The organism is Xanthobacter sp. NM-25 (genome assembly GCF_022138605.1).
Taxonomy (GTDB): Bacteria; Pseudomonadota; Alphaproteobacteria; order Rhizobiales; family Xanthobacteraceae; genus Xanthobacter.
On record NZ_JACBFS010000007.1, the window covers coordinates 243,120 to 284,288 of the forward strand.

Annotated in this window: 35 protein-coding genes; 15 read left to right on the top strand and 20 right to left on the bottom strand. The window is 69.8% G+C overall.

All coding sequences use genetic code 11. The annotated features are described in order from the left end of the window. Positions 1-21: 21 nt before the first annotated feature. From MEU52_RS19100 to MEU52_RS19135, 8 genes are all read right to left on the bottom strand, one after another. Positions 22-717: a response regulator transcription factor gene (locus MEU52_RS19100; protein ID WP_238123557.1), complete on the bottom strand. Its 696-nt coding sequence runs from the start codon at positions 715-717 to the stop codon at positions 22-24. Continuing rightward, complete coding sequence (locus tag MEU52_RS19105; protein ID WP_238123558.1) at positions 714-3,422, bottom strand: sensor histidine kinase; 2,709 nt, start codon at positions 3,420-3,422, stop codon at positions 714-716. Before MEU52_RS19105 ends, MEU52_RS19100 begins: the two co-directional genes overlap by 4 nt. A 24-nt stretch (positions 3,423-3,446) precedes the next feature. Then, positions 3,447-4,049 carry a K(+)-transporting ATPase subunit C gene (locus MEU52_RS19110; protein ID WP_238123559.1) on the bottom strand — a complete coding sequence of 201 codons (603 nt, stop codon included), beginning with the start codon at positions 4,047-4,049 and terminating at the stop codon, positions 3,447-3,449. 29 nt (positions 4,050-4,078) lie between these two features. After that, a complete protein-coding gene (gene kdpB / locus MEU52_RS19115; RefSeq protein WP_238123560.1) occupies positions 4,079-6,139 on the bottom strand; it encodes a potassium-transporting ATPase subunit KdpB in 2,061 nt (686 codons plus the stop codon). A gap of 42 nt (positions 6,140-6,181) precedes the next feature. Further along, positions 6,182-6,358: a hypothetical protein gene (locus tag MEU52_RS19120; protein ID WP_238123561.1), complete on the bottom strand. Its 177-nt coding sequence runs from the start codon at positions 6,356-6,358 to the stop codon at positions 6,182-6,184. Between the two features lie 15 nt (positions 6,359-6,373). Beyond that, a complete protein-coding gene (gene kdpA, locus MEU52_RS19125) occupies positions 6,374-8,077 on the bottom strand; it encodes a potassium-transporting ATPase subunit KdpA (RefSeq protein WP_238123562.1) in 1,704 nt (567 codons plus the stop codon). Between the two features lie 34 nt (positions 8,078-8,111). After that, positions 8,112-8,201 carry a potassium-transporting ATPase subunit F gene (locus MEU52_RS19130; protein WP_238123563.1) on the bottom strand — a complete coding sequence of 30 codons (90 nt, stop codon included), beginning with the start codon at positions 8,199-8,201 and terminating at the stop codon, positions 8,112-8,114. 346 nt (positions 8,202-8,547) lie between these two features. Further along, a complete protein-coding gene (locus MEU52_RS19135; RefSeq protein ID WP_238123564.1) occupies positions 8,548-9,351 on the bottom strand; it encodes a TetR/AcrR family transcriptional regulator in 804 nt (267 codons plus the stop codon). A 153-nt stretch (positions 9,352-9,504) separates the two neighbouring features. Here MEU52_RS19135 and MEU52_RS19140 point away from each other — a divergent pair, with 153 nt between their 5' ends. Genes MEU52_RS19140 through MEU52_RS19155 form a run of 4 tightly spaced genes read left to right on the top strand, consistent with a single transcriptional unit; the run spans position 9,505 to position 13,557 of the window. Beyond that, the gene (locus tag MEU52_RS19140) at positions 9,505-10,278 is read left to right on the top strand and encodes a cyclase family protein (RefSeq protein WP_238123565.1); all 774 of its coding nucleotides are present in this window, start codon (positions 9,505-9,507) and stop codon (positions 10,276-10,278) included. Positions 10,279-10,308: 30 nt separating this feature from the next. Continuing rightward, a complete protein-coding gene (locus MEU52_RS19145; protein WP_273546388.1) occupies positions 10,309-11,235 on the top strand; it encodes a 3-keto-5-aminohexanoate cleavage protein in 927 nt (308 codons plus the stop codon). Between the two features lie 17 nt (positions 11,236-11,252). After that, a complete protein-coding gene (locus MEU52_RS19150; protein WP_238123566.1) occupies positions 11,253-12,269 on the top strand; it encodes an SMP-30/gluconolactonase/LRE family protein in 1,017 nt (338 codons plus the stop codon). A gap of 37 nt (positions 12,270-12,306) precedes the next feature. Beyond that, complete coding sequence (locus MEU52_RS19155) at positions 12,307-13,557, top strand: ABC transporter substrate-binding protein (protein ID WP_238123567.1); 1,251 nt, start codon at positions 12,307-12,309, stop codon at positions 13,555-13,557. Between the two features lie 38 nt (positions 13,558-13,595). On the opposite strand, the gene chrA is transcribed toward MEU52_RS19155, so the two are convergent. Further along, complete coding sequence (gene chrA / locus MEU52_RS19160; RefSeq protein ID WP_238123568.1) at positions 13,596-14,846, bottom strand: chromate efflux transporter; 1,251 nt, start codon at positions 14,844-14,846, stop codon at positions 13,596-13,598. Positions 14,847-15,257: 411 nt separating this feature from the next. Here chrA and MEU52_RS19165 point away from each other — a divergent pair, with 411 nt between their 5' ends. The 6 genes from MEU52_RS19165 to atzF all read left to right on the top strand — a co-directional run bounded on the left by MEU52_RS19165 (position 15,258) and on the right by atzF (position 23,305). Continuing rightward, a complete protein-coding gene (locus MEU52_RS19165) occupies positions 15,258-15,953 on the top strand; it encodes a GntR family transcriptional regulator (RefSeq protein WP_238123569.1) in 696 nt (231 codons plus the stop codon). A 183-nt stretch (positions 15,954-16,136) separates the two neighbouring features. After that, positions 16,137-17,747 carry an ABC transporter substrate-binding protein gene (locus MEU52_RS19170; RefSeq protein ID WP_238123570.1) on the top strand — a complete coding sequence of 537 codons (1,611 nt, stop codon included), beginning with the start codon at positions 16,137-16,139 and terminating at the stop codon, positions 17,745-17,747. A gap of 136 nt (positions 17,748-17,883) precedes the next feature. After that, positions 17,884-18,909 carry an ABC transporter permease gene (locus MEU52_RS19175; RefSeq protein WP_443267698.1) on the top strand — a complete coding sequence of 342 codons (1,026 nt, stop codon included), beginning with the start codon at positions 17,884-17,886 and terminating at the stop codon, positions 18,907-18,909. Between the two features lie 22 nt (positions 18,910-18,931). Continuing rightward, positions 18,932-19,807 carry an ABC transporter permease gene (locus MEU52_RS19180; protein WP_238123571.1) on the top strand — a complete coding sequence of 292 codons (876 nt, stop codon included), beginning with the start codon at positions 18,932-18,934 and terminating at the stop codon, positions 19,805-19,807. Between the two features lie 11 nt (positions 19,808-19,818). Further along, entirely contained in the window at positions 19,819-21,486 is a 1,668-nt protein-coding gene (locus MEU52_RS19185; RefSeq protein ID WP_238123572.1) for a dipeptide ABC transporter ATP-binding protein, read from the top strand. Between the two features lie 10 nt (positions 21,487-21,496). Beyond that, positions 21,497-23,305, top strand: a complete 1,809-nt coding sequence (atzF, locus tag MEU52_RS19190) for an allophanate hydrolase (protein ID WP_238123573.1) — start codon at positions 21,497-21,499, stop codon at positions 23,303-23,305. A 122-nt stretch (positions 23,306-23,427) separates the two neighbouring features. On the opposite strand, the gene MEU52_RS19195 is transcribed toward atzF, so the two are convergent. The 7 genes from MEU52_RS19195 to MEU52_RS19225 form a co-directional block, all read right to left on the bottom strand. Beyond that, positions 23,428-25,275, bottom strand: a complete 1,848-nt coding sequence (locus tag MEU52_RS19195) for an aminopeptidase P family protein (protein ID WP_238123574.1) — start codon at positions 25,273-25,275, stop codon at positions 23,428-23,430. Between the two features lie 119 nt (positions 25,276-25,394). After that, positions 25,395-28,088: a TIGR02302 family protein gene (locus MEU52_RS19200; RefSeq protein WP_238123575.1), complete on the bottom strand. Its 2,694-nt coding sequence runs from the start codon at positions 28,086-28,088 to the stop codon at positions 25,395-25,397. Between the two features lie 155 nt (positions 28,089-28,243). Next, complete coding sequence (locus tag MEU52_RS19205; RefSeq protein WP_238123597.1) at positions 28,244-29,002, bottom strand: RluA family pseudouridine synthase; 759 nt, start codon at positions 29,000-29,002, stop codon at positions 28,244-28,246. Then, on the bottom strand, positions 28,968-29,549 hold the full coding sequence (locus MEU52_RS19210) for an O-acetyl-ADP-ribose deacetylase (protein WP_238123576.1): 582 nt from the start codon (positions 29,547-29,549) through the stop codon (positions 28,968-28,970). The genes MEU52_RS19205 and MEU52_RS19210 overlap by 35 nt, the downstream gene beginning before the upstream one ends. A gap of 140 nt (positions 29,550-29,689) precedes the next feature. Next, the gene (locus MEU52_RS19215; protein WP_238123577.1) at positions 29,690-30,736 is read right to left on the bottom strand and encodes a patatin-like phospholipase family protein; all 1,047 of its coding nucleotides are present in this window, start codon (positions 30,734-30,736) and stop codon (positions 29,690-29,692) included. 61 nt (positions 30,737-30,797) lie between these two features. After that, entirely contained in the window at positions 30,798-31,580 is a 783-nt protein-coding gene (locus tag MEU52_RS19220; protein ID WP_238123578.1) for a 3-hydroxybutyrate dehydrogenase, read from the bottom strand. Between the two features lie 44 nt (positions 31,581-31,624). Beyond that, positions 31,625-31,831, bottom strand: coding sequence for a hypothetical protein (locus MEU52_RS19225; RefSeq protein ID WP_238123579.1), 207 nt, complete (start codon positions 31,829-31,831; stop codon positions 31,625-31,627). Here MEU52_RS19225 and MEU52_RS19230 point away from each other — a divergent pair. The 4 genes from MEU52_RS19230 (at position 31,830) to MEU52_RS19245 (ending at position 35,327) form a co-directional block, all read left to right on the top strand. Further along, positions 31,830-32,378 carry a Fur family transcriptional regulator gene (locus tag MEU52_RS19230; RefSeq protein ID WP_238123580.1) on the top strand — a complete coding sequence of 183 codons (549 nt, stop codon included), beginning with the start codon at positions 31,830-31,832 and terminating at the stop codon, positions 32,376-32,378. The two genes, MEU52_RS19225 and MEU52_RS19230, sit on opposite strands and share 2 nt — an antisense overlap. Before the next feature lie 101 nt (positions 32,379-32,479). Next, a complete protein-coding gene (ispG, locus tag MEU52_RS19235) occupies positions 32,480-33,796 on the top strand; it encodes a flavodoxin-dependent (E)-4-hydroxy-3-methylbut-2-enyl-diphosphate synthase (RefSeq protein WP_238123598.1) in 1,317 nt (438 codons plus the stop codon). A 137-nt stretch (positions 33,797-33,933) separates the two neighbouring features. Further along, entirely contained in the window at positions 33,934-34,734 is an 801-nt protein-coding gene (locus MEU52_RS19240; RefSeq protein ID WP_238123581.1) for a DUF2076 domain-containing protein, read from the top strand. A 227-nt stretch (positions 34,735-34,961) separates the two neighbouring features. Then, complete coding sequence (locus MEU52_RS19245) at positions 34,962-35,327, top strand: helix-turn-helix domain-containing protein (RefSeq protein ID WP_238123582.1); 366 nt, start codon at positions 34,962-34,964, stop codon at positions 35,325-35,327. Between the two features lie 16 nt (positions 35,328-35,343). Here the strand turns inward: MEU52_RS19245 and MEU52_RS19250 are convergent, their stop codons facing one another. Next, on the bottom strand, positions 35,344-36,816 hold the full coding sequence (locus MEU52_RS19250; protein WP_238123583.1) for a sigma-54-dependent transcriptional regulator: 1,473 nt from the start codon (positions 36,814-36,816) through the stop codon (positions 35,344-35,346). A 137-nt stretch (positions 36,817-36,953) separates the two neighbouring features. Further along, positions 36,954-38,960 (bottom strand): hypothetical protein, encoded by a 2,007-nt coding sequence (locus tag MEU52_RS19255; RefSeq protein ID WP_238123584.1) that lies wholly within the window; start codon positions 38,958-38,960, stop codon positions 36,954-36,956. Between the two features lie 152 nt (positions 38,961-39,112). Between MEU52_RS19255 and MEU52_RS19260 the strand changes: the two genes are divergently transcribed. Further along, entirely contained in the window at positions 39,113-40,468 is a 1,356-nt protein-coding gene (locus MEU52_RS19260) for an aspartate aminotransferase family protein (protein WP_238123585.1), read from the top strand. 93 nt (positions 40,469-40,561) lie between these two features. On the opposite strand, the gene MEU52_RS19265 is transcribed toward MEU52_RS19260, so the two are convergent. Beyond that, positions 40,562-40,714, bottom strand: a complete 153-nt coding sequence (locus tag MEU52_RS19265; RefSeq protein WP_238123586.1) for a DUF3309 family protein — start codon at positions 40,712-40,714, stop codon at positions 40,562-40,564. 332 nt (positions 40,715-41,046) lie between these two features. Then, positions 41,047-41,169: formaldehyde-activating enzyme (locus MEU52_RS19270; protein WP_238123599.1), on the bottom strand; the 123-nt coding region annotated here is incomplete at its 5' end.

The following is a 41,169-nucleotide window of genomic DNA, read 5'->3' on the forward strand; positions in this document are numbered from 1 at the left end:
CCGTGGCGCCACCGCCCGCCCTCACCCGTCGGCCTCGCGCAGGCGGTAGCCCACGCCGGTCTCGGTCATGATGTAGTGTGGCTGGTCCGGCGAGGTTTCGATCTTCTGCCGGAGCTGGCGGACATAGACGCGCAGATACTGCACATCGGCCGCCTCCCCCCACACCTGCCCCAGCAGGTGCTGGTGGGTGATCACCTTACCGGCGTGCTGCACCAGGATGCGCAGGATATCGTATTCCTTCGGCGACAGCTTCACCTCGCGGCCGTCCACCCTGACGATACGCTTCACCAGATCCACCGACAGTCCGCCGCTCTGGAACACCGGCCGCTCGCCCTGCTGCTGGAAGCGATGGCGCAGGGCGACCCGGATGCGCGCCACCAGCTCCTTCATGCCGAACGGCTTGCACACATAATCGTCGGCGCCGCGCTCCAACGCCTGGACGATGCCGGTCTCGTCGGTGCGGCTCGAGAGGATGATGATGGGCACATCCACACGCGCCGCGCGCCAGGCTTCGAGCAGATCGTGGCCGGAGCGGTCCGGCAGGCCGAGATCCAGCAGGATCAGGTCGGGATGGGCGGCCTCCACCTGCGCCATGGCATCGCGGGCGTTGATGGCCTCGGCGATGGCGAAGCCCTCGGCGCCCAAGCCCACCCGCAGCAGCTTGCGAATGGGCGGCTCGTCATCCACCACCAGGATCCTGACCGTCGACGCCGTCATGCCTGCGCATCCAGATGGGGCAGCTCCGTCGCCAGCGGCAGGCGGAGGGTGAAGAGGGCGCCGCTGCGCTCGCGCCGGTTGGCCACCGTGATGGTGCCGCCCATGGCCTCGACGAAGCCGCGGCAGATGGACAGCCCGAGCCCGGTGCCGGCGCGCACGTGGTCGGTCTTGCGTACACGGTAGAAGGAATCGAACACCCGTTCCAGATCCGCCTCGGGAATGCCCGGCCCCTCGTCCATCACCCGGATGGCGAGCTCCGCCCCCTCCCGGCGGCCGGTGATCCGCACCAGGGAGCCCGCCGGCGCATATTTGGCGGCATTGTCCAGAAGGTTGAAGACCACCTGCTCAAACAGCACCGCGTCGGCCTTCACCATGGGCAGGTCGGAGGCGATGTCCACCTCCACCCGGTGGCCGGCCAGGATCTTCTCGGCCCGGCGCAGGGCCGCGCCGACCATATCGCCGGCGAACTGGAAGGAGGCGTTGGGCTGCATGGCGCCGGTCTCCAGCCGGGTCATGTCCAGCAGGTTGGCGATGAACCGGTTGAGCCGCTCGGCCTCGTCGATGACGGTGGCCAGCAGATCGGCCCGGTCCGGCTCCGACATGGAGGCGGCATAGTCGCGCAGCGTGCCCGCCGCTCCCAGGATGGCGGCCAGCGGCGTCTTCAGGTCATGGGAAAGGGAGGTGAGCAGCGCCGAGCGCAGCCGGTCCGTTTCCGCCGCGCGCTTGGCCTGGTCGATGTCGGCGACCAGCTGAATGCGCTCGATGGCAAGGGCGGCCTGATCGGCCAGGGCATCGAACAGCCGCTGCTGCTCGGGCGTGAGCAGCGGCCCCTGCCGATCATTGTCGAGGCCGATGACGCCGAGGATGGTGCGGCTCGATTTGAGCGGCAGGTAGAGCCGGCGCGCGCCCGGCAGGGTATCGGCGCCGCGCCCGGCGGCATGGTCGTGGGCCCAGGCCCAGCGGGCGGCGGCCAGATCCGCCTCCACCAGGCTGTCGTCAGGCGGATAGCCGGCCTTCACCGCCAGGCCTTCCGCCTCTGGCATCAGGATCACCACCCGCACCTTGAGCATCAGGGCGAGCTGGTGGGCGCTCGCCCACAGCACGTCGTCGAGGGTGCCCGCCCCCGCCAGCTTCCTGGAGAAGAGATAGAGATCCTCGGTGACGCGGGCTCGCTGGCGCGCGGTTTCCGCCTGGCGCTGCACCCGCGCCATGAGATTGCTGGCGATCACCGCCACCACCAGGAAGAACGCCAGCGCGAGCACGCTCTCGGGGTCCTGAATGGTCAGGGTGTAGCGCGGCTCCAGGAAAAAATAGTTGAAGGCCAGCGCGCTGGCGAGGCAGGCATAGAGCGCCGGCCACAGGCCCGCCGTCACCGCCGTGCCCAGCACCCCCATGAGGAACACCAGGGCCAGGTTGCGCACATCGAGCACCCGGTCGAGCACCACGCTGGCGGCGAGGGCGCCCGCCACATAGAGGGTGCCGACGACATAGGGGCCGATGCGGAACGGCGGGCGCGCCGCGGCCGCCTTCACGCTCCAGCCCGGCGCGGCGGCCTCGCGCTCGGCGCCGGAGATCACATGCACGGCGATGTCGCCGGCACGGCGGATCAGGTCATGGGAGACCGAACCGGTCAGCAGCTCGCGCCAGCGCGGCTGGCCGGGGCTGCCCACCACCACATGGGTGAAATTGTTGGCGGCGGCATAGCGCAGGATGTCGCCCGCCACGTCCTGTCCGGGAAGGGTCACCGCCTCCGCCCCGAGCTGCTCGGCCAGGCGCAGGTGCGCGGCGATGCGATCCTTGTCCGCCTCGGCGAGCGCCGCATCGCGGGAGGTCTCCACGTGCAGCGCCGCCCAGGGCGCGCGCAGGCGGTCCGCCTGCCGGCGGGCATAGCGCACCAGCGCGCGGCCCCGCGCCTCCTCATTGACGCACACCAGCACCCGCTCGCCCGCCGCCCACGGGCCGGATATGGCATGCGCCTGCATGTGGCTGACCAATTGCTCGTCCACCCGCTGGGCGGTGCGCCGCAGGGCCAGCTCCCGCAGGGCGGTGAGGTTGCCGGGGGAGAAATAGTTCGCGATGGCGCGCCGGGCGGTGGTGGGCAGATAGACCTTGCCCGCGTTGAGACGCTTGATGAGATCATCGGGGGTGAGGTCGATCACCTCGATGTCGTCGGCCCGGTCGAGGATGGAATCGGGCACCGTCTCGCGCACGCGGATGCGGGTGATCTGCGCCACCACGTCGTTGAGGCTCTCCACATGCTGGATGTTGAGGGTGGTGTAGACATCGATGCCACGGGCCAGCAGCTCTTCCACATCCAGATAGCGCTTGGGATGGCGGCTGCCGTCCACATTGGTGTGGGCGAGCTCGTCCACCAGCACCAGCGCCGGCCGGCGGGCGAGGATGGCATCGAGGTCCATCTCCGCGAGCAGGCGCCCTTTGTAGGTGACAGGGCGGAGCGGAATGATCTCGAAGCCCTCCACCAGGGCCTCGGTCTCGGCGCGGCCGTGGGTCTCCACCACGCCGATCACCACATCCGCCCCATCGCCCCGCCGGGCACGGCCCGACAGCAGCATTTCATAGGTCTTGCCAACGCCGGGGGCGGCGCCGAGGAAGATCTTCAGGCGGCCGCGGCTCTCCCGCGCGGCGCTCTCCAACAGCGCGTCGGGCGAGGGACGCGCCGGTGCGTCGCGCATGTCGTCAGCCATGGTCCCTCCCCCGCTCGCCGCCCATCACCGCCCGAGCTGGTCCAAGGCCAGGTTGAGCGCCAGCACGTTCACCGTCGGCTCGCCGATGACGCCGAGCAGCCGATCCTTCACATGCGCCACCACCAGCGCCCGCACCGCGTCTTCACCGAGGCCCCGCGCCCGGGCCACCCGCGGCACCTGGAACAGGGCGGCCGCCGGCGACAGGTCGGGATCGAGCCCGCTGCCGGAGGTGGTCACCAGGTCCACCGGCACCGGCGCCGCCGGGTTCTCCGCCCGCAGCCGCGCCGCCTCGGCCGTGATGCGGTCGATCAGCACCGCATTGCTGGGGCCGAGGTTGGAGCCCATGGAACTCGCCGCATTATAGGGCTGCGGCACGCTTTTGGCTGGATCGTTCGGATCGGCGCCAAGGGTGGCCGAGGGGCGCGGATGGAAGTAGCGCGCCGCGGTGAAATCCTGGCCGATCAAAGCGGAGCCGATCACCCGCCCCTCCCGTTCGATCAGGCTGCCGTTGGCCTGGGCGGGAAACACCGCCTGGGCAAGGCCGGTCATGGCCAGGGGATAGGCGAGGCCGGTGATGAGGGTCAACGCCACCAGCATCACCAGGGCGGGACGCAGCTGCTTGAGCATGCTTGTCTCCTTTCAGGAAGAAGCCGCCGTCAGGCGAGGCCGAGGGCGGTGACGGCCAGATCGATGGCCTTGATGCCGGCGAACGGGACGATGATGCCGCCGAGGCCGTAGACCACCAGATTGCGGGTGAGCAGCGCGCCGGCGCCGACCGCCCGGTAGCGCACCCCCTTCAGGGCCAGCGGGATCAGCGCCACGATGATCAAGGCGTTGAAGATGATGGCGGAGAGAATGGCGCTCTGCGGTGTCGCCAGCCCCATGATGTTGAGGGCCCCCAGCTGCGGGTAGAAGGCCACGAACAGGGCGGGGATGATGGCGAAATACTTGGCCACGTCATTGGCGATGGAAAAGGTGGTGAGGGCGCCACGGGTCATCAGCAGCTGCTTGCCGATCTCGACGATCTCGATGAGCTTGGTGGGGTCGCTGTCCAGGTCCACCATGTTGCCGGCCTCGCGCGCCGCCACCGTGCCGGTGTTCATGGCGACACCCACATCGGCCTGCGCCAAAGCGGGCGCGTCGTTGGTGCCGTCGCCGCACATGGCGACGAGCTTGCCCTTGGCCTGCTCCTCGCGGATCAGGGCCAGCTTGTTCTCGGGGGTCGCCTGGGCGAGGAAGTCGTCCACGCCCGCCTCGGCGGCGATGGCGGCGGCGGTCATGGGGTTGTCGCCGGTGATCATCACCGTGCGGATGCCCATGCGACGCAGCTCGGCGAAACGCTCCTTGATGCCGCCCTTGACGATGTCCTTGAGGTGCACGACGCCCAGCAGACGCGGACCGCGCAGCACCGCCAGGGGAGTGCCGCCGGACCGCGCCACATCCTCGGCGATGGCCTCGATCTCCCGCCGTGCCTCGGCGTCGATGCCGGCCGCCGGCTGGGCCTCCAAATGCTTCAGCACCGCATCCACCGCGCCCTTGCGGATGCCTTCTCCATCCATGTCCACCCCGCTCATGCGGGTCTGCGCGGTGAACGGCACGAAGGTGGCGCGCAGGCTGGCCATGTCGCGGGCGCGAATGGCGTATTTCTCCTTCGCCAGCACCACGATGGAACGCCCCTCGGGGGTTTCGTCGGCCAGCGACGCGAGCTGGGCGGCATCCGCCAAGTCGCGATCGGTGACGCCCCGCACCGGCAGGAAGGCGGTGGCCTGGCGGTTGCCGAGGGTGATGGTGCCGGTCTTGTCCAGCAGCAGGGTGTCCACGTCCCCTGCCGCCTCCACCGCGCGGCCGGACATGGCCAGCACGTTGAAGCGCACCAGCCGATCCATGCCGGCGATGCCGATGGCCGACAGCAGGGCGCCGATGGTGGTGGGAATGAGGGTGACGAACAGCGCCACCAGCACGATCACCGGAATGGTGCCGCCGGCGTAGGCGGCAAAGCTCGGGATGGTGACCGTGGCCAGCACGAAGATCAGCGTCATGCCCGCCAGCAGGATGTTGAGGGCGATCTCGTTGGGGGTCTTCTGCCGCGCGGCGCCTTCCACCAAAGCGATCATGCGATCGATGAAGGTGGCGCCGGCGGCCGCGGTGATGCGCACGCGGATCCAGTCGGACAGCACCTGGGTGCCGCCGGTGACCGCCGAGCGGTCGCCGCCGCTCTCGCGGATCACCGGCGCGCTCTCGCCGGTGATGGCCGCTTCGTTCACCGAGGCCACGCCCTCGATCACCTCGCCATCGGAGGGGATGATGTCGCCGGCTTCCACCAGCACCACGTCGCCCAGCTTGAGGCTGGTGCCGGGCACCAGGGTGAAGGTGCCGCGGTCCGCGCCGGAGAGCAGCTTGGCCTGGGTCTCGGTGCGGGTGCGGCGCAGGGCGTCGGCCTGCGCCTTGCCGCGCCCCTCCGCCACCGCCTCCGCGAAATTGGCGAACAGCACGGTGAACCACAGCCACAGCACGATCTGAAAGGAAAAGCCCAGGCCGGCGCCGCCGCTCAGCGCATCGCGCACCAGCAGCACGGTGGTGAGCGCCGACACCAGCGCCACCACGAACATGACCGGGTTTTTGGCCAGGGTGCGCAGATCAAGCTTGCGGACCGCATCACCGAGGGCCGGCAGAAGAATGCGGGCATCGAGAATGCGCGCGGACGGCGACTTGCTCATGATGAGCCTCCAGATGAGCCTCAAAGGCGGGGCGGCGCGTGATCAGCCGACCGCCGACACAAGGGTGAGCACGGCGGCAAAGCCCAGCCCGATCAGGGCCATGGCCAGCATGCCGAGCAGCAGGGTCGAGATCCTGGGCGGGGTGGGATCATCCCCGGCCCGCCCCGCCCGGGCGGGCCGGCGGCGCGGGGTGGGGGTGGAAGACGGCGGGCGCGCCATGGGGATGGCGCCGGCTCAGAAGGTGGTGCCATCGAGCAGCGCCAGATGCTCGACGATGGGCCCGAGGGCGATGGCCGGGAAGAAAGTGAGGCCGCCGACGATCACGATCACCCCCACCAGCAGGCCCACGAAAAGGCCGCCATGGGTGGGAAAGGTGCCGGCGGAGGCGGGCGCCGCCTTCTTTTCCACCAGCGCCCCGGCCAGCGCCAGGGCCGGGATGATGACCAGGAACCGCCCCATCAGCATGGCAAGAGCCAGGGTCACATTGTACCAGGGCGTGTTGCCGGAAAGGCCGCCGAAGGCCGAGCCGTTGTTGGCGGCGCCGGAGGTGTAGGCATAGAGCATCTCGGAGAAGCCGTGCGGGCCAGGATTGGCGATGGAGGCCACCGCGCCGGGCAGCACGCTCGCCGCCGCGGTGAAGCCGAGCATGGCGAGCGGCAGGCACAGCACCGCCAGCATGGCCATCTTGACCTCCCGGGCCTCGATCTTCTTGCCGAGATATTCCGGCGTGCGCCCCACCATGAGGCCGGCCACGAACACCGCCACCACCACGAACAGGATCATGCCGTAAAAGCCGGCGCCGACGCCGCCGATGATGATCTCGCCCAGCATCATGTTGATGAGCGGGACCATGCCGCCGAGCGCCATGAAGCTGTCGTGCATGGCATTCACCGCGCCGCAGGAAGCGGCGGTGGTGACGGTGGCGAACAGCGCCGACACGGCGATGCCGAAGCGCGCCTCCTTGCCCTCCATGTTGCCGCCCTCGATGCCCAGCGCATGCACCAGCGGATTGCCGGCGGCCTCGGCGCCGTAGCACACCGCCACCCCGGCGAGGAACAAGAGGCCCATGGCGATGAACAGCGCCCAGCCCTGGCGCTCATCGCCCACCATGCGGCCGAATACATTGGTCAGCCCGGCGCCCAGGGCGAAGATGGAGACCATTTGGATCAGGTTGGCGAGGGCACCGGGATTCTCGAAGGGGTGGGCGGAATTCACGTTGAAGAAGCCGCCGCCATTGGTGCCCAGCATCTTGATGGCGAGCTGGGAGGCGACCGGGCCCACCGCGATGGTCTGCCGCGCGCCCTCCAGGGTCTGCGCCTCCACAGAGGGACCGAGGGTCTGCGGCACGCCGAGCGCCACATAGGCCAGGGTGAGCACGATGCAGGCCGGCAGCAGCACATAGAGCGTGGACCGGGTGAGATCGACCCAGAAGCTGCCGAGGGTCCGCATGGACTTGCGGGAGAAGGCGCGGATCACCGCCACGGCCACGGCGATGCCGGTGGCGGCGGAGACGAAATTCTGCACCGCCAGGCCCGACATCTGCGTGAGATAGGACAAGGTGGTCTCGCCGCCGTAATTCTGCCAGTTGGTGTTGGTGACGAAGCTCACGGCGGTGTTGAAGGCAAGGTCGGGCGGCACGTCGGCCATGGCCATCGGGTTGAACGGCGCCATGCCCTGCAGCCGCTGCAGCGCGAACAGCGCCACCACGCCGGCCAAGTTGAACACCAGCAGGCCCACCGCATAGGCGGTCCAATGCTGCTCCTCCCCCGGCGCGGTCCCCGCCAGCCGGTAGAGCCCCCGCTCCAGCGGCCCGAGCACCGGCGCGAGCACCGTGCGCTCGCCGCTGAACACCCGCGTCATGTACCCGCCAAGCGGCCGCACGAGCGCGACGATGATTGCGCAGAAAAGGAGGATCTGAAGCCATCCGTTCACAGTCATCGAACAGGCCTTCGCAAGAATGGGCGCCGGGTGGTCAGAACCACTCGGGACGGATGAGGGCGATGGTGAGATAGAACAGAATGCACAGCGCCACAGCGCCGCCGGCGATGAGATCGAAGAGCATCACGGCCTCCACCCTCGCCTAAAGACCATCACAGACGCGGACATAGGCCAGCGCGCCGGCAAAGCAGAGAAATGTGAGGCCGATGAGAAGCAGATCCATGGTCATGTCCCGTTCCAGATCCACGATCATGGCCCCCTCCATCTCGAGAATGGAGCAGATCAACTGTCGCGAACGTCACCAAAGCTGGTGAGATCCCCGGCGCGTGGAAGAGGAGGGGACTATGGCGCCGAACCGCATAAAGGTTCGAGAGCGGACCAAAGGGAAAGACATAAAGACCGCATAAAGATCCGGCCGCCGTCCACGCCGCGACACAGGCATGGGACCAGCCGTGGAACGCGGCCCGCCGCTAGCGGGCGAGGGTGTGGAAGCCGGCGCTGACGAAGGCCACGAAATCCTCGAACACCGTGGGATCGCCGGCGATGGCGCGGCCACCGGAGAGGCGCTCGATGCGCTTGTCGGCCACGTACATCAGCAGCGCCCCCACCGCATATTCATAGGCCCACAGCAGCCGGGCCTCCGCGCAGCCGGGCAGCGCGATCCGCATCGCCTCCAGGAAGGCGTGCACCAGCGGGTCGTAGAAGCGCTCGATGATGGCGCTCGCCTCCGGGCCGGGGTCCCAGGCGGTGCGCGCCACCAGCAGCGAGAAGGAATCCCCGGAGGCCGAACCGTGCAGCCGCACCACCGGCTCCGCCCAGGCGGTGACGATCTCTTCCACCCGGCCCGGGCCTGGCCCCTTCGCCCCCACCGCCCGGATGCGGGCGATGCGCTCGTCGAGATTACCCTGCCGGTGCTCGAACACGGTGGAGAACAGCTCCGGCTTGCGGCCGAAATAATAGCCCACCAGGGCCACCGGCACGCTGGCGCGGGCGGCGATGTCGCGCACCGAGACCGCCGCATAGCCGCGTTCCGCGAACAGGGCCTCGGCGCTGTCGAGAATGTCCTGGCGCCGGTCCGGCCGATCCCGCTCGCTGGCCGGCACCGGTGAACGCCGCCCGCGCTTTTCCGCCACGGCGCCGGCGGGCTTGCCCGTTTTCTTGCCGGCCGTCCCGCTGCGTGGCTCGCGGGCCGTCTCGGTGTGTGTCTTGCGGACGTTGGCGGCGGTGTCGGCGCGCTCGGGTCCCTGGCCGGATTTGGGCGTGGCGGTCTCCATCGGGCTGTCGGCTCAGGTCCTTTCTAGACCGAGCAGCACGCCGGCGCCAACGGTTCGGGGCCGGGAAGAATGGCGTATTGTACGATCGTACAAAAAGATGTACGTTCGTATAAAATAGCGGGTGCCACAGGCGCCCATCAGGATGGAAACGCCGTGCCCCGACTGATCGACATCTCCATTCCCCTGGAGAATGACGTTCCCGCAGACCCGCCGTTCCAGCGGGTGCGGATCGACTATGCCACCCACCGGGAAACGGCGCCGGCCCTGTGCGCCGCCTTTCCCGGGCTGCGCCCCGATCAATTGCCCGACGGCATGGGCTGGGCGGTGGAAACCGCGCACATCTCCACCCACAACGGCACCCATGTGGACGCCCCCTGGCACTACCACCCCACCATGGATGGCGGCGCCCGCGCGATCACCATCGACGAGGTGCCCCTCGACTGGTGCTTCCGGCCGGGTGTGAAGCTCGATTTCCGCCACCTGCCCGACGGCCATGTGGTGAGCCCCGACGAGATCGACGCCGAGCTCGCCCGCATCGGCCACACCCTGGCGCCCTTCGACATCGTGGTGGCCAACACCGCCGCCGGCACCGCCTATGGCGCGGCGGACTATGTGGATCGCGGCTGCGGCTTCGGCCGCGCGGCCACCCTCCATCTGGTGCAACAGGGCATCCGCGTGGTGGGCACCGACGGCTGGAGCTGGGACGCCCCCTTCAGCGCCACCGCCCGCCGCTTCGCCGAAACCGGCGATGCCGCGCTGATCTGGGAGGGGCACAAGGCGGGCCGCGAGAAGGGCTATTGCCAGATCGAGAAGCTCCACAATCTCGAAGCGCTGCCCGCCACTGGCTTCACCGTGTGCTGCTTCCCGGTGAAGGTCCGTGCCGCCTCGGCCGGCTGGACCCGCGCCGTCGCCATTCTTCCCGACTGATCCATCCCCTTCTTCCTGCGGAGCGAAGCCTTGAGCAAGGTCATCATCACCTGCGCGGTGACGGGCGGCATTCACACGCCCACCATGTCGGATGCGCTGCCCATCACCCCCAATGAGATCGCCGCTGAGGCCATCGCCGCCGCCGAGGCGGGCGCCGCCATCCTGCACCTGCACGCCCGCGACCCGATCGACGGCCGGCCGACGCCCGACCCGGCGGTGTTCATGCAGTTCCTGCCGCGCATCAAGCAGGCCACCGATGCGGTGATCAACATCACCACCGGCGGCGGTCTCAACATGAGCGTGGAAGAGCGCCTGGCCGCCCCGCTGAAAGCGGCGCCGGAGATGTGCTCGCTCAACATGGGCTCCATGAACTTCGCCCTCCATCCCCTCGCCAAGCGCTATTCCAACTGGAAGCACGCCTGGGAGGAGCCCTATCTCTCCGGCACCAAGGATTTTATCTTCCGCAATACGTTCGGCGACATCGAGCGGATCTATAAGATGCTGGGCGAGGAGCACGGCACCAAGTTCGAGCATGAATGCTATGACGTGGGCCACCTCTACAATCTCGCCCACTGCCTCGACCAGGGCTGGTTCCGGCCGCCGGTGTTCCTGCAGCTCATCTTCGGCATCCTCGGCGGCATCGGCGCCGACATGGACAATCTGATGTTCATGAAGCGCACCGCCGACAAGCTGTTCGGCTCCGATTACCAGTGGTCGGTGCTGGCCGCCGGCCGCCACCAGATGGCCTTCGCCACCCAGGCGGCGATGATGGGCGGCAACGTGCGGGTGGGGCTGGAGGACAGCCTGTTCATCGGCCGCGGCAAGCTCGCCACCTCCAATGCCGAGCAGGTGGCGAAGATCCGCCGCATCCTGGAGGAACTGGGCCATGAGATCGCCACCCCCGACGAGGCCCGCGCCAGCCTCGGCCTCAAGGGTGCCGACACGGTGAACTTCTGAGCCGCGCGGAGATCGCCATGGCCCGGCCCAATCCCCTCGACGGCTTTGTGGTGGACCCGGCGGCCATCACCTATGTGGGCGCCGACCTGCAGCGCCCCGAATGCATCCTCGCCGAGCGCGACGGCTCCTTGTGGAGCGCCGACGCCCGCGGCGGGGTGGTGCACATCCGCCCCGACGGCAGCCAGGAGCTGGTGGCCCAGCAGGAGGCCACCCAATTCGCCGCCGCCACCGACGAAGAAACCCGCTTTGTCTCCGGCACCCTGCCCAACGGCCTCGCCTTCGCCCGCAACGGCGACATCCTGATCTCCAATTTCGGCACCGATCGGCTGGAGATCATGAGCCGCGACGGGCGCAGCCGGGTGCTGGCCGACAGCATCGACGGCGCCCCCATCGGCAAGGTCAATTTCGTGCTGCGCGACAGCCGCGACCGCATCTGGCTCACCATCTCCACCCGCACCCGCAACTGGATGCGGGCCATGAGCCCGAACATCGCCGACGGCTTTCTCGCGCTTTACGACCAGGGCCGGCTGCGCATCGTCGCCGACGGCTTCCGCTTCACCAATGAGATCCGCCTCGATGCCCGTGAGGAATGGCTCTATGTGGCGGAAACCTGCGGCCGCTGCGTCACCCGCCTGCGGGTGCTGCCCGACGGCAGCCTGACCGATCGCGAGACCTTCGGCCCCGCCGACCATGGCGCCTTCATCGACGGCATCGCCTTCGACGCCCATGGCAATCTGTGGGGCACCCATGTGATGACCGACCGCCTGTTCGCCATCACCCCGGAGGGGGAACTGCGGATCCTGCTCGACGACGACAGGGGGAGCCCCGCCGGCGCCGCCCTCATGGCCGCCTTCGAGGCCGATGCGGCGACCCCCGAGCTGATGCTCGCGTGCGGCGGCACCCTCGCCCCCTGGTTCGCCAGCGTCACCTTCGGCGGGCCGGACCTCACCACCGTCTATATCGGCAGCCTGCGCGGCCGCCGCATTCCGTGTTTCCGCGCGCCGGTGGCCGGCCTGCCCATGGCCCATTGGTGAGCGGACCACCAACATAGAAAACACCGGGAGAAGCGACATGAGGACAGGATTGAACCGCGCCGGCCTCGTTCCAGCCCTGGCGCTGGCGGCGGGGCTCGCCACCGCGCCGGCCCATGCGGAGATCTCCGGCGGCAGGGTCAAGGTGGGCGTGCTCACCGACATGTCGGGGGTCTATTCCGACATCACCGGCAAGGGCTCCGTCACCGCCGCGCAGATGGCCATCGACGATTGCCTGAAGGCCGAATGCGCCGGCATGACCATCGAGATGATCTCGGCCGACCACCAGAACAAGGCCGACATCGCCTCCGCCACCGCCCGCAAATGGATCGACATCGACGGCGTGGACGTGCTGGCCGACATGTCCAATGCCTCCATACAGCTCGCCATCGCGCCGCTGGTGAAGGAAAAGAACCGCGTCGCCCTGTTCCCCGGCGGCACCGCCCGGCTCACCGGCGATGCCTGCCAGCCGGGCCATGTGGTGCAGTGGATGTGGGACACCTATGTCCAGGTGGCCGGCATCGCCAACCGCCTCACCCAGCCGGGCACCTCCTGGTATCTGGTGACGGCGGACTACGCCCTCGGCCATCAGCTGGAAGCCGATACCAAGGCGGTGGTGGGGGCCCGGGGCGGCAAGGTGCTCGGCTCGGTGCGCCATCCGTTCCCGGCGGTGGACCTGTCCTCGCCGCTGCTCACCGCCCAGGGCTCCGGCGCCGACATCATCGCCCTCGCCAATGCGGGCAACGATACGGTCTCCGGCATCAAGACGGCGCGTGAATTCGGCATCATGGGCTCGAAGCAGAAGCTGGTGGCCTTCTTCCTCACCGCCCTCGACGTGAAGAGCGTGGGCCTGCCCACCGCCCAGGGCACCCTGCTCTCCGAAGGCTTCTACTGGGACCTGGACGAGGGCACCCGCGCCTTTTCCGAGCGCTTCAAGGCGCAGAACGGCAAGATCCCGTCCGCCATCCACGCCGGCGTCTATTCCTCGGTCCTGCACTATCTGAAGGCGGTGGCGGCGGCCAAGAGCGATGATGCCACCACGGTGGTGAAGACCATGGCCGAGCTGCCCATCAAGGATGACGTGGTGCGCAACGCCCACCTGCGGGAGGACGGCCGCATGGTGCACGATTTCTACGTATTCGAAGTGAAGGCGCCGGAGGCCTCCAAGGGCGAATGGGACCTTTACAAGCTGGTGGCCACCCTGCCCGGCGACACCGCCTTCCGCCCGCTGGCCGACAGCACCTGCCCGGCGGTGACTGCCGCTCGCGGGGCGCCGAAGCCGGCGAACTGAGGCGCCGCCACGCCGGGGCCCCGCGCCCCGGCGCCGGCTCAGAGCGTCGTGAGGCCCATGCCGGCGAGGGCCAGCAGCAGCACCACCATCCAGGGCGGCGCCTGCCACACGGTCAGCAACAGGAAGCCGGCCAGCGCCACGGTGAAGTCACGTGGGGTGAATACGGCGCTGGTCCAAACCGGGGTATAGAGCGCCGCGCCGAGCAGGCCCACCACCGCCGCATTGGCCCCGCGCATGGCCGCCTGGGCGGCCGGCAGCGGCCGAAGGGCACTCCAGAATGGCAGCATGCCATAGACCAGCAGCAGCCCCGGCAGGAAGATGGCGCCAAGGGCGATCAGCGCGCCGCACACCCCCGCCGCCGCGCCCGCCGACGGCAGTGTGGCCGGCCCCATGGCGGCGCCGAGATAGGCGGCAAAGGTGAACAGCGGCCCGGGCACCGCCTGCGCCAGGCCGTAGCCGGCGAGAAAGGTGGTGGCGCTCAGCCCGTCCGGCCGCACCACCTCGGCTTCGAGCAGCGGCAGCACCACATGGCCGCCGCCGAACACCAGGGCCCCGGACCGGTAGAAGGACTCGAACAGCGCCACAGCGCCGGACCCGCCCGCCTGCACCAGCGCCAGCGGCCCCACGAACAGGGCGACGAACAGGCCGAGGGCGACCAGGCCCGCCCGCCGCGACACCGGAAAGTGCAGCGCCACGGCGGCGCGCGCCGGGCCCTGGCGGCAGAGGGCGAGGCCGGCCAGGGCGCCGATGGCGATGGCCGCCACCTGCCCCATGGCGCCACCGAGCAGAACCACCAGCGCCACAGCCATGAGGGCGATGGCCGCGCGCGGACCATCGGGCGTGAGGCTGCGGGCCATGCCCCATACCGCCTGCGCCACCACCGCCACCGCCACCAGCTTGAGACCATGCAACAGCCCCTCGGCCAGCGGCCCGGTGACCGCCGCGGCGCCCAGGGCGCAGGCCATCAGCAGCAGGACGGAAGGGGCGGTGAACCCCAGCCATGCCAGCGCCCCACCCGCGAGGCCGCCGCCCCGCAGCAGGCCCAGGGCGAAGCCCACCTGGCTCGATGCCGGGCCGGGCAGGAACTGGCACAGGGCCACCAGCTCGCCGAAGGTGACATCGTCCAGCCAGCGGCGGCGCAGCACCAGTTCATCGCGAAAATAACCAAGGTGCGCCACCGGCCCGCCGAACGAGGTGAGGCCCAGCTTGAGAAAGGCCACGAACACCTCGCGACGGCGCCCGCCGGTGACCGGCGCCGCGCGCTCCGACCGCTGATTTCCTGCCGCCATCACGCCTGTCGTCCCACGCCCGTCCCCGGCGCCGCCCCCGGCGCCAGCGGTCCATAAAGACCAGGCGTATGAAGGCAGCATGTCGACGCGGCCGCGGCCCCGTCAAGCGGCGCGCACCCGCTGCCTGAAAGGCCATCGCGCCTTAAAGTTGTGCATGCTGGCACGACCAGCCTATTGCATTGCCCCACGATGCTCCGTCATCATGCCAAGCCGGCAGCGCGTTCCATCGCCGCGGCGCGTCGGCAGCGACGGCTCCGGCGGGACGGCGCGGGCGTTCGAGGAGGCGTGGCCCCACTCGGGAGCATGGAGCCAGATGCCAGGCCAGTGGCGATGCCGCAATACGGCGTCCCTCGCCCGGCCGGCTCTCCCGGCCCCCGCATGCGGTTATTCTCCCGCTCTAGGTATTCGGCAATGGCGCAGCTTTCGGTTTCGGACAAGATGGATGACAAGCGCGAGCTGATCGTGGATCAGCTCCGCCGCGTGCTGTCGGAAGAGATCGTGACCGGGGTTCTGGGGCCGGGCATGCGGCTGGACGAGCAGAGCCTGGCCGACCGCTTCCAGGTCTCCCGCACGCCGGTGCGCGAGGTGCTGAGCCAGTTGTCGGTGCTCGGGCTGGTGGAACGACGCCCGCATCGGGGCGTGGTGGTGCTGCAGCAGTCCAAAGAGCGCCTGCTGCAGCTGTTCGAGGTCATGGCCGAGCTGGAAGGCGCCTGCGCCCGTTTTGCGGCGGAGCGCATGTCGGCCGCCGAGCGCCATACGCTGTTCGAGCTCCAGGCACGGGCGGCACCGCTGGTGGAGGATGGCGACGTGGCCGCCTATGAGGAGGTGAACGGCGTCTTCCACCGGTGCATCTATGACGGCACCCACAATCCCGCCCTGGTGGACCTGACCCTCGACGCGCAGCGGCGCGTCTTCCACTTTCGCCACGCCCAGTTCCGCATGCCCAACCGCATCCGCAATTCCCATGCGGAACACGGCGCGGTGGTGGCCGCCATCGACAAAGGCGACGGCGGCGCCGCCTATGAGGCCATGCGGGCGCATATCCTGGCGGTGAAGGAGGCTTCCACCGTGGTGGTCACCCATCGCCGCCCGCATCTGGTGGGCTGAAGCGGCCCGCTGCTTAGAATTTATTCAATTGCTATTGGTTTGAGCGCCGCAACGACAACCTCCCGCGGCAAGGGGTCTCCAAAGGCTTGAATTCTCCCGCACTGCAAAATGGCACGCACCTTGCTTTCAAGGATTGCATGTAATTTTGCATCCAATCTGCATCTCACCGAAGGGAGAGACCTTATGCAGCGCCGGGAGTTCCTGAAGTCGTCCGCCGCCGTGCTCCTCGGAGCCGGACTGCTTCCACTGTCCGAGGTCCTGCCGGCCGCCGCGGCCGCAAACGACACCATTGTCGTCGCCACCGGCGCCACCATCAACTCCCTTGACCTGCACCGCCAGGGCACCAACCGCGCCAGCTATCAGGTGGCCATCAACGCCTATGACCGGCTGGTGAAGTTCGGCACCAAGACCATGCCGGACGGCTCCCTGAGCTACGATTCCACCAAGATCGAGCCGGATCTCGCCGAGAGCTGGACCGTCTCTGACGACGGCAAGGTCATCACCTTCAAGCTGCGGCCCAACGCGGTGTTCTCCGACGGCTCGCCGGTGACAGCGCAGGACGTGAAGTGGTCGCTGGATCGTGCGGTGAGCCTCGGCGGCTTCCCCACCACCCAGATGAAGGCGGGCCTCATGGAGAAGCCCGAGCAGTTCGAGGTGGTGGACGACAAGACCATCAAGGTCATCCTGCCCCGCAAGAGCAAGCTGACCCTGCCTGATCTGGCGGTGCCGATCCCCTTCATCATCAATTCCAAGGTCGCCAAGGCCCACGCCACCGAGAAGGACCCGTGGGCGACCGAATATCTCCACCGCAACACCGCCGGTTCCGGCGCCTTCGTGGTGGAACGCTGGGACCCCGGCCAGCAGGTGGTCTACGCCCGCAACGACAAGTGGACCTCCGGCCCGCTGCCGGGCGCCAAGCGCGTGATCATGCGCGAGATCCCCTCCGCCGCCACCCGCCGGGCGCTGATCGAGCGCGGCGACGTCGACCTGGTGTTCAACATCCCCGACAAGGATGCCAATGAGCTGAAGGCCTCCGGCAAGGCCAAGGTGGTCTCGACCCCCATCGAGAACTGCATCTACGTGCTGGCCCTCAACGACAAGTTCGGCCCCTTCAAGGACAAGCGCGTGCGCCAGGCCATCGCCTACGCTTTGCCCTATGAGGACATCTTCAAGACCGCCGCCTACCAGACCGGCGTGCCCATGTGGGGCGCCGACAAGGCCGAGGGCATCGCCTGGCCCCAGCCCTCGCCCTACAAGCAGGACCTGGAGAAGGCCAAGGCGCTGCTGGCCGAGGCGGGCTACAAGGACGGCCTCACCGTTCCGCTCTACATCAACCTCGATCTCGCCTCCTGGATGGAGCCCACCGCTCTGCTGATCCAGGAAAGTCTCGCCAAGATCGGCGTGAAGACCACCATCGAGAAGATCCCCGGTGCCAACTGGCGCACCGCCGCCAACGTGGAGCGGCGCCTGGAGATGCATCTCGACGACTTCGGTGGCTGGCTGAACTATCCGGACTACTATTTCTTCTGGACCTACATGCCGGGCACCATCTTCAACAGCTCCAATTACGACAATCCGGAGATGGTGAAGCTGGTCAACGAGACCCTCGACCTCTCGGTGGACGATCCGGCCTATGCCCCGAACATCAAGAAGATGATCGACATCGCCTTCGAGGACGTGCCGCGGGTGCCTCTGTGGCAGCCCGCCCTCTCCTCGGCCATGACGCCGAAGATCAGCGGCTACGAGTTCTGGTTCCACCGCCAGCCGGACGCCCGCAAGCTCACCAAGTCCTGAGCACTTCCAAGTTCTGAGCACTTCCAAGTTCTGAGCGCTCAAGCTCCTGAGCGCTCAGGCGCATCGACGGACCGGGCCGCCCGCGGCCCGGTCTCCCTTCCGCACCGGCCGCCGCGGGCGGCGAAGGAGTCCGGCGATGACCTCCTCGCGAGGCATGATTGTCCTGAAGCGCCTCGCGCAGGCGATCCCCACCCTGTTCGGCGTCATCGTCGTCACCTTCATCATCACCCGGGCGCTGCCCGGAGATCCCGCCGCCTATTTCGCCGGGCCGGCCGCCACGCCGGAATCCATCGCCCAGATCCGCGCCGGCATGGGCCTCGACAAGCCGCTGCCCGAACAGTTCGTGCGCTATCTGCAGGATCTGGCCACCGGCAACCTCGGCTCGTCCATCTCCACCGGCCAGACCGTGCTGTCTGATGTGCTGAGCCGCCTGCCCGCCTCGCTGGAGCTGACGTTCAGCGCCCTGCTGCTGGCCCTGGTCATCGCCGTGCCGCTGGGCATTCTGGCCGCCACCCGCCAGGGCACCTTCGTCGATCACCTGTGCCGCGTGGTGGTCACCGCGGGCGTCTCACTGCCGGTGTTCTTCACCGGCCTCGCGCTGGTCTATGTGTTCTACTACATCCTGGGCGTGGCGCCGGCCCCGGTGGGGCGGCTCGACTTCATCTATATCTCGCCGCCCACCATCACCGGATTCTATGTCATCGACGCGCTGCTGGCCGGCGATCCGGAAACCGCTGGCGCCGCCTTCAAGCAGCTCATTCTGCCGGCGGCCACCCTTGCCATCTTCACCCTGGCGCCGCTGGCGCGCATGACCCGCGCCGCCATGCTGCAGGTGCTGGCCAGCGACTTCATCCGCACCGCCCGCGCCGCCGGCCTCTCGCGCCGCAAGATCCTGTTCACCTACGCCTTCCGCAATGCGCTGCTGCCGGTGGTGACCACCCTCGGCATGGTGTTCTCCTTCGTGCTCGGCGCCAACGTGCTGGTGGAGAAGGTGTTCGCCTGGCCGGGCATCGGCTCCTACGCGGTCGAGGCGCTGGTGGTGTCCGATTATGCGGCGGTGCAGGGCTTCGTGCTGGTGATGGCGATCCTGTTCGTGGTGATGAACCTCTTGATCGACCTCTCCTACACGGTCATCGACCCCCGCGTCGGGTTCGACGGGTGAAGCCATGGAAGGATCCCAGCAGATGACATCCACGGCTGAACCGGCGCGCGCCGCCCCGGGCCTGATCACCCACACCCTCTACGTGCTGCGCTCCAACCCCATCACCCTCCTGGCCTTCGTGCTTCTGGCGCTGTTCGTGCTGGCGGCGCTGATCGGCCCCTATGTGGTGCCGCACGACCCCTACCAGAGCAACGCCGCCAACGCCCTCAAGCCGCCGTCCTGGCAATATTGGTTCGGCACCGATGACCTCGGCCGCGACGTCTTCTCCCGCGTGGTGGTGGCCACCCGGCTCGATCTGCTCATCTCCCTGTCGGCGGTGGTCATCTCCTTTTTCGCCGGGTCCACGCTGGGCTCGCTGGCCGGCTTCTACGGCGGCTGGACCGACCGCATCGTCTCGCGCCTGCTCGACACGCTGATGGCCTTCCCGCTGTTCGTGCTGGCCATGGGCATCGTCGCGGCGATGGGCAATTCGGTGCAGAACATCGTGATTGCCACCGCCATCGTGAACCTACCCTTCTATGCCCGCGTCAGCCGCACCGAGGTGAACATCCGCCGCGAGGCCGGCTTCGTGCAGGCGGCGCGCCTGTCCGGCAATTCCAACCTGCGCATCCTCGCCACCCAGATCTTCCCCAACGCTCTGCCGCCCATGATGGTGCAGATCTCCCTCAATCTCGGCTGGGCGATCCTGAATGCGGCAGGCCTGTCCTTCATCGGCCTCGGCGTGCGCCCGCCCACCCCGGAGTGGGGGATCATGGTGGCCGAGGGCGCCCGCTTCATCGTCTCCGGCGAGTGGTGGCTGGCCCTGTTCCCGGGCGCCGCGCTGATGCTCGCCGTGTTCACCTTCAACATGCTCGGCGACGGCCTCCGCGACATCGTCGATCCGCGCCAGCGCAGCTGAGGAGACAGGCCATGACCGCCTTCGTGGACGTGCGCAACCTCAGCGTCGACTTCAAGACCCGCAACGGCCTGGTGCATGCCGTGCGCGATGTGAGCTTCACCCTGGACAAGGGCCGGACGCTGGGCATCGTCGGCGAATCCGGCTCCGGCAAGTCGGTCACCTCCTATTCCCTCATGCGCATCCTCGATGCGGCGGGGGTGATCGCCGGCGGCGCCATCACCTTCGAGGGCATGGACATCGGCTCGGCCTCCGAGCGCGCCATGCGCGACATCCGCGGCCGGGAGATCTCCATGATCTTCCAGAACCCGCGCGCCGCGCTCAACCCCATTCGCAAGGTCGGGCACCAGATCGAGGACGTGCTGCGCCAGCATGTCCAAGCCGACGCGCACAATGCGCGCGAGAAGGCCATCGAGGTGCTCAAGCAGGTGCGCATCAACAATCCGGAAGAGCGCTACCATTCCTATCCGTTCGAGCTCTCCGGCGGCATGTGCCAGCGCATCGTCATCGCCCTGGCGCTGGCCTGCAAGCCGCAGCTGCTGATCGCCGACGAGCCCACCACCGGCCTCGACGTGACCACCCAGAAGGCGGTCATGGATCTCGTCGCCGAGCTGACCCGGGCGCGCGGCATGGCCATGATCCTCATCACCCACGACCTGGGGCTGGCCGCCACCTATTGCGACCACCTCATCGTCATGAAGAGCGGCGAGGTGGTGGAATCCGCCCCCGCGCTGGAACTGTTCCGCAACCCCCAGCACGCCTACACCAAGAAGCTGCTGCGGGCGACGCCGCACGGCACGGACTCGGTGCGTGACCTGCTGCCCGAGGACATGCGGCCGGCCGAGCCCGCCGCCGCCCCGGAGCCTGCGGCGGCCAAGGATCGCACCCCGCTGCTGGAGGTGCGCAACCTGGTGAAGGAATATCCGCTGAAGTCGGCCCGGGGCGGCGTGTTCCGGGCGGTGGGCGGCATCTCCTTCAGCGTCGGGCGGGGCGAGAGCGTCGGCCTGGTGGGGGAATCCGGCTGCGGCAAGTCCACCACCTCCTCCATGGTGATGCGGCTTCTGGACCCCACCTCCGGCACCATCCGCTTCGACGGCACCGACATTGGCGAGATCCCCGCCGGCGCCTTCGCCCGCTCGCCCTATCGCGGCCGGCTGCAGATGGTGTTCCAGGACGCCACCGACAGCCTGAACCCGCGCTTCAGCGCCCGCCGCTCCATCGCCGATCCGCTGCTACAGCTGGGGCTGAAGGGGGGCGAGCGCCTGTCCGGAGCGGCCCTCAACGCCCGGGTGGAGGAGCTCGCCACCCTGTGCGGCCTGCCCCACCATCTGCTCGATCGCTTCCCCCACCAATTGTCCGGCGGCCAGAAGGCGCGCGTGGGCATCGCCCGGGCCATCGCCGTCTCGCCCGATCTGCTGGTGCTGGACGAGCCCACCGCCGCACTCGACGTCTCGGTCCAGGCGGTGGTGCTCAACCTGCTGGTGGACCTGAAGGAAAAGCTCGGCATGAGCTATCTGTTCGTGTCCCACGATCTGGCGGTGGTGAAGCTCCTGTGCGAGCGCGTCATCGTCATGAAGGGTGGCGAGATCGTCGAGCAGGGCAATTGCGCCAAGATCCTCGAGGCGCCCGAGCACGATTACACCAAGGCCCTCCTGGCGGCCATTCCGCATCCCCCCATCTGAGAGAGACGTGATGTCCGCGTTCGGCGCTGCGCCGGGCTCCAGGCCCGGCGACGACTTCACCATTCCCGCCCTCCATGCCGCCTATGCCGCCGGCACACCGGTGGAGGCGACCATCGACACGCTGCTGGCGCGCCACAGCGCGGCAAGTGATCCCGGCATCTTCCTCAACATGGAAAGCCGCGAGAACCTGATCGCCCAGGCCCGCGCCCTCGGCCCGTTCGACCCCGTAGCCAAGCCGCTGTGGGGCATCCCCTTCGCGGTGAAGGACAATATCGACGTGGCCGGGGTGCCCACCACTGCCGCCTGCCCCGACTTCGCTTATGTGCCGGACACCGACGCGCCGGTGGTGGCCCGCCTCAAGGCGGCAGGCGGCCTTTATGTGGGCAAGACCAATCTCGACCAGTTCGCCACCGGCCTCGTCGGCCTGCGCACCCCCTATCCGGTGCCCCTGAACGCGGTCGACCCGGCGCTGGTGCCCGGTGGCTCGTCCTCCGGCTCGGCGGTGGCCACCGCCCGGCGCATCGTTTCCTTCGCGCTCGGCACCGATACCGCGGGCTCCGGCCGGGTGCCGGCGGCGCTGAACAACATCGTCGGCCTCAAGCCGTCGCTGGGGGCCCTGTCCAGCCGCGGCGCCGTGCCGGCCTGCCGCACCCTCGACTGCATCTCGGTGTTCGCCTTCGACATCGCCGACGCCTGGAGCGTGTTCGATCTGGTCGCGGCCTATGATGCGGCCGATCCCTTCTCCCGCGATCGCGACGTGCGGGGCGAAATGGCGCCGCAGGTGGTGGGCATTCCCTCCGCCGGCAGCATCCGCTTCTTCGGCGATGACCTCCAGGCCACGGCGTTCGCGGCGGCGGTGGCGCAGGTGCGGGCCACCGGCGTCGAGGTGCGCGAGGTGGATTTCGCCCCGCTCTATGCGGTGGCCGACATGCTCTACCAGGGCGCCTGGGTGGCCGAGCGGCTGGCGGCGGTGGCGCCGTTCCTGAAGACCCATCCCAACAGCCTGCATCCGGTGACCGCCAGGATCATCGAGGGTGCGCGCGACCTCACCGCCGTGGATGCCTTCAACGGCTTCTATCGCCTGAAGGCGCTGGCGCGGGAGGCGGAAATCGCCCTCGACGGCATCGACCTGTTGTGCGTGCCGACCATGCCCACCTTCTGCACGGTGAAGGAGGTGGAGGCGGACCCGATCGGCCCCAATGCCCGGCTCGGCACCTACACCAATTTCGTCAACCTGTTGGACTGGTGCGGCATCGCCGTGCCCTGTGGCAGCCGCGCCGATGGCCGGCCCGGCAGCATCACCGTTCTGGCCCGGGGTGGCGGCGACCGCTCGGCCGCCGCCTTCGCGGCCCGGGTCACCGGGGCCCCGCCGCTGCCGCCCGTGCGTGCGCCGGTGTCGTCGGACATCGAGCTCGCCGTGGTGGGCGCCCACCTCTCCGGCATGGCGCTCAATGGCGAGCTGACCCGCCTCGGCGCCCGCCTCGCGCGCACCGTGCGCACCGCCCCGGACTATGCGCTCTACCTGCTGCCCGACACGGTGCCCGCCAAGCCCGGCCTGCTGAAGGTGGGGCCAGGGGCCGGCGCGGCCATCGAGGTGGAGGTGTGGACCCTGCCTGAGACGGGCTTCGCCCGCTTCGTGGCGGCCATTCCCGCGCCCCTCGGCCTCGGCCGCATCGCCCTTGAGGACGGCAGCCGGCCGCAGGGCTTCCTGGTGGAGCGCTACGCGGTGGACGCCGCCACCGACATCACCGCCTTCGGCGGCTGGCGCGCCTGGTGTGCGGCGCAAGAGACGCCGCCGGCCACCCGCGCGGCGTCGTGACACCTGCGCCGGACGGGCCCGTGGCAGGTTCGGCGTGGTCCAAGTGAGCGCACCAAGGAGCGCACCAAGCGAGCGCACCAACGGCGCGCAAGGGCCGGCCTCGGCGGCGCAGCACCATATCCCTAGAGTGGGGCGGTGGCGCGGATCAGCCAGGCGAGGTCATCGCCCTCCAAAAGCGGCGTCAGGGCGCCGCGCACCAGGCGGTGGTAGGCGTCGATGGCGCCCCGCTCGGCCGGCGTGATGAGGCTGAGATCGATGAGCTTGCGGTCGTAGGGCACCAGCGTCAGTGTGGTGAAGCCGAGACATGGCTTCTCCGCGCCCGGGACGGTCCGAGGCTCCACCAGGACCAGATTCTCGATGCGGATGCCGTAGGCGCCCTTCTTGTAGTAGCCCGGCTCGTTGGACAGGATCATGCCCGCCGCCAGCGGCACCGAGCCGAGCGGCGAGATGCGCGCCGGCCCCTCATGCACCGACAGGCCGGCACCGACCCCATGGCCAGTGCCATGATCGAAATCGAGCCCCGCCGCCCACAGATACTGCCGCGCCAGCGGATCGAGCTGGGCACCGGTGATGCCGGTGGGAAACACCGCCAGGGTGAGGGCGAGATGGCCCTTCAGCACCAGGGTGTAGCGCGCCCGCATCTCTTCCGAGGGCATCCCCACCGCCAGCGTGCGGGTGATGTCGGTGGTGCCATCGGGGTATTGGGCACCGGAATCGAGCAGGAACAGCTCGTGGGGATGAAGCGCGCGGTTGGTCGCCCGGGTCACCCGGTAATGGACGATGGCGCCATTCTCCCCCGCGCCGGCAATGGTGGGGAAGGACACGTCAGTGAGCGCGCCGGTCTCGCGGCGAAAGGTCTCCAGCGCCTCCACCACATCGATCTCGGTGAGGCGCCCCCCCAGGGCGGCGAACTCGAACCACGCCAGGAAGCGCACCAGCGCCACCCCGTCGCGCACATGGGCGGCGCGCATGCCGGCGATTTCCGCCGGATTCTTGCTCGCCTTGAACAGGGCGATGGGGTCCGCCCCCTTGTCCACCGTGCCGCCCGCGCCCTCGATCACCTGCGCCAGGTGCACCGGCGCGGTGGCCTGGTCCACCCGGAAGGTGCGCCCGGTGGCCAGCGCCGCCAGGGTCGCCTCCAGCTCGCTCACCGGATGAATATGGGCGTGCTCGGCCACGCTGGCGCGCACCTCGCGGCTGAATTTGGCGTGGTCGACGAACAGGTGCGGCAGGCCATCCGCCGGCACCACGCACCACGCCAGCGGCAGCGGCGTGTGGGCGACGTCGCCACCGCGGATGTTGAGCAGCCACGCGGTGCAATGGGGATCGGACACCAGCAGCCCGTCCAGCCGCTGCTCCCGCAGCGTCTCCTGCACCCGGCGCAGCTTGGCCACCGGCGTCTCGCCGGCGATGGCGGGATCCAGAAGGCGGATCGGCTCGCGCGGCGCCGGTGGCCGGTCCGACCACAGGGCGGCCACCGGATCCTCCGGCACCGACACCAGGATGCCGCCAGCCAGGGCCACCGCCTTGGCCAGCCGGTCCCGGCCGTCCAGGGTGGTGCGCCAGGGGTCGAAGCCGAGGCTCGCCCCCTTGGGCAGGTGGCTCTCCAGCCATTTTTCCGGCCGTAGCTCCGAGAGGGGCACCACGCTGAAGGCTGACGTCTCCACCTGGGCCGGCGCCTGAAGCACATAGCGCCCGTCGACGAACAACGCCGCCTCGTCCTTCAGCACCACCAGCAGGCCGGCCGAGCCGGTGAAGCCGGTCATCCAGGCGAGGCGCTCCTCGCGGGCCGGCACATACTCGTTCTGGTGGGCATCGGCGCGTGGGATCACGTAACCGTCAAGGCCGCGGCGCGCCAGTTCGGCGCGCAGCGCCGCGAGGCGATCGGGGCCGGCGGCGCCATCGGCGAGGTCCTCGAAGGTTTGAAAGACGGCCTTGAAACGATGGGGATTTGGGTGATGCAGGGTCATGAGGACAACGGGTGCGACCGGCCACGTGCGAGGACAATGCCTCGACCATAAGAGTGTGGCGGCCAGACCGCAACGCACGCAACGGCATGTCGACGAGAAGTTGCAAGCCCCTTCCCCGGTCACAGCCCGTTGAGCAGGCGCTCCAGATAATCCAGCTCCAGGCGCGGCCGGCCCGGCTGCTCCAGGCGGCGCCGCAATTCCTCCAGCACCTGGCGGGCGCGCTGCGCATCCACCTCGTCCGGCACCTTGACGGTGAAATCGTCGCCATAGTCCTGGCCGCGCAGGGGCCGGCCCAGGGGATCGGTGCGCTGGGCGCTGTCCTCGCCCGGACCGCCCGGGCCCGGCTCACCATTCTGGTTGCCGCGCTGGCCCTGGGCCAGGGCCTGGGCGCCCTGCCGCAGGGATTGCAGGGCCCGGCCTTCCGCATCGAGGGCGGTCTGCCCCTCGCCGCGGCCGAGAGCCTCCTCGGCCTCACGCATGGCCTGCTCGGCCCGGCTGAGGGCCTCTCCGGCGCGATCCATCGCCTGGGCCTGGGCCTGGCCCTCACCCTGCCCGTCACCCTGGCCTTGCGGTTCCCCGTTCTCGCCCTGCTGCCCCTGCTGGCCGCGCTGCATCTCGCGCAGGGCATCGCGCATGCGGCCCAGCCGCTGGCGCAGCTCCTGCTGGCCCTGCCGCAGCTCGTCGAAGCGGCCCTGGCGGTCGGCCTCCCCCTCTTGCGGGCCGCCCTCTTGCGGGCCGCCCTCCTGCGAACCGCCCTCCGCGCCCTGCTGCTCGCGCCCGCTCTCCCGGCCCTGGCGATAGGTGCGATCGCGCAGGCGCTGCTGCTCCTGGATCATGGCCCCCAGTTCACTCTGCTGGCGGTTGCCCTGGCGGCCGGCCTGGCGATTGCCGGGGCGCATGTTCTCCATCATCGCCTGCAGCTGTTCGAGCAGCTGCTGGGCGGCCTCGCGATTGCCAGAGCGGGCGAGATTCTCGATCTGGTCCAGCATGCGCTGGAGATCCTGCGGCCGCACGATGCGGGTGTTGGGGTCGAGCGGGCGGGCGTCGGTGCCGCTGTCGCGCCGGCTCTGCTCGGCCAGCTGGCGCATCATCTTGTCCATGGCGGCGCGCAGATCCTGCGTGAGGCGCTGGATCTCCTCATCGCTGGCGCCCCGCTCCAGGGCCTCGCGCAGGGCCTCCTGGGCGGCCTTGAGGGCGCGTTCCGCATCGGTGAGGGTGCCATCCTCGATCTGGACGGCCATCTCCCACAGATAGTCCACCAGCGCCCTGAGATCATCGTCGTTGCGGGCATATTTGGCCTGGGCCAGCGCCGCCCGCAGGCCGAGATACTGGCCGAGCGGCGGCGCGAACGCCTCCGGCGTGTCGGTCAGGGCGGTCAGCACCGCCACCAGCCGGCGCCGGTTGCGGGCATCGAAGGCCAGAAGGCGCCGCTCGTCGATCAGCGCCCGCGCCATCGGATTGGAGAAGCTGCGCGCCGGCAGGCGCACCTGCCGGGTCTCGCTCCGCCCCTCATTGCCGGCGTCGTCCCGCACCTTGAGGGTCAGCTTGACGGTGGCGCCGGCCCAGGGATGGGCCACCAGATCCGCCGAGGTCTGGGCGGCGCCGCTGCGCCCGCCGGGCGGCAGCACCAGCTTCACCTCCGGCGCCGGAACCAGCGGCTTTTCCGGCACCCGCGGGGCCGCCGCACCGGGGCGGGGAAACAGCGGCGGCTCGGCCGGTACCGGCGTCATCTCCACCTCGCCCGCCTTCACGCCATAGTCGTCCTCGATGCGATAGGCGAGCTGCAGCACGTTGCGCGGCCCGGGCTTGGGCTCGCGGGCGAAGGCCACGGTCGGCGGCAGATCCGGCAGCGCCTTGAAATGCCACATGACCCGGCGCTGATCGGGCCCCACGAAACTCACGTCGCCCGTATCGTGGATGACGAAGCGCTGCTCGCGGGCGGCAGCCGGCGCTTCCGCCGCCGTCCCGGCATCACCCGCCGAGGGCGCCAGGGGGGTGATGCCCCCCTCCAGCTTCAGGCCGTCGAGATCGATGCCGGCGCCCCGCACCACCAGCACGCTGCCCGCCGGCACCTGCAGGGCGGTGGCGTTCAGCGCCGTGGGCTCATCCCAGCGCAGCCCCGGCAGCACCGCGGGCGGGCGACCGGTGTAAGCAGGCGGATCCACCCAGGCATCGAGCCGGAACGGGGTCGGCGGGGTCAGGGCCCGCCAGTCGAAGGCGGCGCCGATGCGGGCGAGATGTGCCCCCGGCGCCATGAAGAAGGTGGCGAACAGGGCCAGCACCACCAGCGCCCGCAGGCCGCGCGGGTCACGCTTCGCGAGGCCCGGCGCCGGCAGGCCCGCGCGCAGGCGCGCGGCGGCCGTCACCGCCCGCGCCAGATGCGCCCGCCACAGGGCCGCGCCCACCGGATCATCCGGGCGGGTGGCGAGGCGATCGGAAAGGGTGGTGGCTGGCCGGTGCGCCAGGGCGCTTTCCCGGTCGAGCCGCGCCACAGCCTCGGCATCACCCGGCAGCCGCACCCGCAGCAGAGGAATGAGAGAGAGCAGCAGCAGGAGGGCAAAGGCAGCAACGCCGATCACCCGCCCCAGCGCCGGCAGGGCGGGCCACAGGCCGGCGAACGAAACCGCCAGGAACAGGCCCACCACCAGCAGCGGCAATGCCAGGCCGGGCCAGATCCGTTCCCAGGTGAGGCTCAGGCGGGCCCGCCGCACGGCGCGCGCCAGCAGCCGCTGGGCCGTCGCCGCCCTGGCGGCATCCGCCGAGAGCTTCGGGTCTTCCTCCGCGCCATCCAGAGGCCGCTTCGCCGGGCTCACGCCATCTCCATGATCTCGCGAGAAACTCGCGCCCGCGCGGGGCTTTTCCAGAGGACCTTGCCGCCCGGAACTCGCACGAGCTTAGCACGCCGCGCCACAGGCACCAGCGGCGCACGCACCCCGCCCCATCACAAGCCGGTGGCACCCGGCCCGCGTCAGAAGGCCGTGTCCGCCGCGGTGCCGATGGCATCCGGGTCGAGTCCCAGGGCCTTGAGGGTCTCGCACATATGCGGCGGCAAAGGGGCGCTCACCGCCACCGGCGCACCGTTCTTGGCCAGCGGCACCACGATGCGGCGCGAATGCAGGTGCAGCTTGGGCCCGCCCGGCAGGCGGGAGGCGCCGCCATAGATGGCATCGCCGAGGATCGGCGCGCCGAGATGGGCGAGATGGGCCCGCAACTGATGGGTGCGCCCGGTGACCGGCGACAGGGCCAGCACCGCCAGCCCCTCGCCCCGATGCAGCACGCGATAATCGGTGACGGCCTCCTGGGCCCCCGCCGTGCCCTTGGGCACCGCCTGCATCCACCAGCCGCGATGGGGCGAGCGCTTCGCCAAAGGCTGGTCGATGCGCCCGGCATCGTCCGCCGGCGCGCCGCGGGTGAGCGCCACATAGGTCTTGTCCACCTGCCCGGCGGCGAACAATTTGCCCAGCAGCGCCAGCGCCTTGGCGTGGCGGCCCAGAACCAGGCAGCCGGAGGTGTCCTTGTCCAGCCGGTGCGCCAGCTCCGGCGCCCGCGGCAGGCCGAAGCGCAAGGCGTCGAGATGATCGGCCAGGGTCTCCCCGCCCTTGGGCCCGGCATGCACCGGCAGGCCGCAGGGCTTGTTGATGATCAACATCATGCCGTCGCGATGCAGGATCGGCAGGTCGGGCGCGGGGGTATCAGAGGCGGGTGGCGCGGCTGGCGGCAAGGGCATGGTCATGCATTTCGGCGGAAGAGGGAGAAAAGCAGCAGAACACCACCCGCGTCACCGAGGAGGCGGCCTCGAGATGGTCGAGCACCGCGCCCACGGCGAGCGGGGCGGCCCGTTCCGCCGGAAAGCCGTACACCCCGGTGGAGATGGCGGGAAAGGCGATGGAGCCGAGCCCGGCGCCGGCGGCGAGCGCCAGGCTCCGCGCATAGCAGGCGGCGAGCAGAGCGTCCTCCCCCACCCCGCCGCCCTGCCACACCGGCCCCACCGTGTGGATCACATGGCGCGCCGGCAGGGCGAAGCCCGGGCTGAGCTTGGCGGCGCCGGTGGGACAGCCGCCGAGGGTACGGCAGAAGGCCAGCAGCTGCGGCCCTGCCGCCCGGTGGATGGCGCCATCCACCCCGCCACCGCCCAACAGCGAGCTGTTGGCAGCATTGACGATGGCATCGAGGGCGAGGCGCGTGATGTCGCCGGTCACCACCTCCAGGCGGACGCCCCGCCAGTCATAGGTGGCGGACGGGGTGGGCGATGGGTCAGGCGATGAGGGGATCATGGGAGCCGGCTGCCAACGATGCGATACGCGGAATGCGCCAGGCCTTATCTAGGACCGCCAGCCTCATGTCGGAACCCCATGCGCCCACCGGGCCACCGCGCCGGCGCACGAGCACGGGGTGAGCGCCGACCGGGCCGACTTCAGTCCGGGGCGAGCTCCAGGCTGAGATCGAGGGTGGAGCGGCGACCGAGGTCGTCGAAATGGGCATCAAGGAAGATCTCTGCCGCCGCCCGGCCGAGATCGCGCAGATGCTGCAGGAAGTTCCATTCCGCATTGAGCTTGGAGGTCGCATCGAGCGCCATCAGCTGGTCCTCGCCGCCGATGCGGTGCAACCGCACCCGGCGGAAGCTGGAGCCGCCCAGGGTCCAGCGGCTCAATAGGCCCTGGTCGATCAGCTTGGCAGCGTGGTCGATGGCCCGCAGCTGCGCCAGCAGCGAGGCGTTGAAGGTGATCTCGTTGATGCGGTTCTGGATTTCCGAGGCGGTGCGCGGCGTGGTCTTGCGGGCCACCGGGTTGATCTGCACCAGCAGGATGTCGTCGGCATCCGCTTTCTCATAGAGCGGAAACAGCGGCGGATTACCCATATAGCCGCCGTCCCAATAGGGCACGCCTTCGATCTCCACCGCCTGGAACAGGAACGGCAGGCAGGCGGAGGCCATCACCGCATCGGCGGTCATCTCGTCATGGCCGAAGATGCGGGCGCGGCCGGTGTGCACATTGGTGGCGGAGATGAAGATCTTCACCTGCGAGCGCCGCAGCGCCTCGAAATCCACGTGCGCCTCCAGGATCTCGCGCAGCGGATTGATGTTCAGCGGATTGAAGTCGTAGGGGGAGAAGAAGCGCGAGGCCACCTCGAAGGCGAGATAGGCCGGGTTGCGGGCCAGCGACCAATTGCCCATCAGCCGGTCGAAGGCGGTGCGCTGCAAGGGCGACATGCGCCCATCGCGGGACACGTCCCGCCAGAACTGGGTGAGGCCGTGGCGAGCCTCCTCGGGATCGCCCTTGGCGAGGCCGTTGGCCAGCACCACCGCGTTCATGGCGCCGGCCGAGGTGCCGGAGATGCCGCCAATGACGAGCCGCTCGTCCTGCAGCAGCCGGTCCAGCACGCCCCAGGTGAAGGCGCCGTGGGCGCCACCCCCCTGGAGCGCGAGGGACAGGGACTTCTTTTCGCCGTCGCGACGGGCCATGGGTCTTCGCCTCCTCAGCACGGGTCTGTTGCGACCCACCCCCGACCCGCCGCGCGGCGGATCACTCCGCGGTCCAGCCGCCGTCGATGGACTGCATGGAACCGGTGATGGAGCGGGCATTGTCGGACGCGAGGAACACGGCATAGGCCGCCACTTCCTCCACCGTCACGAACTCCTTGGTGGGCTGGGCGGCGAGGATGACGTTCTTCTTCACCTCTTCCTCAGAGATGCCGCGAGCCTTGGCGGTATCCGGAATCTGCTTCTCCACCAGGGGGGTCCAGACGTAGCCGGGGCAGATGGCGTTCACGGTGATGCCGAACTGCGCCGTTTCCAGGGCGGCGGTCTTGGTCAGGCCGGCGATGCCGTGCTTGGCCGAGACGTAGGCCGACTTGAAGGGCGAGGCCACCAGGGCATGGGCCGACGCGGTGTTGATGATGCGGCCCCACTTGCGGGCCTTCATGCCGGGGATCGCCGCCCGCATGGCGAAGAACGCCGCCGACAGGTTGATGGCGATGATCATGTTCCACTTGTCGATCGGGAATTCCTCGATCGGCGACACATGTTGGATGCCGGCATTGTTGACCAGGATGTCGCAGGAGCCGAGCTCGGTCTCGGCCAGCTTCACCATGCCCTCGATCTCTTCGGGCTTCAGCATGTTGGCCGGCGAATAGAGGCACTTCACGCCGAAATCGGTCTCGATGCGGGCGCGTTCGGTCTCGATGGCGGCCGCATCGCCGAGGCCGTTGATGACGATGTTGGCGCCTTCCTTGGCGAAGGCGCGGGCATAGGCGAGCCCGATTCCGCTGGTGGAGCCGGTGACGACGGCGACCTTCCCTTTGAACATGGCTTTTCCCCAATCCGGCGCAGGTGAGCGCGCAAGGCGCGGCATCACCATCTAGCGATGCGCTGTGACGATGCTGTCACATGCGGATGATCGCGACGATCCCCCGCGCGGCGCAGCTTGCCTTGGCCCGCGAAGCGACGCAATGCGCGCCATCCCGCAAAATGCGGGGTGGTCGCGCGCTGCGCTTCTGGTATCAGATTATGGTTAAGCTCCAGCGTCGTCGCGGTGGCGATGGCGGAACGGGCCTCCATGCATTACATCGGATCTGTGACCCGCGAAGAAATGCATATCAGCCCCTCCGGCGACGACCACGACCACAGCCAATGCGTGGCCGGGGCGGTGGCGCGCGTCGAGCAATGCTGCGTGGCCAAGGGCCTGCGGCTCACCCCGCTGCGGCGCAATGTGATGCGGGCCTTGGCGCAGAGCCACACGCCGCTCGGCGCCTATGACATCGTCGAGAGGCTGACCGCCGAGGGCGAGGGCGCGCCGCCCATGTCGGTCTATCGGGTGCTGGATTTCCTGGTGGCCGAGGGGCTCGCCCATCGCATCGAGAGCCGCAATGCCTATCTCGCCTGCACCCACCCCCACGACATCGACGAGGTGGTGGTGTTCCTGATCTGCGAGCGCTGCGGCCTCACCCGGGAAGTGGGCTCCCACGCGGTGGGCCGCGACCTCGCCTGGGCCGCCCGCGCCGCCGGCTTCACCCCGCGCCAGCGGGTGCTGGAGGTGGCCGGCACCTGCGCCCGCTGCCGCGAGGCGGCGGAACGCGACGGCGCCACCGCGCCCGACGGCGCCTGAGCCCTCCGCCGGTTGACGCTGGCGCCGCCCGGGCCTACCTCGATGGCGTTGCCGGCGCGCTCATGGCGCCCGTGACCCTGCTGCCCGAGGATCTTCCGGCCATGACCTCTGCCCCCTCCCCGATCGCGGCGCCCGCGGTGGTGCCCACCGAGCTTCTGCAGGCCGGCCCTGCCGGCCGTCGCCCCACGGTGGGGGTGCGGGTGGGCGCGGTGATGGTGGGTGGCGGTGCCCCGGTGGTGGTGCAGTCCATGACCAACACCGACACCGCCGATGTGGCCGGCACGGTGCGCCAGGTGGCGGCCCTCGCCCGCGCCGGCTCGGAGCTGGTGCGCCTCACGGTGGATCGGGACGAGGCGGCGGCGGCCGTGCCCCACATCCGGGAGAAGCTGCTGGCGCAGGGCATCGACGTGCCGCTGGTGGGCGATTTCCATTACATCGGCCACAAGCTCCTGGCCGATCACCCGGCCTGCGCCGAGGCCCTCGCCAAATACCGCATCAATCCCGGCAATGTGGGCTTCGGCGACAAGAAGGACCGGCAGTTCGCTGCCATCGTCGAGACCGCCCTCAAGAATGACAAGCCGGTGCGCATCGGCGCCAACTGGGGCTCCCTCGACGGCGAGCTCTTGACCGCCTTGATGGACGAAAACGCCGGCCTGCCCCACCCGGCCGAGGCCCGCGCGGTGACCCGCGAGGCGCTCGTGCGCTCGGCGCTTCTGTCGGCGGCGCTGGCGGAGGAGATCGGCCTTGCGCGCGATCACATCATTTTGTCCGCCAAGGTCTCGGCGGTGCAGGACCTCATCGCCGTCTATTCCGAGCTGGCGCGCCGCTCGGATTACGCTTTGCATCTCGGCCTCACCGAGGCGGGCATGGGCTCCAAGGGCATCGTCGCCTCCACCGCCGCCATGGGCGTGGTGCTGCAGCAGGGCATTGGCGACACCATCCGCGTGTCGCTGACCCCGGAGCCGGGCGGCGACCGCACCCGCGAGGTGCAGGTGGCGCAGGAAATCCTGCAGACCATGGGCCTGCGCACCTTCGTGCCTTTGGTGGCGGCCTGCCCCGGCTGCGGCCGCACCACCTCCACCGTGTTCCAGGAGCTGGCGCAGAGCGTGCAGGAGATGATCCGCACCCGCATGCCCCATTGGAAGGCGACATATCCCGGCGTCGAGACCCTGAACGTGGCGGTCATGGGCTGCATCGTGAACGGGCCGGGGGAATCGAAGCATGCCGACATCGGCATCTCCCTGCCCGGCACCGGCGAGACCCCCTCCGCCCCGGTGTTCATCGACGGCAAGAAGGTCGCCACTTTGCGCGGGGCCAACATCCAGGAAGAGTTCCGCCAGATGGTGGAAGCCTATGTGGAACAGCGCTTCGGCGTGGGCGCGAAGGCCTCATCCGGCTCGGCCGACGCCGCCGAGTAAGCCGAAAGCGGAGCCCGGCATGACGTGGGAAGACCCCATCGGGCTACCTGACGTTACGAAAATTTCATCTGCGCCCGCCCTATCGGCGCCCCCCTTGGCTGCTCATATCCCTCCCGGTCCAACCACCGGAGGCGGAGATGACCCCCGAGGAACGTGCCCTGATCGACGGCCTTTTCGACCGCATGCGCGAGTTCGAGAGCGCGCCGCGTGACGCAGAGGCGGAAGCGCTGATCGCGCGCCGCGTCGCCCAGGCACCTTATGCACCCTATGCGCTCGCCCAGAGCGTGCTGGTGCAGGAACATGCCCTGCAGCAGGCTTACGCCCGCGTTCAGGAGCTGGAAGCCCAGCTTCAGGACGCCGAGGCCCGCGCGCACGCCGCGCAGCCGGCACAGGGGGCCTCCGGCGGCTTCCTCGGCGGCCTGTTCGGCGGCGGCCGTGGGTCGGTCCCGGCGGCGGGTGCGCGGCCGACCGACCAGCCCATGGGCGTGCCCCCGGGCTATGCCCAGGGCGGCTACAATCAGGGCGGCTACAATCAGGGCGGCTATAACCAGCAGGGCTATGGCCAGCAGGGCTACCCGCAGGCCGCCCAGCAGGCCGGCGGCCCCTGGGGCCAGCAGCAGCCCATGCAGGGGGCACCCGCGCAGCGCGGCGGCGGCTTCCTGCAGGGCGCTTTGGCCACTGCAGCCGGCGTCGCCGGTGGCGCGCTGCTGTTCGACGGCATCAAGAGCATGATGTCTGGCGGCGAGGGCGCCATTGCCCAGCAGGCGGCAGACGCGGTGAAACCGGTGACCGATGCCGCCGGCGACCTCGGCGCCGAAGCCCAGCAGGCGCTGGGCGGCCAGGGGCAGAGCGACAGCTTCTGGGACGTCGACCCGCAGAATGCCAGCCTCGACGACGGTGGCTGGGACCTGGGCGGCGACGACAGCGACTGGACCTGAGCGCGCCCCAACCCAGAGACCCCAACCCTGAAGCGCGGGCCGGGCCTTATCCCCGGCCGCGCCGCATGTGGCAGCCCATCGCCGGTGCAGACCGGCGAGGCTCGGGCTGAAGTAGCTGGTGGCGTTGTTGGCTCCTGGGCTTGCCTGCTGGTGGACTTGCGCCGCCATCCCTGCGATGGAGCGGAGGAAGGCGCGCAAGACGCGCCAGCCAGACAAGCAGGGGACCCATGACGCCGTTCGGTCGCCGGGTGCGAGATCTGCGCGCCAGCCGGGGTGTGACGCTCACGCAGATGGCGCACGCTTTGGGCGTGACCCCCACTTATCTTTCGGCGCTGGAAAACGGCAAGCGCGGGCGGCCCACCTGGGCGCTGGTGCAGCGCGTCATCGCCTATTTCAACGTCATCTGGGACGAGGCGGAGGACCTGCAGCGGCTCGCCGAGCTGTCCCAGCCGAAGGTCAGCGTCGACACCTCGGGCCTCAGCCCGGAAGCCACAGAGCTTGCCAACCTGCTGGCGCAGGAGATCCGCCACCTGCCCCCCGAGGCGGTGGCCGAGCTGCTGGGCCGGCTGAAGATCCTGCGCAAGCGCGCCTGAGCGCCCCGCCCAACGCTCAGGCGACGTGGGAATCGGCGCCGACATCCCCATGGTCGGGATCCGACTGCTGCCAGGCGAGCTTCTTGCGATAGAGCGTGGACGGGCTGAGATCGAGCGCCGCCGCAGCCAGGGTGATATTGCCATCAAAGGCGGCGATCGCCGCCTCGATGGTGCGCCGCTCCACCACCGCGAACGGTTCGACGATGCGCAGGCCCGGGGTCACCGGCAACCCGCCGGGGGCCGGCACGGCCGCCGCCAGAACCGGGGCGCTGCGCCGCTCCGTCGAGACCGCGTCACCGTCCATGCGGTCATCCTGGAACAGGGCCGGCGACAGCACCGGTCCGTCGCTCAAAACCACCGCGCGGCGCATCAGATTCTGCAGCTCGCGCACATTGCCGCGCCACTGGCGCTGGCGCAGCACCTCGGCCGCCTCCGGTGTCATCCGCGGCAGCGGCCGCCCTTCCTCGCCCGCGAAGCGGGCCAGGAACGCCTCGGTCAGCAGGATCACATCCTCGCCCCGCTCCCGCAGCGGCGGCAAATGCAGATGCAGCACATGGAGGCGATAGAACAGATCCTCGCGCAGGCGGCCGGCCTTCACTTCCGCCACCGGATCGCGATTGGTGGCGCAGACGATGCGCACGTCCACCTGCCGCTCATGCCCCTCGCCGATCCGCCGCACCTTTCCATCCTGCAGGAACCGCAGCAGCTTGGCCTGCAAGGCGAGGTCCATCTCACCCAGTTCGTCGAGGAACAGGGTGCCCCCGTCGGCCAGCTCGGCGGCGCCGGAGCGCTCCGCATGGGCGCCGGTGAAGGCGCCGCGCGCGTGGCCGAAGATCTCGCTTTCCATCAGCTCGCGCGGGATGGCACCGCAGTTCAGCGCATGGAACGGCCCCGCGTGGCGCGGCGAGCGGGCGTGGACGGCACTGGCCGCCAGTTCCTTGCCGGTGCCACTCTCGCCGGTGACGAACACCGGCGCGCGCGAGGCGGCCACCCGGTTGATCTGCTCATAAAGCCGCGTCATGGGGGTGGAGCGGCCGAGAAAACCGCAGAAATCCGAATGGAGGGTGGCCGCCGGGGGCCGCCGATCCTCGCGCATGGCCCGGCGCCGCTCCGGCCGCTCGGCGGGCGCGGCCGCCACGAGGCGCTCCGCCACGTCTTCCGCCCGCACCGGCTTCAACACCACGTCGTCGGCGCCGGCCCGCATGGCGGCCACCGCGCCGGCCACCGACCCCTGGGCCAGGGCGACGATCATCACCCCTGTCAACCCGGCGGCCCGCAGCCGCGCGATCATGTCTTCCTCGCCCGGCCCCATGGCCACCAAAGCGGCGTCGCAATGGGGCGCCAGCACGAAGGCCGCCTCGAGGCACTCCGCTTCCATCATGTTCAGGGCGTCGCGGCGGCCGAGGGCAGCCCGCAGCCCGCGTCGGGCCGCCGGATCCGGATCACAGACGAGCACACGCAGGTTCTGGGCGGAGCGGACGACGGTCATGAACGGCACACGTGGGCAGGAGGCGGGCGCTCAGGGTGCCCCGCCGGGGGTAAACAAATCCTTGCCATCGGCGTCTGAGCAACTGCCGATGGGCCGTCTGGCGGCTTGCACCCGGATGCCCGAGCCCCAGCCGCCGCTCAGCCCCTCGGGCGCTTGAGGGTCGCCGCCTCCTGGGAGAGGCCCGCCGCCTCCAGGGCATCCAATGCCCGCTCGGAGACGGCCGGCGCCGGCAGCAGGTGGCGCACCAGCCGGCGCACCCCCTCCGCCCCGCCATTGTCGAGCCGGGCGAGGGCGCGCACAGCCTCCCGTTCATCGCCGCTGCGCTCCAGGGCGTGCAGCGCCAGGGCCAGGGCAAGCCGGCTCTGCGGCCCGCTGTGCAGGCGCAGCTGCGGCACCATGGCCTGGGCGGCGAAGGGATCCCGCTTAAGGAAGGCGGCGATGGCCAGATAGGCCTCCTGCAGCGGTGCCCGACCGGCCCCATGGGCCTGCGCGGCGCGCAGCAGCGCCTCCCCCTCCTCGACACGGCCAGCGCCGATCAGCACCGATCCCACCGCCGCCGCCACATCGAAATCCAGGGGATTGAGCCGCAGCGCCCGCTCGCCGGAGGCCACCGCATTCTCGGTCTGGCCAAGGTAGAGCTGCACCAGCGCCAGGGTGCGGGCCGCATAGGCGCTGGTGGGGGCGAGATCGGCCGCCAGCTCCGCCTCCCGCAGCATCAGCGCATTGTGCTCCGTGTCCGCGGCGGGAGCGACGCCACGCATGGCCTCGTCGAGCAGCACGGAGGCGCGCACCGCATGGCCGAGGGCAAATTCCCCATCCCGCGTCACCAGGCTGGTCAGGCAGGCCCGGGGCGTCGTGGCGCTGGCGCTGCCGTCGTTGCGCAGCACGGCGAACGCCGCGGCGACGCAGCCGAAGCCGGAGCCCGGGGCATGGGCCAACACCTGCGAGCGCGCCCGCACCGGCACCACGCCATAGCTCTCCATCAGCGCCGGGGTCACCTCGCGCACCACCTGCAGCTCGGTCTCCTGGCTGCCGGGCTCCGCCTTGAGACCGTCAATGGCCTGCGACCAGACGATCACCCCCTCGCACCGGTCCGCCAGGTGCAGCATGAGCGAGAAGGTGCCATCGGCGCGGGGCTCGGCGAGGCCGCCGAGCACGAACACCGAGCGCGGCTGGCGGCCATTGCATTCGCGTGCCGCCAGGCCCTCTCCCGTGCCGGCCCGCACCTCGGCGAAATCGAACTGGGCGAAAGCATCGCGCAGCCGCTCCTCGATGCTGCGCAGGTCGTTGCGCACCACCTCGCGGCTGTCGTTGGAGGCAAGGCTGGTCACCTCCACGATGGGCAGCCGCACCCGGTCCGCCAGCGGCGGGCGCCCCCCCAGCCACGATTGCAGAACCGGCGGCGCCTCCATGCCGCTCAGCCACAGCACCGCCGCGGTGGCGCAGGCGGCCGTCGCCGCCACGACGGCGGTCATGGCAGCCGCGGCCCAGCGGCGGGGGGCTCGCGCCGCCGGAGCCGGCACCGGGATCGGCACCGGCGCAGCCTCGGGCAGTGGCGCCGGCACCGCGGCGGCCGGCGACGTCACCGCCGGCACAGCCCCCTTGCGCGGCACGAACTGCGGCACATAGCCCCCCTTGGGGATCAGGATCTGCAGGGGGTCGTCCAGGCCATCGGTATTGTAATAGTTCTGCAGGGCCCGCCGCAGGCGGGTCGCCTCCACCCGCACGATGGGATCGGACTGGGGATCGAAGGAGGCCGGCCGGCCCAGCGCCTCCACCGCGATGGTGTAGCCCTTGATCTGCTCGGCCCGCCCGGCAAGCCTCGCTTCAACCACATAGCGCAGGAAGGCGCCCAGCCGTGGCGAGGTGCGCAGGTCCGGCGCCGCCAGCACCCGCTCCAGCGCCTCGACCACCTCCTCGTCGGCCGGCGCCGCTTCGGCGGGCGGGGCTTCGACGGGCAGGGCTTCGACGGGCAGGGCTTCGACGGGCAGGGCTTCGACGGGCGCGGATATTGTGGACAGGGATCCGGCGGACATGGATCCGGCGGCGCCCCCCTCGGCGGCCGGCAACACGCCATCCGCCGGCGCAACGTCGGGCGTTGCAGCGTCGTTGGGTTCCATTTTGCCGGCATTACCCATGGTCATGGGGTCTTTTTCTGTCAGAAGCCATGCGCATGCAAGAGGATTGAGCCGCGCTCGCGTGATGTTTCCTGGAGGCCGGAGCGCTGATAGCTTGCAGAACTTGGCGGCCGAAGCATGGCCGCATGAGCGCTCACGCGCGCTTGAGGGAGACCATCATGGTTCTGGACGACAGGGCTGGCAGCACCGCTTCCGTTGCGGACGTGCCGAACGACATCGATGCCTTCTGGATGCCGTTCACCGCCAACCGTGCCTTCAAGAAGCGACCGCGGCTCGTCGCCCGCGCCAAGGACATGCACTACTACACGCCCGAGGGCCGCGCCGTGCTCGACGGCTGTTCCGGCCTGTGGTGCACCAACCCCGGCCACAATCGCGAGCCGATCGTCGAGGCCATCCGCACCGCCGCCACCACGCTGGATTTCGGCCCCACCTTCCAGTTCGGCCATCCCGATGCCTTCCGCCTCGCCAACCGCATCGCCGCCCTGGCCCCGGGCGACCTCGACCACGTCTTCTTCTGCAATTCCGGCTCGGAGGCGGTGGATACGGCGCTGAAGATCGCCCTCGCCTATCACAATGCCACCGGCCATGCCGGGCGCACCCGCCTCATCGGCCGCGAACGGGCCTATCACGGGGTCGGCTTCGGCGGCATCTCGGTGGGGGGCATCGTCACCAACCGCCGCACGTTCGGCACCATGCTCACCGGCGTCGACCATCTGCGCACCACCTATGACCGCGAGCATCAGGCCTTCACCAAGGGCGAACCCGACTATGGCGCGCATTTTGCCGACGAGCTGGAGCGCATCGTCGGCCTGCACGACGCCTCCACCATCGCCGCGGTGATCGTCGAGCCCATGGCCGGCTCCACCGGCGTGCTGCCCGCCCCCAAGGGCTATCTGCAGCGGCTGCGCGAGATCTGCGACAAATACGGCATCCTGCTGATTTTCGACGAGGTGATCACCGGTTACGGCCGGCTCGGCGCCGCCTTCGCCGCCGAGCGCTACGGCGTGGTGCCGGACCTCATCACCTTCGCCAAGGGCATCACCGCCGGCGCCGTGCCCATGGGCGGTGTGCTGGTGCGCAAGGGCATCTACGAGGCCTTCATGAAGGGGCCCGAGCACACCATCGAGCTGTTCCACGGCTACACCTATTCGGCCCATCCCCTGGCCTGCGCGGCGGCGCTCGCCACCCTCGATCTCTATGCGGCGGAGGACCTGTTCGGCCGCGCCCGCCGGCTGGAGCCCCTGTGGGCCGATGCCATCATGAGCCTGCGCGACAGGGCCGGCGTGCTCGACATCCGCACCGTCGGCCTTACCGGCGCCGTCGACCTGCCCGCTCGCGAGGGCGCTCCGGGCGCCCGCGGCTATGAGGGGCTCGAACGGGCGTTCCATGAGGAAGGGCTGATGATCCGCACCTCCGGCGACACCCTGGTGGTGACGCCGCCGCTGATCATTTCCGAGGCGCAGGTGGGCGAATTGGTGGAGAAGCTCGGCCGCGTCATCGACAAGGTGATGTAAACCGCCCCGCGCCGGGGCTGCTGCGGTGGCCCCGGCATGCCGGCATCAGGAGCACCGGCATCACAGGCACCGGGATCGGGGCACGAAAAGAACCTAGAGCCAGCCCGTCAGGGTCAGCACCGCCACCACGAGCAGCAGCGCGCCGACCGCGCCGCCCGGGGCATAGCCCCAGCGGGCGCTGTAATTCCAGGTGGGCAGGGCGGCCACCGTCAATATCACCAGCACGATGATCAGGACCGCCGCCATCGGTGCCTCCAAAGGGGTGGCGACCCGGACATGGGCGCCATCAGGACAGGGCTGCCTTCCGTGCCCGCGCAGGTGCCCACCCGGACGGCCATCGGTGCCGGCGCAACGACGGCGCGCGAGTCACGGCGCGCGAGTCACGGCGCGGGGCACGGAATGCGCCGGGCATCCTGAGGGCATTCCCCTAACAGCTGGTATTCAACCGGGCCCGCCGACAGGTTACGCCCCCGCCCCGGGGCGCGCCAAGCCATAACCGGCTGCCACATGCAAAAGGCCCGGCCGTGGGGCCGGGCCTATCGTCTCCTACGCGTCGCGCCCGCAGGCGCCCCTCAGGCTCAGGCCTGGAAGGGATGCTTGACGGCGTCGCGCTGCTCGGTGGCGACCTTTGCGGAGGGCTCGCCCTTGACGGCGCGGGCGAGGGCCTGCTTGGTGGCCTCGTAATTGTAGGACTGGATCTT

Excerpts from the sequence above, each read along its gene's own strand:
- MEU52_RS19225 (WP_238123579.1), bottom strand. The coding sequence starts at position 31,831 with ATGGAGGCCCGTTCCGCCATCGCCACCGCGACGACGCTGGAGCTTAAC.
- ispG (WP_238123598.1), top strand. The coding sequence starts at position 32,480 with ATGACCTCTGCCCCCTCCCCGATCGCGGCGCCCGCGGTGGTGCCCACC.
- MEU52_RS19165 (WP_238123569.1), top strand. The coding sequence starts at position 15,258 with ATGGCGCAGCTTTCGGTTTCGGACAAGATGGATGACAAGCGCGAGCTG.
- MEU52_RS19245 (WP_238123582.1), top strand. The coding sequence starts at position 34,962 with ATGACGCCGTTCGGTCGCCGGGTGCGAGATCTGCGCGCCAGCCGGGGT.
- MEU52_RS19210 (WP_238123576.1), bottom strand. The coding sequence starts at position 29,549 with ATGATCCCCTCATCGCCTGACCCATCGCCCACCCCGTCCGCCACCTAT.
- MEU52_RS19215 (WP_238123577.1), bottom strand. The coding sequence starts at position 30,736 with ATGGCCCGTCGCGACGGCGAAAAGAAGTCCCTGTCCCTCGCGCTCCAG.
- MEU52_RS19185 (WP_238123572.1), top strand. The coding sequence starts at position 19,819 with ATGACCGCCTTCGTGGACGTGCGCAACCTCAGCGTCGACTTCAAGACC.
- MEU52_RS19255 (WP_238123584.1), bottom strand. The coding sequence starts at position 38,960 with ATGACCATGGGTAATGCCGGCAAAATGGAACCCAACGACGCTGCAACG.
- MEU52_RS19260 (WP_238123585.1), top strand. The coding sequence starts at position 39,113 with ATGGTTCTGGACGACAGGGCTGGCAGCACCGCTTCCGTTGCGGACGTG.
- MEU52_RS19150 (WP_238123566.1), top strand. The coding sequence starts at position 11,253 with ATGGCCCGGCCCAATCCCCTCGACGGCTTTGTGGTGGACCCGGCGGCC.
- atzF (WP_238123573.1), top strand. The coding sequence starts at position 21,497 with ATGTCCGCGTTCGGCGCTGCGCCGGGCTCCAGGCCCGGCGACGACTTC.
- MEU52_RS19105 (WP_238123558.1), bottom strand. The coding sequence starts at position 3,422 with ATGGCTGACGACATGCGCGACGCACCGGCGCGTCCCTCGCCCGACGCG.
- MEU52_RS19135 (WP_238123564.1), bottom strand. The coding sequence starts at position 9,351 with ATGGAGACCGCCACGCCCAAATCCGGCCAGGGACCCGAGCGCGCCGAC.
- MEU52_RS19240 (WP_238123581.1), top strand. The coding sequence starts at position 33,934 with ATGACCCCCGAGGAACGTGCCCTGATCGACGGCCTTTTCGACCGCATG.
- kdpA (WP_238123562.1), bottom strand. The coding sequence starts at position 8,077 with ATGACTGTGAACGGATGGCTTCAGATCCTCCTTTTCTGCGCAATCATC.
- MEU52_RS19250 (WP_238123583.1), bottom strand. The coding sequence starts at position 36,816 with ATGACCGTCGTCCGCTCCGCCCAGAACCTGCGTGTGCTCGTCTGTGAT.
- chrA (WP_238123568.1), bottom strand. The coding sequence starts at position 14,846 with ATGGCGGCAGGAAATCAGCGGTCGGAGCGCGCGGCGCCGGTCACCGGC.
- MEU52_RS19205 (WP_238123597.1), bottom strand. The coding sequence starts at position 29,002 with ATGCCCTTGCCGCCAGCCGCGCCACCCGCCTCTGATACCCCCGCGCCC.
- MEU52_RS19220 (WP_238123578.1), bottom strand. The coding sequence starts at position 31,580 with ATGTTCAAAGGGAAGGTCGCCGTCGTCACCGGCTCCACCAGCGGAATC.
- MEU52_RS19155 (WP_238123567.1), top strand. The coding sequence starts at position 12,307 with ATGAGGACAGGATTGAACCGCGCCGGCCTCGTTCCAGCCCTGGCGCTG.
- MEU52_RS19175 (WP_443267698.1), top strand. The coding sequence starts at position 17,884 with ATGACCTCCTCGCGAGGCATGATTGTCCTGAAGCGCCTCGCGCAGGCG.
- MEU52_RS19100 (WP_238123557.1), bottom strand. The coding sequence starts at position 717 with ATGACGGCGTCGACGGTCAGGATCCTGGTGGTGGATGACGAGCCGCCC.
- MEU52_RS19170 (WP_238123570.1), top strand. The coding sequence starts at position 16,137 with ATGCAGCGCCGGGAGTTCCTGAAGTCGTCCGCCGCCGTGCTCCTCGGA.
- MEU52_RS19180 (WP_238123571.1), top strand. The coding sequence starts at position 18,932 with ATGACATCCACGGCTGAACCGGCGCGCGCCGCCCCGGGCCTGATCACC.
- MEU52_RS19120 (WP_238123561.1), bottom strand. The coding sequence starts at position 6,358 with ATGGCGCGCCCGCCGTCTTCCACCCCCACCCCGCGCCGCCGGCCCGCC.
- MEU52_RS19195 (WP_238123574.1), bottom strand. The coding sequence starts at position 25,275 with ATGACCCTGCATCACCCAAATCCCCATCGTTTCAAGGCCGTCTTTCAA.
- MEU52_RS19230 (WP_238123580.1), top strand. The coding sequence starts at position 31,830 with ATGCATTACATCGGATCTGTGACCCGCGAAGAAATGCATATCAGCCCC.
- MEU52_RS19130 (WP_238123563.1), bottom strand. The coding sequence starts at position 8,201 with ATGCTCTTCGATCTCATCGCCGGCGGCGCTGTGGCGCTGTGCATTCTG.
- MEU52_RS19110 (WP_238123559.1), bottom strand. The coding sequence starts at position 4,049 with ATGCTCAAGCAGCTGCGTCCCGCCCTGGTGATGCTGGTGGCGTTGACC.
- MEU52_RS19265 (WP_238123586.1), bottom strand. The coding sequence starts at position 40,714 with ATGGCGGCGGTCCTGATCATCGTGCTGGTGATATTGACGGTGGCCGCC.
- kdpB (WP_238123560.1), bottom strand. The coding sequence starts at position 6,139 with ATGAGCAAGTCGCCGTCCGCGCGCATTCTCGATGCCCGCATTCTTCTG.